Origin of the sequence: Kribbella pittospori (assembly GCF_004331465.1) — a bacterium.
GTDB lineage: Bacteria > Actinomycetota > Actinomycetes > Propionibacteriales > Kribbellaceae > Kribbella > Kribbella pittospori.
In genome coordinates this window covers 1-56,245 of the sequence record NZ_SJKB01000026.1, presented here as the reverse complement: position 1 = coordinate 56,245, position 56,245 = coordinate 1, and the positions used below count along the sequence as shown (strand labels likewise).

54 protein-coding genes and 2 pseudogenes (1 of these 56 cut by a window edge) are annotated in these 56,245 nt (G+C 67.0%); 27 read left to right on the top strand and 29 right to left on the bottom strand.

What is annotated here, in order from left to right; genetic code table 11:
* The 3 genes and pseudogenes from E0H73_RS42270 to E0H73_RS48560 form a co-directional block, all read left to right on the top strand.
* Window positions 1-1,069, top strand: partial view of a GAF domain-containing protein gene (locus E0H73_RS42270; RefSeq protein WP_131366378.1) — the 3' portion only. The gene continues 911 nt to the left of window position 1, outside the view; the window shows 1,069 of its 1,980 coding nt (coding positions 912-1,980); the start codon falls outside the window, past its left edge; the stop codon is at window positions 1,067-1,069.
* A 202-nt stretch (window positions 1,070-1,271) separates the two neighbouring features.
* Window positions 1,272-2,090, top strand: a complete 819-nt coding sequence (locus E0H73_RS42265) for a GAF domain-containing protein (protein WP_165556100.1) — start codon at window positions 1,272-1,274, stop codon at window positions 2,088-2,090.
* A 4-nt stretch (window positions 2,091-2,094) separates the two neighbouring features.
* Window positions 2,095-2,292 (top strand): annotated as a pseudogene (locus tag E0H73_RS48560) (OsmC family protein); the annotation flags it as partial.
* 8 nt (window positions 2,293-2,300) lie between these two features.
* Here E0H73_RS48560 and E0H73_RS47700 read toward each other — a convergent pair.
* Window positions 2,301-2,543, bottom strand: a complete 243-nt coding sequence (locus E0H73_RS47700) for a response regulator (RefSeq protein ID WP_238164626.1) — start codon at window positions 2,541-2,543, stop codon at window positions 2,301-2,303.
* Window positions 2,540-2,755, bottom strand: a complete 216-nt coding sequence (locus tag E0H73_RS46805) for a response regulator (RefSeq protein ID WP_202867863.1) — start codon at window positions 2,753-2,755, stop codon at window positions 2,540-2,542. The genes E0H73_RS47700 and E0H73_RS46805 overlap by 4 nt, the downstream gene beginning before the upstream one ends.
* A 361-nt stretch (window positions 2,756-3,116) precedes the next feature.
* Between E0H73_RS46805 and E0H73_RS42255 the strand changes: the two genes are divergently transcribed.
* Window positions 3,117-3,653: a COG4315 family predicted lipoprotein gene (locus E0H73_RS42255; protein WP_131366374.1), complete on the top strand. Its 537-nt coding sequence runs from the start codon at window positions 3,117-3,119 to the stop codon at window positions 3,651-3,653.
* A gap of 29 nt (window positions 3,654-3,682) precedes the next feature.
* Window positions 3,683-4,216 carry a sigma-70 family RNA polymerase sigma factor gene (locus E0H73_RS42250; protein WP_238164625.1) on the top strand — a complete coding sequence of 178 codons (534 nt, stop codon included), beginning with the start codon at window positions 3,683-3,685 and terminating at the stop codon, window positions 4,214-4,216.
* Window positions 4,217-4,325: 109 nt separating this feature from the next.
* On the opposite strand, the gene E0H73_RS42245 is transcribed toward E0H73_RS42250, so the two are convergent.
* Window positions 4,326-4,805 (bottom strand): cytochrome b/b6 domain-containing protein, encoded by a 480-nt coding sequence (locus tag E0H73_RS42245; RefSeq protein WP_131366372.1) that lies wholly within the window; start codon window positions 4,803-4,805, stop codon window positions 4,326-4,328.
* The gene (locus E0H73_RS42240) at window positions 4,802-5,149 is read right to left on the bottom strand and encodes a protease pro-enzyme activation domain-containing protein (protein WP_202867862.1); all 348 of its coding nucleotides are present in this window, start codon (window positions 5,147-5,149) and stop codon (window positions 4,802-4,804) included. The genes E0H73_RS42245 and E0H73_RS42240 overlap by 4 nt, the downstream gene beginning before the upstream one ends.
* Before the next feature lie 153 nt (window positions 5,150-5,302).
* On the opposite strand from E0H73_RS42240, the gene E0H73_RS42235 reads away from it, so the two are divergent.
* Window positions 5,303-6,097 (top strand): class I SAM-dependent methyltransferase, encoded by a 795-nt coding sequence (locus tag E0H73_RS42235; protein ID WP_238164624.1) that lies wholly within the window; start codon window positions 5,303-5,305, stop codon window positions 6,095-6,097.
* Here E0H73_RS42235 and E0H73_RS42230 read toward each other — a convergent pair.
* The 3 genes from E0H73_RS42230 to E0H73_RS42220 form a co-directional block, all read right to left on the bottom strand.
* The gene (locus E0H73_RS42230) at window positions 6,092-7,780 is read right to left on the bottom strand and encodes an amidohydrolase (protein ID WP_131366366.1); all 1,689 of its coding nucleotides are present in this window, start codon (window positions 7,778-7,780) and stop codon (window positions 6,092-6,094) included. The two genes, E0H73_RS42235 and E0H73_RS42230, sit on opposite strands and share 6 nt — an antisense overlap.
* 109 nt (window positions 7,781-7,889) lie before the next feature.
* Window positions 7,890-8,558, bottom strand: a complete 669-nt coding sequence (locus tag E0H73_RS42225) for a CatB-related O-acetyltransferase (protein ID WP_131366364.1) — start codon at window positions 8,556-8,558, stop codon at window positions 7,890-7,892.
* 28 nt (window positions 8,559-8,586) lie between these two features.
* Window positions 8,587-9,687, bottom strand: a complete 1,101-nt coding sequence (locus tag E0H73_RS42220) for a phenylacetate--CoA ligase family protein (RefSeq protein WP_131366362.1) — start codon at window positions 9,685-9,687, stop codon at window positions 8,587-8,589.
* Window positions 9,688-9,800: 113 nt separating this feature from the next.
* Here E0H73_RS42220 and E0H73_RS42215 point away from each other — a divergent pair, with 113 nt between their 5' ends.
* Window positions 9,801-11,207, top strand: a complete 1,407-nt coding sequence (locus E0H73_RS42215) for an aldehyde dehydrogenase family protein (RefSeq protein ID WP_131366360.1) — start codon at window positions 9,801-9,803, stop codon at window positions 11,205-11,207.
* On the opposite strand, the gene E0H73_RS42210 is transcribed toward E0H73_RS42215, so the two are convergent.
* Entirely contained in the window at window positions 11,200-12,111 is a 912-nt protein-coding gene (locus E0H73_RS42210) for an alpha/beta hydrolase (protein ID WP_131366358.1), read from the bottom strand. The two genes, E0H73_RS42215 and E0H73_RS42210, sit on opposite strands and share 8 nt — an antisense overlap.
* Window positions 12,112-12,252: 141 nt before the next feature.
* On the opposite strand from E0H73_RS42210, the gene E0H73_RS42205 reads away from it, so the two are divergent.
* The 4 genes from E0H73_RS42205 to E0H73_RS42190 all read left to right on the top strand — a co-directional run bounded on the left by E0H73_RS42205 (window position 12,253) and on the right by E0H73_RS42190 (window position 16,027).
* The gene (locus E0H73_RS42205) at window positions 12,253-13,110 is read left to right on the top strand and encodes a helix-turn-helix domain-containing protein (RefSeq protein ID WP_131366356.1); all 858 of its coding nucleotides are present in this window, start codon (window positions 12,253-12,255) and stop codon (window positions 13,108-13,110) included.
* A gap of 243 nt (window positions 13,111-13,353) precedes the next feature.
* Window positions 13,354-14,283 carry a metal ABC transporter solute-binding protein, Zn/Mn family gene (locus E0H73_RS42200; RefSeq protein WP_202867861.1) on the top strand — a complete coding sequence of 310 codons (930 nt, stop codon included), beginning with the start codon at window positions 13,354-13,356 and terminating at the stop codon, window positions 14,281-14,283.
* Between the two features lie 8 nt (window positions 14,284-14,291).
* Window positions 14,292-15,128, top strand: a complete 837-nt coding sequence (locus tag E0H73_RS42195; RefSeq protein ID WP_131366354.1) for a metal ABC transporter ATP-binding protein — start codon at window positions 14,292-14,294, stop codon at window positions 15,126-15,128.
* Between the two features lie 8 nt (window positions 15,129-15,136).
* Entirely contained in the window at window positions 15,137-16,027 is an 891-nt protein-coding gene (locus E0H73_RS42190) for a metal ABC transporter permease (protein WP_131366352.1), read from the top strand.
* Between the two features lie 96 nt (window positions 16,028-16,123).
* On the opposite strand, the gene E0H73_RS42185 is transcribed toward E0H73_RS42190, so the two are convergent.
* On the bottom strand, window positions 16,124-16,495 hold the full coding sequence (locus E0H73_RS42185) for a hypothetical protein (RefSeq protein ID WP_131366350.1): 372 nt from the start codon (window positions 16,493-16,495) through the stop codon (window positions 16,124-16,126).
* A gap of 299 nt (window positions 16,496-16,794) precedes the next feature.
* On the opposite strand from E0H73_RS42185, the gene E0H73_RS42180 reads away from it, so the two are divergent.
* Window positions 16,795-17,145, top strand: a complete 351-nt coding sequence (locus E0H73_RS42180; protein ID WP_131366348.1) for a hypothetical protein — start codon at window positions 16,795-16,797, stop codon at window positions 17,143-17,145.
* Here E0H73_RS42180 and E0H73_RS42175 read toward each other — a convergent pair.
* The 7 genes from E0H73_RS42175 to E0H73_RS42145 form a co-directional block, all read right to left on the bottom strand.
* Window positions 17,117-17,533, bottom strand: coding sequence for a nitroreductase family deazaflavin-dependent oxidoreductase (locus E0H73_RS42175; protein ID WP_131366346.1), 417 nt, complete (start codon window positions 17,531-17,533; stop codon window positions 17,117-17,119). The two genes, E0H73_RS42180 and E0H73_RS42175, sit on opposite strands and share 29 nt — an antisense overlap.
* Window positions 17,526-18,440 (bottom strand): alpha/beta hydrolase, encoded by a 915-nt coding sequence (locus tag E0H73_RS42170; RefSeq protein WP_131366344.1) that lies wholly within the window; start codon window positions 18,438-18,440, stop codon window positions 17,526-17,528. Before E0H73_RS42170 ends, E0H73_RS42175 begins: the two co-directional genes overlap by 8 nt.
* 64 nt (window positions 18,441-18,504) lie before the next feature.
* Window positions 18,505-20,820: a glycoside hydrolase family 95 protein gene (locus E0H73_RS42165; protein ID WP_131366342.1), complete on the bottom strand. Its 2,316-nt coding sequence runs from the start codon at window positions 20,818-20,820 to the stop codon at window positions 18,505-18,507.
* A 7-nt stretch (window positions 20,821-20,827) separates the two neighbouring features.
* Window positions 20,828-22,186 (bottom strand): ABC transporter substrate-binding protein, encoded by a 1,359-nt coding sequence (locus tag E0H73_RS42160; protein ID WP_202867860.1) that lies wholly within the window; start codon window positions 22,184-22,186, stop codon window positions 20,828-20,830.
* A 31-nt stretch (window positions 22,187-22,217) separates the two neighbouring features.
* Window positions 22,218-23,093 carry a carbohydrate ABC transporter permease gene (locus tag E0H73_RS42155; RefSeq protein WP_131366340.1) on the bottom strand — a complete coding sequence of 292 codons (876 nt, stop codon included), beginning with the start codon at window positions 23,091-23,093 and terminating at the stop codon, window positions 22,218-22,220.
* Between the two features lie 10 nt (window positions 23,094-23,103).
* Complete coding sequence (locus E0H73_RS42150; RefSeq protein ID WP_238164623.1) at window positions 23,104-24,027, bottom strand: carbohydrate ABC transporter permease; 924 nt, start codon at window positions 24,025-24,027, stop codon at window positions 23,104-23,106.
* 166 nt (window positions 24,028-24,193) lie between these two features.
* The gene (locus E0H73_RS42145) at window positions 24,194-25,123 is read right to left on the bottom strand and encodes a LysR family transcriptional regulator (protein WP_131366417.1); all 930 of its coding nucleotides are present in this window, start codon (window positions 25,121-25,123) and stop codon (window positions 24,194-24,196) included.
* 184 nt (window positions 25,124-25,307) lie between these two features.
* Between E0H73_RS42145 and E0H73_RS42140 the strand changes: the two genes are divergently transcribed.
* The 3 genes from E0H73_RS42140 to E0H73_RS42130 are packed head-to-tail and all read left to right on the top strand — an operon-like array spanning window position 25,308 to window position 28,313.
* A complete protein-coding gene (locus tag E0H73_RS42140) occupies window positions 25,308-26,510 on the top strand; it encodes a mandelate racemase/muconate lactonizing enzyme family protein (protein ID WP_202867858.1) in 1,203 nt (400 codons plus the stop codon).
* The gene (locus tag E0H73_RS42135; protein ID WP_131366336.1) at window positions 26,503-27,474 is read left to right on the top strand and encodes an aldo/keto reductase; all 972 of its coding nucleotides are present in this window, start codon (window positions 26,503-26,505) and stop codon (window positions 27,472-27,474) included. The genes E0H73_RS42140 and E0H73_RS42135 overlap by 8 nt, the downstream gene beginning before the upstream one ends.
* A gap of 11 nt (window positions 27,475-27,485) precedes the next feature.
* Window positions 27,486-28,313 (top strand): amidohydrolase family protein, encoded by an 828-nt coding sequence (locus tag E0H73_RS42130; RefSeq protein ID WP_131366334.1) that lies wholly within the window; start codon window positions 27,486-27,488, stop codon window positions 28,311-28,313.
* Here E0H73_RS42130 and E0H73_RS42125 read toward each other — a convergent pair.
* Entirely contained in the window at window positions 28,310-30,886 is a 2,577-nt protein-coding gene (locus E0H73_RS42125) for a winged helix-turn-helix domain-containing protein (RefSeq protein WP_131366332.1), read from the bottom strand. The genes E0H73_RS42130 and E0H73_RS42125 overlap by 4 nt on opposite strands.
* A 99-nt stretch (window positions 30,887-30,985) precedes the next feature.
* Between E0H73_RS42125 and E0H73_RS42120 the strand changes: the two genes are divergently transcribed.
* From E0H73_RS42120 to E0H73_RS42110, 3 genes are read left to right on the top strand one after another with little or no spacing between them, the layout of a single operon-like run.
* The gene (locus tag E0H73_RS42120) at window positions 30,986-31,951 is read left to right on the top strand and encodes an MBL fold metallo-hydrolase (protein WP_131366330.1); all 966 of its coding nucleotides are present in this window, start codon (window positions 30,986-30,988) and stop codon (window positions 31,949-31,951) included.
* On the top strand, window positions 31,948-32,628 hold the full coding sequence (locus E0H73_RS42115) for an SDR family NAD(P)-dependent oxidoreductase (protein WP_131366328.1): 681 nt from the start codon (window positions 31,948-31,950) through the stop codon (window positions 32,626-32,628). Before E0H73_RS42120 ends, E0H73_RS42115 begins: the two co-directional genes overlap by 4 nt.
* An 18-nt stretch (window positions 32,629-32,646) precedes the next feature.
* Window positions 32,647-33,669, top strand: a complete 1,023-nt coding sequence (locus E0H73_RS42110; RefSeq protein ID WP_131366326.1) for an MBL fold metallo-hydrolase — start codon at window positions 32,647-32,649, stop codon at window positions 33,667-33,669.
* A 6-nt stretch (window positions 33,670-33,675) separates the two neighbouring features.
* On the opposite strand, the gene E0H73_RS42105 is transcribed toward E0H73_RS42110, so the two are convergent.
* On the bottom strand, window positions 33,676-34,143 hold the full coding sequence (locus E0H73_RS42105; RefSeq protein ID WP_131366324.1) for a nuclear transport factor 2 family protein: 468 nt from the start codon (window positions 34,141-34,143) through the stop codon (window positions 33,676-33,678).
* Window positions 34,144-34,220: 77 nt separating this feature from the next.
* Here E0H73_RS42105 and E0H73_RS42100 point away from each other — a divergent pair, with 77 nt between their 5' ends.
* The 3 genes from E0H73_RS42100 (at window position 34,221) to E0H73_RS42090 (ending at window position 36,569) form a co-directional block, all read left to right on the top strand.
* On the top strand, window positions 34,221-34,787 hold the full coding sequence (locus E0H73_RS42100) for a TetR/AcrR family transcriptional regulator (protein WP_131366322.1): 567 nt from the start codon (window positions 34,221-34,223) through the stop codon (window positions 34,785-34,787).
* Between the two features lie 19 nt (window positions 34,788-34,806).
* A complete protein-coding gene (locus E0H73_RS42095) occupies window positions 34,807-36,048 on the top strand; it encodes a low temperature requirement protein A (protein WP_131366320.1) in 1,242 nt (413 codons plus the stop codon).
* A 152-nt stretch (window positions 36,049-36,200) separates the two neighbouring features.
* A complete protein-coding gene (locus tag E0H73_RS42090) occupies window positions 36,201-36,569 on the top strand; it encodes a hypothetical protein (RefSeq protein ID WP_131366318.1) in 369 nt (122 codons plus the stop codon).
* Window positions 36,570-36,904: 335 nt separating this feature from the next.
* Here the strand turns inward: E0H73_RS42090 and E0H73_RS42085 are convergent, their stop codons facing one another.
* Both E0H73_RS42085 and E0H73_RS42080 read right to left on the bottom strand, forming a co-directional pair.
* Window positions 36,905-37,585, bottom strand: coding sequence for a response regulator transcription factor (locus E0H73_RS42085; protein ID WP_131366316.1), 681 nt, complete (start codon window positions 37,583-37,585; stop codon window positions 36,905-36,907).
* Complete coding sequence (locus tag E0H73_RS42080; RefSeq protein ID WP_131366314.1) at window positions 37,582-38,802, bottom strand: sensor histidine kinase; 1,221 nt, start codon at window positions 38,800-38,802, stop codon at window positions 37,582-37,584. Before E0H73_RS42080 ends, E0H73_RS42085 begins: the two co-directional genes overlap by 4 nt.
* 186 nt (window positions 38,803-38,988) lie before the next feature.
* Between E0H73_RS42080 and E0H73_RS42075 the strand changes: the two genes are divergently transcribed.
* Together E0H73_RS42075 and E0H73_RS42070 are read left to right on the top strand one after the other, a co-directional pair.
* A complete protein-coding gene (locus tag E0H73_RS42075; RefSeq protein WP_238164622.1) occupies window positions 38,989-41,181 on the top strand; it encodes an MMPL family transporter in 2,193 nt (730 codons plus the stop codon).
* An 8-nt stretch (window positions 41,182-41,189) separates the two neighbouring features.
* Entirely contained in the window at window positions 41,190-42,245 is a 1,056-nt protein-coding gene (locus tag E0H73_RS42070; protein ID WP_131366312.1) for a lipocalin-like domain-containing protein, read from the top strand.
* A 204-nt stretch (window positions 42,246-42,449) separates the two neighbouring features.
* On the opposite strand, the gene E0H73_RS42065 is transcribed toward E0H73_RS42070, so the two are convergent.
* The 5 genes from E0H73_RS42065 to gvpJ form a co-directional block, all read right to left on the bottom strand.
* Window positions 42,450-42,944: a GyrI-like domain-containing protein gene (locus tag E0H73_RS42065; protein WP_131366310.1), complete on the bottom strand. Its 495-nt coding sequence runs from the start codon at window positions 42,942-42,944 to the stop codon at window positions 42,450-42,452.
* Window positions 42,945-43,016: 72 nt separating this feature from the next.
* On the bottom strand, window positions 43,017-43,697 hold the full coding sequence (locus E0H73_RS42060; RefSeq protein WP_131366308.1) for a fibronectin type III domain-containing protein: 681 nt from the start codon (window positions 43,695-43,697) through the stop codon (window positions 43,017-43,019).
* Between the two features lie 510 nt (window positions 43,698-44,207).
* Window positions 44,208-44,897 carry a phosphatase PAP2 family protein gene (locus tag E0H73_RS42055; RefSeq protein WP_131366306.1) on the bottom strand — a complete coding sequence of 230 codons (690 nt, stop codon included), beginning with the start codon at window positions 44,895-44,897 and terminating at the stop codon, window positions 44,208-44,210.
* 150 nt (window positions 44,898-45,047) lie between these two features.
* Window positions 45,048-45,764 (bottom strand): DUF4118 domain-containing protein, encoded by a 717-nt coding sequence (locus E0H73_RS42050; RefSeq protein WP_165556094.1) that lies wholly within the window; start codon window positions 45,762-45,764, stop codon window positions 45,048-45,050.
* 723 nt (window positions 45,765-46,487) lie between these two features.
* Window positions 46,488-46,784, bottom strand: a complete 297-nt coding sequence (gene gvpJ / locus E0H73_RS48685) for a gas vesicle protein GvpJ (RefSeq protein WP_238164621.1) — start codon at window positions 46,782-46,784, stop codon at window positions 46,488-46,490.
* Window positions 46,785-47,388: 604 nt separating this feature from the next.
* Between gvpJ and E0H73_RS42040 the strand changes: the two genes are divergently transcribed.
* A complete protein-coding gene (locus E0H73_RS42040) occupies window positions 47,389-47,850 on the top strand; it encodes an SRPBCC family protein (RefSeq protein WP_131366300.1) in 462 nt (153 codons plus the stop codon).
* A gap of 279 nt (window positions 47,851-48,129) precedes the next feature.
* Here the strand turns inward: E0H73_RS42040 and E0H73_RS42035 are convergent, their stop codons facing one another.
* From E0H73_RS42035 to E0H73_RS46320, 4 genes and pseudogenes are all read right to left on the bottom strand, one after another.
* The gene (locus E0H73_RS42035) at window positions 48,130-49,977 is read right to left on the bottom strand and encodes a sialidase family protein (protein ID WP_131366298.1); all 1,848 of its coding nucleotides are present in this window, start codon (window positions 49,975-49,977) and stop codon (window positions 48,130-48,132) included.
* 492 nt (window positions 49,978-50,469) lie between these two features.
* Window positions 50,470-51,520: pseudogene (locus E0H73_RS42030) on the bottom strand (IS630 family transposase).
* 134 nt (window positions 51,521-51,654) lie between these two features.
* Window positions 51,655-52,419 (bottom strand): hypothetical protein, encoded by a 765-nt coding sequence (locus E0H73_RS42025; protein ID WP_238164620.1) that lies wholly within the window; start codon window positions 52,417-52,419, stop codon window positions 51,655-51,657.
* A gap of 258 nt (window positions 52,420-52,677) precedes the next feature.
* Window positions 52,678-52,851 carry a hypothetical protein gene (locus E0H73_RS46320; protein ID WP_165556092.1) on the bottom strand — a complete coding sequence of 58 codons (174 nt, stop codon included), beginning with the start codon at window positions 52,849-52,851 and terminating at the stop codon, window positions 52,678-52,680.
* Between the two features lie 346 nt (window positions 52,852-53,197).
* Between E0H73_RS46320 and E0H73_RS42020 the strand changes: the two genes are divergently transcribed.
* The 3 genes from E0H73_RS42020 (at window position 53,198) to E0H73_RS46315 (ending at window position 55,769) form a co-directional block, all read left to right on the top strand.
* The gene (locus E0H73_RS42020) at window positions 53,198-54,028 is read left to right on the top strand and encodes an alpha/beta hydrolase (protein ID WP_131366294.1); all 831 of its coding nucleotides are present in this window, start codon (window positions 53,198-53,200) and stop codon (window positions 54,026-54,028) included.
* Between the two features lie 429 nt (window positions 54,029-54,457).
* Window positions 54,458-55,453 carry a ferric reductase-like transmembrane domain-containing protein gene (locus E0H73_RS42015; protein ID WP_131366292.1) on the top strand — a complete coding sequence of 332 codons (996 nt, stop codon included), beginning with the start codon at window positions 54,458-54,460 and terminating at the stop codon, window positions 55,451-55,453.
* Window positions 55,428-55,769 (top strand): ferredoxin reductase domain-containing protein, encoded by a 342-nt coding sequence (locus tag E0H73_RS46315; protein ID WP_165556091.1) that lies wholly within the window; start codon window positions 55,428-55,430, stop codon window positions 55,767-55,769. The genes E0H73_RS42015 and E0H73_RS46315 overlap by 26 nt, the downstream gene beginning before the upstream one ends.
* Window positions 55,770-56,245 lie beyond the last annotated feature (476 nt).

Sequence of the window (56,245 nt, the reverse complement as noted above, 5' to 3'; positions counted from 1 at the left end):
CGCGCGCGGGGCGGAACGCAAGCTGGTGTTCGCCTTGGTGGCCGAGGAGCTCGGCCAGCTGACCGGTGCCGACGTCACCAGGATCTTCCGGTTCGAGTCCGATGGAGCAGCGACGCTGATGGGAAGCCAAGGCTTGCGCGAGGGCGACACGCGCGTCGGCGACCCCCGGATGCTGGAGTTGCCCTCGGCGATCGGATCGGTGCAGGCGACGGGCAAGTCCGCTCGGTACGACCTCGACGACGCGATGCGCCGGCGCCTCCCCGGATTCGTCCGGGAATTGGACATCCAGTCGGCGGTGGCCAGTTTGATCGTCGTCGAGGGGCTCTGCTGGGGCGGCATCACCATCGCATCGCGAGGTCACCGCTTCCCCCCGGACGCGGAGCAGCGGATGGTCGAGTTCACCGAGATCGTCGCCACCGCCATCGCGAACGCAGAAAGCCGGGCACAGCTCACGGCGTCCCGCGCGCGAGTGGTCGCCGCCGGAGACGAGATGAGGCGGCAGTTGGAGCGGGACCTGCACGACGGAGCACAACAACGGCTGGTATCGCTCGCGCTCGAACTACGGGTCGCCCAGAGCGGCGTACCGGCGTACCTGCCGATGCTCCGGACCGATATCGGCCAGGCCGCCGACGACCTCACCGAGGTGGTGGACGAGCTGCGCGAGATCGCCCGGGGCATCCACCCGGCGATCCTGGTAGAGAGTGGCCTCGGCCCGGCACTGCGGACCCTGGCCCGCCGCTCGACTGTCCCGGTCGACCTGAAGGTCGGGACCCAGTCCCGCTACCCGCCGCCGCTGGAAGTAGCGACGTACTACGTCGTGTCCGAGGCACTTACCAACATGGCCAAGCACGCCGGCGCATCACGCGCGGAGATCTCTCTGGAGGAGCGCGCCGACACACTGAGGCTGAGCGTCCGGGACGACGGCGCCGGCGGTGCCGAAGCACGCGGCGGATCCGGTCTGGTCGGGCTGAAGGACAGAGTCGAGTCTCTGGGCGGATCAATCCTCATCATCAGCCCGGTCGGACACGGCACGGCGATCTATGTTTCGCTCCCTCTGGACGGTGCCTAGTCCAACGATGCGGTGGATCAGGCAGCGCCGCGAACGTTCGGGTCTGCCGGTTGTTCATGCATCGCCGGTTCGCCGTTGTGCCTGGCTACCGTCCTTCACGGCAAGGGGCTACCGTCGGCCTTGTGGACGCGCCGGGCTCTGGAGCCGACGCGGATCGTGCCGTCGAACGCGGACAGGTGGTGATCCGCAGGATCCGGCGCGGTTGCGTCAGCTTGCCGAGGAGCAGGCCGCGCTGCGGCGGGTGGCCACCCTGGTGGCCGCGGGCGCGCGGCCGGACGAGGTATTCACCGCGGTCGCGGACGAACTCGCCCACCTGGTCGGCGCCCAGGCGACATTCGTCGCCCGGGTTGATGATCGGCGCGTCGTAGGCGGTGAGCTCGAGGCGTACGTGACCATCGTGGGATCGTTCGGCCGGGTCAGCGATGCGGTACCGGTGGGGTTCCAGGCCAGGCTGGACTCCAGGACGGTCAGCGCGGTTGCCCTCCGCACCGGGCGGCCGGCGCGGATGAGCGGCGAGGGGCTTGCGGGCGGTCCGTTCGGTGAGATCGTCCGCGGGCTCGGCCTGCAATCCGCGGTAGCCTCGCCCATTGCGGTCGCGGGGCGCCAGTGGGGTGTGATCCTGGCGGCGACAACGCGGCGGGATCTGCCGGCCGGCACCGAGATACGCGTCGCACATTTCATGGAGCTCGCCGCGACGGCGATCGCCAATGCCCAGGCCGAGCAGAGCCTGCGCGCTCTGGCCGACACGCAGGCGGCACTGCGCCGCCTGGCCATGCTGGTCGCGCGCGGGGAATCGCCCGAGGTCGTGTTCGCAGCCGTGACCAGTGAGGTCCTGCGGCACTTCGGTCATGACACGGCCAGAATGATCAGGTTCGAGCTCGACGGAACCGCGACGGTCGTCGCCAACGAGGGCACCACGGGCTCTCATGTGCGGGTCGGTCGGCGATGGGAAGGCTATCCGCGGACCGGGCTGACCCCGCACCACCGACGGTCGCTTGGATGTCGAGTTGTCGGTGCCTGATGAGATGAGCGGCCACGGTGGCTCTGGCACCAACCCCGAGCAGTTGTTCGCGGTGGGCTACGCGGCCTGCTTCCAGTCAGCGCTGCTGGGCGTGGCGCAGGGCCGCAAACTTGATGCCGGCGACGCTCTGATCAAATCCCGGGTCGGGATCGGCCCGACCGGTCACAGCGGCTTCGGCCTGCAAGTCGCTCTTGACCTGCACGCTCCGCATCAGTCGCCTGCCGACGCCGCCGACCTGATGATCCGCGCGGACCAACGGTGCCGGCCGCGCCCGACAACGTCGTCTTGCAGGAAGCCGATCGCCGGACTCGCGGCGATAAGGTCAGCGTAGTCGTCCTCGGAATGGGCTGAGATCAGGATCAGCGGCGCGGGCGACCCATCGGCCTGCTCCGCCAACCGCTTGGCCAGTCTCAGTCCGCTCTCGTCGCCGAGATTGCTGTCGACGAGCGTCACACATCGGTCTGCAACCTCGCTACCAGAGCCAGAGCCTCTGCGCCGGTGGAAGCCGTCCCCACCACGTCGATGCCGTCCTGCTCCAGCACCGCCTGCGCGACCTGGTTCCTGCCCCATCCGCCGATCGCCAGCGCCGAGACGAGAAGTCCCGAACGCTCCAGCAAGCTCGCGAGCCCCTCCCGGAGCAGGACGTCGTCATCTGCGATCGCCACTCGGTCGGGCTCGTCTCTCCACCCCTGCCTCACTTCCACTCAGGTCAGCGCGAGGTCCAGCAGGGCGGTGCGGACCGCACCTGTGGTCAGTAGTTCTTCGTGCCCGCAACGGTTGCCAGGCCGACGGCCAGCAGGCGGATAGCTCGCGTGGTTGCCCGCGGCGATGAAGGTTGGTTGTTGACCCTTCCAGCGTGCGGTGTCTCCGCTGCTGAGTCGTCATGGTCTGCAGGTAGACCGTCTACCGGCTAGCAGCAACCCGGACTGGGTGTGAGCCGCAAACGTGCTCCTCTCTGTGAACCCAGCTGTTCCCTTCAGGCGTGTGGTGAGTGTCGAATGGTCAATAGATAAAGGAGAACCCGAGATGAAGCGCACTGCCCTTGTCCTCGGCACAGCCGTGCTCGGACTGTCCACCCTGACGGCCTGTGGAGGTGGTGCCAGCGCCACGTCGAGCACTCCCGCACCGTCGCCGTCGGCGAGCGCCGCCCCATCGACGCCGGCTGTGGCCGGCGCGGCGCTGTCCACGGCCACCGTCGGGAGCCTCGGCACGATTGTTGTCGATGGCACCGGTCGCACGCTGTACGTGTACGACGTGGACACCGCGAAACCCTCGAAGTCCAACTGCAACGGTTCGTGTGCGACGGCGTGGCCGCCGCTGACGGCCGGCACCGGTACGCCGAAGCTGAGCGGGGTGGACGCCTCGCTGGTGGGCACGGTGACGCGTTCGGACGGCAGCAAGCAGGTCACCCTGGCCGGGTGGCCGCTGTACTACTACGCCAACGACGCCAAGGCCGGCGACACGACTGGTCAGGCCGTTGGTGGGACGTGGTGGGTCGTCGGCCCGGATGGCAAGAAGATCACCACCCAGGCGTCCTCTTCGCCCAGCAACTCCGGCTACTGATTCGATATGCGCGATCGCGGGAGACCGTCGTGACACAGCCGGACCGCTGTTCCGAGCGGAACGAGGCAATGATCGGCTCCTGGTATGCCGAGTTCGGCGACAGCGTGCTGATGTTCGCCACCCGTCTCACCGGCGACCGTGCCGCGGCCGAGGACATCGTCCAGGAGACGCTGTTCCGAGCATGGAAACACGCCAACGAATTGGCCGAAGGCAACGGTTCGATCCGCGGCTGGTTGCTGACAGTTGCGCGGAACATCGTCACCGATCGGGCTCGGGCGCGAGCCGTACGTCCCGTGGAGGTGGGAGACATCGATGTGCGCCGCCCGGCAGCGGGAGATCACTCCGAGTCTGTGGTGAACACCATGGTGGTCCGAGAGGCGTTGAACCAGGTGTCCGCAGAGCACCGTGACGTCGTGGTGGAACTGTACTATCGCGGCTCGTCCGTGACCGAGGCCGCGCGGGAACTCGGCGTACCGCCCGGCACTGTGAAATCGCGGACCTACTACGCGCTGCGTGCGCTCCGCGCGCTGATCGGTGGGGTCGAGGTAGGTCGAGAACGCTGACCGCTGCTTCTGCTGCCGCTGGTACCAGTCGGCGCTTGCAATCGCTGTCTAAGTCCTTGGCCGCCAGAGCACACGTGTCCGACCGCGATGTGGCCTGACGCCTTCCGGCTTATTCATCGTCATGCTGTGAGCCGACGACCTCGTCGGCCCAGGCCTCGTGTTCCGCACGGGCCCACGAGTCCGAGACTCGCCCGGTCCTCATGCCACGGCGGGCTTCGCGATCCCTGATCGCGTAGGTGATGTGACCGATCACGAGCAGTCCGACCGCGAGCGCGAACCAGTCGTGGACGAAGGTGGCGCCGGTGCGCCGGTTGCGCGAGAACAGCCACTGCCGATCTCGTCGTGTGAAGCGGTTGAGGCGTCGCAGGTCCAGGCGGTACGCCGCCGATAACGTGCCGAGCAGAATGGGTACCGGCAGCGCGAGTCCGGAGTAGACATGGACGAGTTCGACGAGATGCCGGTGCCCGATCGCCACCCCGAACCCGTTGTACAGGATCGCGGCCGTGACGATGCAGCTGATCATCAGCGACGCGGTGGTCCAATGCACAGCGCGGGTGACCTTGCCGAACCGCGGAACCGTGCCGTTCATGAGCCCTTGCCCCGCGCCGGGTCGATGAAACCGTCCAGCGTGACGTTGTCGAGTTGTGTCCCGTACGCGGCCTGCATGGCCGCGGCGTCGCCCTTGACCTCGAGGTAGTGCTCCGTCGTGGCCGTCAACTGCAGCCCCGCCGAGGTGAGCCAGTCCGACACCGCCGAGACCTGGTCGGGGTCAGGCCCGAACCTGGCCCTTACCTCAGCGGGCGTCAAGTACTGCCCGTGGATGCCGAAGCCGGGTCTGACCGAGGTCGTATACGCCGCCAGGCCGACCGCGTCGCGACTGGCCAGGTAGACCCGGGCGTTCACGACCTGCGCCGTCGGCACGGCGCCCCTCACGGGGCGGAACTTACCCACGACGGCTCGGCACCCGCGATGACAGCACGCTGTGTCGCATCTGGATCCCCCAACTAGGGGATTCCTCTCCTGGTCAGGGCTGGGAATCCTCGGGGGTGAGCGTCAAGGTCGATCGAAGTCCGAAAGGGAAGTCACGTGTCCGGTGTTCTTGAAGGCGAGTACTTCTTCAACGGGGGCAATCTCAAGGAGATTCCACGCCGCCTGGTCGCTCTTGAGGAGGGATACGATCCCGGAACGGTGAGCAGACTGGAAGGCCTCGGTGTCAGCCAGGGGTGGGGATGCCTGGAGGTGGGCGCCGGCGCCGGCTCGATCACTCGCTGGCTCAGCCGCCGTGTCGGCACGAACGGAGAGGTCCTCGCGGTCGACCTCGATACGTCGTACCTGGATGTCTCCGGTGCGGACAATGTCGAGATCCGTCAGCTGGATCTTCGGACGGACAGCCTGCCGGACGGCCGGTTCGATCTCGTTCACACCCGTTTCGTCCTCGGCCACATTCCTGAGCGGGTGGACATTCTCGACTCATTGGTCGCAGCGTTGCGGCCAGGGGGCTGGCTGCTCCTGGAGGAGCTGGATTCCTTCGGCTGGGGAGTCTTCGACAGCGGACTGCATGCGGACGTCGTGCTCGCTTGTCTGGCGCCGTTGGAGCGGCAGGGGTTCGCGCCGCGGTTCGGCCGTGAAATGCCCGCATTGATGCGGGACCGGGGCCTGGTCGACGTGTCGGCGGTTGCCGAGGCGCCGATCGTCGCGGGCGGCTCGCCGGGTTTGGAATGGCTGCGGATCACTTTCGACCAGATGATGAACCATGGCCTCGCGTTCGACGTGCCCGGGAACGGCAGCTATGCAGAGTGGCGACGGCTTGCCGACGACCCGGAGCAGTTGCTCGTCGGTGTCCCGATCGTCGCGGCGCGCGGACAGCGTCCGATCTCATGATCCGCGGTGGACGCGACGGCCGGCGAACCAGGTTTGCCGGACCTGGGTCGCGTGAATGTGCTCGACCGGTGTGTCGAAGAGGTTGCGGTCCAAGACGATGAAGTCGGCCGACATACCCGGCGACAGCTGTCCGGTCTGCTGAGCCAAGCCCATCGCCTGGGCGCCGTTGACGCTGTGGGCTCTGATGGCGGTCTCGAGGTCGAGTGCCTGATCGGCTGCCAGTGAACCCGGGAACTCGGGGTCGGGGCTGCGACGGGTCACCATGGTCTCGATGCTCAGCCACGGATTCGGAGTCGGCATGGCGACCGGCCAGTCGGATCCGGCGGCCACGAGGGCGCCGGCGTCGTGCAGGTCTCGCAGCGGCCAGATGCGTTCCATGTAGTGGTCCTGGACCTGTTGGGCGATGGCGCCGTTCATCGGGGTCGGGAACCACAGCACCGGTGAGGCGTCGGCAACGACATCCAGGTCAGCGAAGCGGGTCACGTCGTCGGGGTGGACGAACTCCGGGTGTGCGATGTGGAACACCGGACCGTCACCGTGCCGTTCACGCATGACCGCGACAGCATCGAGAACCTGACGGACCGTGGCGTCCGCGGTGGCGTGCAGCTTGGCGTGCAGCCCACGTGAGACAGCGTCCTCCAAGAGCTGGAGCAGCTCCTCGTCGCTGAACAGGCCGTCACCGTAGAAGGGGCATACGTGCCCGTTCGGGGCTCCTCCGGGAGCCGATGGCTCGGGCTTGTAGGGATCGAGGAACTTCGATGTCCGCGTCATCGGCACGCCGTCGAGGACACCCTTGACGAAGTCCGGCCGCACATGGGCCGAGCGGCGTACGGTCGCAGTGTCGAACAAGTCGGTGCCGACCGGCCCCGACTCGACGAACTCCCTGGCCGGCATGGATCCCACGATCCAGGCATTCAGCTTCTCCGCGTGGTCGAGCTCGGTGAAGACGTCCAGCCAGGCGCCCATCGTCGCCGCGTCCTGTATCGCGGTGACACCCACCGAGTTGAAGATCGAGACGGCCATCCGAGCCGACCGAAGATCGCGATGGTGCGGCTGCTCCAAGCTCCGGCGGACGGCCAGTTCGGCATCGGTGGACGGTTGCCCCAGCAGGATCCCGACCGGACGGCCCGCGCCGTCGCACACCCACCCGCCGCGGGCCGGTTCCATCCTGGTGCCATCGACGCCGAGGATCTCCATCGCGTGCGAATTGACCCAGCGATTGTGCAGCGAGTCGTCGCGCAGCATCACCGGCCTGCCCAGGCTCGCCTCGTCCAAGGCGGCGAGTGCCTTCCGGTTGCCCAGGGCATGGAACACCGGACTGCTGACAGTTCCGCCGACGACCCAATCGTTGTTCCCGAGCGCGCGGGCGTGCTGGTGGACCGCGTCGAGGATCTGGTCCGGACCGAGCATCGGTGGCAACCGGAGCTCCCAGCCTGCCGCCTGGCCACCGAATCCCACATGCGCATGTACGTCGACCAGGCCCGGCATGACCATCCCGCCCTCGATGTGAACAAGCTTGGTCCGACGTCCTCTGACGGCGTCGACATCAGCCTGGTCACCCACCGCCACGACCTTCCCGTCACGGACGGCGAAGGCCTCAGCCCACGGCCGGGCGGGGTCCAAGGTGTAGATGGCCGACCCACGAACGACGAAGTCGGCCGGTTGACGATCCTGCGTGGACATCTGACTCACCTCTCCAGGCTGAGCAAGCCGACCGTGAGTCGCTTTCAGCCTGTGCATTCATGACGTTGCGACTTCGGCGGATGTCCCGCCAGGCCGGAGACGGTTCTCGTCAGTCCAGCAGGCCCGCCTCCTTGGCTGCTTGCTCGAGGTCGACGGGGGTGCCGGTCCAGATGGTTCGGACGTGTTCGGTGATGACGTCGACGGGCCAGTTCCACCAGGCGACACGCAGCAGCCGGTCGATGTCCTCGTCGGAGAACCGCTTCTTCAACTGCCTGGCGGGGTTGCCGCCCACCGTGGTGTACGGCGGAACATCCGAGACCACCAGCGCGTTCGCGCCGATGATGGCGCCGGCGCCGATGGTGACGCCGGGCATGATGACGGCTTCCCGTCCGATCCAGACGTCGTTCCCGATCACCGTGTTGCCGCGACTGTGGATCTCGGGGAGGAACTCCGCGGTCTTTTCGAGCCAGGTCCCACCGAAGATGAAGAACGGGAACGTCGTTGCGCCCAGCATCGGATGGTTCGCGGACGACAGGATGAACTTGGCGCCCGAGGCAATGGCGCAGAACTTGCCGATGATCAGCTTCTCCGGACCGGCGGTGTAGAGCACGTTCTGGGTCTCGAAGAGAGTTGGGTCCAGCGTGCTGTTGTAGTAGCTGAACTCGCCGACCTCGATCTTCGGAGAGGTGATCAGCGGTTTCAGGAAGACCGTATTCATTTCCTGGTTGTCGATCATGCCCGGTCGGCGGACAGCCGTCGGGTCAGGGACTGTGCTCATAGGTGTTCCTCCACCGGGATCGGGGCGGCTAGTAGACGCCGACAGTGATGGCGCCGGCGTCGACGAGCGACTTGAGTGGGGTGACGTCGGCAACGGAGTCGCCGACGCTTCCGGCCGGCGGCTTGATCCGGATTCCCTCGTCGCGCTCGGCGTTGTTCGGGAGCAGGGCGGATTTGCTGACGTGGTTGGTCACGATCTGGCCGCGTTCGCCGTACGGCACCGGCTCGTGGGTGTCTGGATCCACCACGGAGTAGCTGACGAACGGCGAGTTCGCGTCGAACACGCAGAGGTCGTCATCGCGGCCGAGGCGTTCCGGCGAGGCGCCGAGGGTCATCGTGTTGCCGTAGAGCCCGTAAAGCCCGATGCCGGGGAAGATCTCGGTGCGGAAGAGGTGGCGGCTGTCGGCATCGAGGTGGGCGCCGGCCCAGAGAATGACCTCGACCTTGCGGTTGATCAGCTCGACGAGTTCGTCGTGCCGGCTGAGTCGTTCGAGCATCGGCGGTGTCGTCGCGAGCACCGCGATGTCCTGCGACCGCAGCAGGGCAGCAGCCTGCGACACCAGGTGTTCGGTGTACGCCTCGGCCTCCTCGGGCTTGCCGTCGCGGAGCAGGCGCTTCACCCAGCGGGGGTCCATGTCGACGGTGTAGCTGATGCTCCCGAACCGCGCGGCGATCCGGCCGAGGTAGTCGCCGATCATGTGGGGTCCGGTGGGTGCGACGGCCAGCCAGTTCATTCTTGGACGGATTCCGTACGCCGTGTAGCGGGCGTACTGCCAGGCCATTTCCCGCTCCACCCAGTCGTCCAGGAAGACGACACGCTTCGGTGCGCCCGTCGTACCGCCGCTTTCGAAGACCCCGATCACCTGTGCGGCTCCGTCGTACCCGCGCGGAATCAGGTCCTCTGCCCGGACCTCGCGCAGGTCCTCGGCCACGTTCGGGAACTTGGCGAGGTCCGCGATGCCCCGGACGTCTCGTACCGGGTCGAAGCCCAGTGAGTCCTTTCGCGACAGCCAGAACGTCGAACCGGTCTCCTCGCCGAAGTGCCAGCGCATCGCCGCTCTGATGTATTCGTCCGGCTCTGGATGTGTTCCGGGTGGAACATCGAGAATCGCAAAGCCACCGCTGCTCATCGGTGTCTTCCTTTCATGAGGTGCCCAGATCCAGAATCCTGGTTCGGCACATGAGCCGAAATCCCCTGCCTGGGGGATCCTGCCGACGGGAAGCGGCGGTCAGAGTTGGGTGCATGCCAACTCCCGTCATGATCGATGCGTTAGGGCCGAACGGTCCGTACCGCGCTCGTCACCGCCGACTCGTGGAGGACGTCACCGGACACTCGATCGGGGAGCTCAGCCTGGTGCCGCCTGTCTTTGTCACCCGTGCCATCTCCGCGTTGCGCAGGTGTGCGCCGATGGCAGCCGGACAACGGCGTACGGCGCTGGCCCGAGCGGCCGACATCTTCGCGTCCGGAGAACCCGGTGGCATGCCGGTGGCGGAGTACGAGTCCCTGGTCAGTCGGCTCGGCACTCCGATCTCCCACGTCCGAGCGGCTGTCGAGGCCATCCGGTCCTCCGCCGAGAGTGCGCACCTGCAGATGCTGACTTCCCGACCGGCCGGCGCGGCGCGCGATTGGCGGGAGCCGGGGATCCACGAAGGTGGTGCGGTGTGGATCCGCCGTGGAGACGTATTCGCGGTGCACACGGCAGGCAACCATCCCGCCGTGAACGCCCTGTGGCTCGAGGCGCTCGCACTCGGCTACAAGGTCGCGCTGCGACCGTCCCAGCGCGAGCCGCTGACCCCCTTCCGACTCGTGCACGCCTTGCGCGAGGCCGGCTTCGGGGATGGTCAGGTGATGCTGCTGCCGACCGACCACGCAGGCGCGGATCTGGTCCTGGCACAAGCGGACCTCGGCATGGTGTACGGCGGCCAGGAGACGGTCGACAAGTACGCCGCCAACCCGAACATCCTGCCCAACGGGCCAGGCCGCTCAAAGATCCTGATCACCGCAGACTCCGACTGGCGCGACGCCCTCGACATGATCGTCGACTCGGTCGCCGCCCAGGGCGGTGTCACCTGCGTCAACGCGACCGCCGTCTATGTGGAGGGGGATCCGACCGACTTGGCTACCGCGCTGGCCGAGCGCTTGGCTGTGCTTCCCAGCCTGCCGCCCCAGGACAGCGATGCCGTGCTTCCGGTGCAATCGGCAGCATCCGCCCGCGCACTGGCGCAGTACCTCAGCACCCAGGCCGAAGGCACTCGCGCCGTATTGGGCGCCGATCGGGTGGTCGACGAACTCGGCGACGGCAGCGCCGTGCTGCGCCCCGCCGTGCACGTGGTGGACGACCCGTCCGCGCCGCAACTCGCGATCGAACTCCCGTTCCCGAGCGTGTGGGTCGCGCCCTGGAACCGGCAAGCAGGCACGAAGCCGTTCCGGGACTCTCTCGTAGTCACCGCGGTCACCCAGGACGTCGAACTATTCGAAGCGCTGCTCACCGATCCGTCGATCCGCAACCTCTACCAGGGCCACCACCCGACCCACTGGATGGCCGTCGGCGTTCCCCACGACGGCTTCCTCGGCGACTTCGCCATGCGCTCCAAGGGCGTGATCACCTCGCCCTCGCTCACACCTCAGGTCGCTCGGGCATTCAGCTGAGGTTGGCGGTGAAGAAGCCGGTCAGTTTCAGTGCCGCGGGCGTGACGTACTCGTCCTTGTCGTACAGGTCGGTGTGCACGGCGCCGTCGATCCACATCAACTCCTTCGGACCTTCTGCCTTCTGGAACGCCTCCACGCTCATCCAGGAGGTGATTGCCTCGCGGCCGACGATCATCAACAGCGGGCGTGGAGCGATCAGGTCGACCACGGCGAAGGCATCGAAGGTCGCAATGTGGTCGACGCTGCTCCAGGTCATCACTTTGGCTGACCGCGGATGCATAGCCCGCGGAGTGCAGTAGTACTGCCAGCCTTCGAACACGTGCGGACCACTGGCCCGTGCCGCCGCCTCGGTCGCGGGGAAGAGGTCGAACGTCCCGACGCCCTCACCCCGCGCCTCAGCAGTACGTGCCATGGCGGCCGCGTCCAACATGCCCTGGAAGACTGCTGCGTCCTGAACGCCGTCGGCACCCCGGCGGAATTGCCGGGCAAGATCTACGGCACTCACCGTGGCGACGGCCTTGATCCGATGGTCGGTGGCGGCGGCCACCAGGCTGTACCCGCCGGAGGCACAGATGCCCAAGGCACCGATCCGGTCGACGTCGACCTCCGCACGGGTGGTCAGGAGCGACACCGCAGCTTTCAGGTCCTCGACCCGTTGGGCTGGATCCTCCAGACCACGCGGCTCTCCCTCGCTCTCGCCTTGGTGGGCGGCGTCGTACGCGAGGGTGACGAAACCCTGCTCGGCCAGCCGGCGCGCGTGCAACCCTGCGGTCTGTTCCTTCACGCCGCTGCCGGGGTGGCCGACGACGATCGCCGGACGCGGTCTCGCGAAGTCCTCGTCCGGGGTGTAGAGGTGTCCGGCGAGCTTCAGGCCGGCGCTGACGAAGGTGACATCGGTTCTCATGACTGTTCTCCTGATCTTCGGGATCTGTGGCTGTCAGCCACATCCCCACCGTCGTCGGTGCCACTACCGCGCTCCAGGGAGCGTCCTGCGTAGGCAAGCCAGTACCAGGCAGCCACAGTCGACGCGGAGGACACTGGACTCATGACGGCTGCTTCCACCGGCAACGAACTCGGTGTGTTCCTGCGCGCCCGCCGCGCCGTACTCGACCCGCAGGAGGTGGGCATGCCGGACGACGGCAGGCTGCGTCGCGTCCCGGGTCTACGCCGGGAAGAGCTGGCCCTGCTCGCCCACGTGAGCGTCGACTACATCGTCCGGTTGGAGCAGGGCCGCACCCGCCGGGTCTCGCGCCCGGTGCTGAACGCACTCGCCGATGCGCTGCAGTTGGCCGTGGACGAGCGCGACTACCTGTTTGCCGTGGCCGACGTTGCGCCGACTGCGCGGGCTCGGCAGGGCGCGCGGCCGAGCGTCGCCCCGCACCTGCGTCAACTCCTCGACACGATGCACGACGTACCGGCGATGGTGCTGCATCGCGGGATGGACGTACTGGCGTGGAATCGCGGTGCCGCTGCCCTTCTGACCGATTTCGGCGGACTCCCGCCGTCCCAGCGCAACCTGATCCGGCTCACGTTCCTCGACGACGACTTCCGTGCCCTGTACGCCGATTGGCCGCGGACGGCCAGCGAATGTGTCGCGGTGTTGCGGATGGAGGCCGGCCGCCACCCCGACGACCCGGCCCTGAACGCCTTGGTCGGCGAGCTCAGCGTCCGGGATGCCGACTTCCGCACGTGGTGGGCCGCGCATCAGGTCCGCGGCCCTCGTCAGCTCACCAAGACCTATCTCCACCCGATGGTCGGGCCGCTGACCCTCGACGTACAGCAGTTCACCGTCGACACGCACCCTGACCAGCTCCTGGTCGCCTACACCACCACCCCGGGCTCGCCCTCCGACGAAGGTCTCCGCTTCCTCCTCCAGTGGTCGCCGGCCCCGGCCAACCAGTAGGTCCGCAGCACGGCCGGCCCCGCCCCTCTCAGGCTCGTCCTCGGGATGGCGTCGGCGACCTTGCCGACGTCGGAGCCGTGCCCGGAGTTCGCGGCACGGTACCGGCGTCCGGTGCGACGTTCAACGGCAAGTCGGCCGACGCCGCGCGGTACCGCGGTCACCCCGGCTGTCGGCTCCGGCCATACGGTGCTACGGTCTACGCGGAATGGTTTTCATTATCAGTTTCCGAGGGATGGATGCACTGTGAGGCTGCGCAGTTCTGTTGGGTGCCTGGCTGGTGTCGCGGCGGCGATGTTGCTGGTCACCGCGTGTGGTTCTTCCTCGGGAGACGAGGCTGCCGCTGGTACTGCCTCGACACCGAAGGCCGGGATTCAGGTCGTTGCATCGACCAACGTGTACGGCGACATCGTGAAGCAGATCGCGGGGGACAAGGTCGAGGTGACGTCGATCATCTCCGACCCCGACCAGGACCCGCATTCGTATGAGGCGAACACGCAGACGCAGCTGTCGCTGTCGAAGGCGAAGGTCGTGATCGAGAACGGTGGCGGCTACGACGACTTCATGGACAAGATGCTGAAGTCGGCGGGCAACACGTCGGCCAAGGTGCTCAACGTGGTCGACATCTCCGGCCGGAAGGCACCCGCCGGCGGTGCGCTCAATGAGCACGTCTGGTACGACTTTCCGAGCATGGAGAAGCTGGCCGCCCAGCTCGCCACGACCTTGTCCGAGGTCGATTCCGCGAACGGGTCGACGTACTCGGCGAACGCGGCTGCTTTCACCGAGAAGGTGAAGCAGCTGGAGTCCACGGAGGCCTCGGTCAAGGCGACCAGCAACGGTGCCGGTGCCGCGATCACCGAGCCGGTGCCGGTGTATGTCCTGAGTGCCTGCGGGTTGGTGAACAAGACGCCGGAGAAGTTCAGCGAGGCGATCGAGGAGGGGACCGACGTCCCTGCGGCGGTGTTGCAGGAGACGCTGGGCTTGTTCAGCTCGAAGCAGGTCAAGCTCCTCGCCTACAACGAGCAGACGTCCGGTCCGGAGACCCAGAAGGTGCTGGACGCGGCGAAGGCGAACAACATCGCCGTCGTACCCGTCACGGAGACGCTGCCGAGCGGCAAGGACTACCTGAGCTGGATGACCGGCAACCTCAACGCGATCCGTTCGGCCCTGTCTTGAGTCGACCGATGCTGAATCCAGCGAAGAGCCCGGAACCCGTCCTGCGGTTCGAGGACGCCGCGTTCGGTTACGGCCGGAGTCGGCTGTGGGGTGGGCTGTCGATGGAGCTGAGAACCGGGGAGTTCCTGGCGATCCTTGGCGCCAACGGATCGGGCAAGACCAGTCTGCTGAGGGCCGTTCTCGGGCTGCATCCGTTGATGTCGGGGACTGTTCGAGTCGTCGGTGCGCCGCCCCACCAGGGGAGCACGGAGATCGGCTATGTGCCGCAGCACCGGCGCATCGTCACACTGACTCCGCTGCGTGCTCGAGACGTGGTCGGGCAGGGCCTGGACGGCCATCGCTGGGGGATCGGGCGACCGGACCGGGCGCGGCGTCGGCGGATCGACGAGATGCTCGAGTCGGTCGGTGCACGAGACTTCGCGGACCGGCCGATCGGGCTCCTGTCGGGTGGCGAGCAGCAGCGGGTCCGGGTCGCGCAGGCCCTGGTGGCCGATCCGAAGCTGCTGTTGTGTGACGAGCCGCTGCTGTCGCTGGATCTCAACAGCCAGCGCACGATCTCCGGTTTGGTGGACCGACGCCGCCGTTCGCATGGCACCGCGGTCATCTTCGTCACGCACGACATCAATCCGGTGCTGCCGTACGTCGACCGGGTGCTCTACCTGGCCGGTGGACGCTTCCGGATGGGCACGGTCGAGGAAGTGATGACATCCCAGACGCTGAGCGACCTCTACGCGTCTCCGGTCGAGGTCGTGCGGTCCGGTGGCAGGGTCCTGGTGGCTGGGATCCCCGAGGGGTCGGATCCGCATCATGCGCCCGAGACCGCGGCGACGCTGCGGGCCGGGTGAGGTGACCGATGATTGCAGCAGACGTCTGGCATGAGGTCTTCAACTTCGCCAACTACGGTGAGCTGTTGGCGCTGGTGCGGAACTCGATCCTGGCCGGTGTGGTGCTCGGGATCGTGGGTGGTCTGATCGGTGTCTTCGTGATGATGCGGGACCTGCCTTTCGCGGTCCACGGCATCAGCGAACTGTCCTTCGCGGGGGCCTCCGGCGCTTTGCTGCTGGGCCTGAATGTGGTCGCGGGCTCGCTGGCCGGATCGATCGTCGCCGCCGTGCTGATCGGAGTCCTGGGGAGCCGGGCTCGCGATCGGAACTCGATCATCGGGGTGCTGATGCCGTTCGGGCTGGGCCTCGGCGTGCTGTTCCTCGCCTTGTACAAAGGGCGTGCGGCGAACAAGTTCGGGCTTCTGACCGGACAGATCGTCGCCGTGGACACTCCGCAGTTGTCCTGGCTGATCGTCATCGGTGCAGTCGTCCTCATCGGACTTCTGATTGTCTGGCGCCCGTTGATGTTCGCCAGCTCCGACCCCGAACAAGCTGCGGCTCGAGGGGTGCCGGTGCGCGTTCTGTCGTTGGTGTTCATGGTCCTGCTGGGGATGGCGGTCGCCATTTCCGTGCAGATCGTGGGGGCACTGTTGGTGCTCAGCATCGTTGTCTCCCCGGCGGCCGCCGCACTCCGGGTCGCGCGCTCACCCTGGCTCGTCCCGGTGCTGAGCGTCGTGTTCGCGACCGTGTCGCTCGTCGGAGGCATCCTGCTGGCACTCGGCGGCAGCCTGCCGATCAGTCCGTACGTGACCACCATCTCGTTCGCCATCTACGTCGTCTGCCGCATCGTCGACGCCCGACAGGGGAGCCGCGGGTGGACGTCTCTCCGTCACCTACGGCCGGCCCCACCTGTCGGCTAGGAGCTCGGTCAGCGAAGGAGCCCGCGATGCGGGAGACCAGAACGGATGATTTCGGTCTGGGCCATGTCAAAACCGGTGATGACGGCGACGGCTCGCTCATAGGTCGGGCGACCGACCCACAGGCCCAAGCGGTTCTCCACGATCGATAGGACCGACTGCCCAAGTGAAGGGGCGCAGATCGCGGCGTGCCAACAGCACGAATCGCAGCTCAGGCGGCGCCGTCCTGAGCAGCAACTCCAAGTCGCGGATGGCCTCGTCCGCCTGGAGCTCATGCAGGTCGTCGATCACCAGCCACTGTGGCTCCCGGAGCGAGCTCAGGTCCTCGAGCAACCGTCCGACGACGCTCGCGCCGTCGAGATGAGGGGCGGCCGTCAGCTCCCGCACCAGTTCGGATTCGGCGCCCGTCTGGCGCAGCGAGTCGAGAACGGAGAGCCAGAACACTTGCGGATCGTGCTCCTGGCGCCCCACCGGACACCCACGCCGTGCGCCGGCCGAGACCCTCCGCGCCGATCCAGGAGCGCAGCAGGAATGTCTTCCCGCTTCCCGCCGGCGCGGATACCTGGACCACCCGCTGCGCCGCGCCCAGCACCTCGAACAGGCTGGGCCGCGGGATCAACAATGCTCTTACAGCGGAGTCGGCGTGTTCGACGGCTCCTCCCGAGTCGGCCACGACCCACGTCGTTGCACGCCGGCGCGGTCCGACAAAGCATCGGATTCACCCGAACGATGCGACGCGCGCTCACCGGCCGGACGGCGACCCTGAGCATGTGTCGGCCAAGAAGAGTGCGACTGGCGGTCGCGAGCCGCAGCGCTACGATATCCGCGTCCGCGGGCCGATCGGCCCGACGATGATGCAAGCGTTCCCGACGCTGACCGCGTCGAGCCGCGGACAGGACACGATCCTCACCGGCTCGCTTCCGGATCAGTGCGTCCTGTACGGCATCATCAACCAGCTTGAGGCGCTCGGCCTGGAACTCCTGGAGATCCGCCCGCTGCCACCGTCCCACGGTCGACCGCTTGCGACACAGGCTCGTAGCCACAGCAATGCGGCACAAGCCGCGCCGACCGCCGCCAGCGCTACTGCTTCGGTTAGCGTTTCAGTTCGAGGACGGGGATGATGCGGATGCCTTTGGTCTTGCGTTCGTAGTCGGCGAAGCCGGGGTAGCGACGGGCCTGTTCGGCGTAGATGCGGTCGCGGTCCGGACCCTTGAGCTCGTGGACGGTGACGTCGTACGTCTCGGTGCCACGTTCGATCGTTGCGTTGCCGGCGGCAACGAGGTTGGCGTACCAGTCCGGGTCGGTCGGCGCTCCGCTCTTCGTGGCGAAGATGTAGATGCCGTCGAGGTCGTCCTCGTTCGCGAGGTACATCACCGGGGTGACGTACTCCCGCCCGCTGGTGCGGCCGCGGTGGTGCAGCAGGACCATCGGCGCGCCCTCGAAGGGGCCACCGACTCGGCCCTCGTTCGCGCGGAACTCGGTGATGGTCTGGTTGTTCCAGTCACTCATGTGGCACTCCTGCCGATCTCGAAAGGTACGCCGAGAGCAGGCGGCCGGCGTGATCCAGCGCGGTCGCGCCCTCGTCGAGGACAGCGTGGTAGGCCTGGAAGACATGGGGTACGCCGGGCGTGATGCCGAGGGTGACCTCGACGTCCGCGGCGGCCGCTTCGCGGGCGAGGCGTACGGCGTCGTCCAGGAGGACCTCGTGGGAGCCGGCCTGGATCACCAACGGCGGGAGCCCGGACAGGTCGGCGAAGATCGGACTGATCGAGCCGAGGGCGGCGTCGCGGTCCGCGACGTAGTCGGGGATCCTGGCGAGCAGCGCGTCGGGGTTCATGAGCGGGTCGGCCTCGCGCTTGGTCTTCATGCTCTCACCGGCGAGCGTGAGATCGGCGTACGGCGACATGGCATACGCCGCGGCGGGCAGTGGCAGCCCGTGGTCGCGGGCGTTGACCATCGTGGCGACGATGAGCCCTCCGCCAGCCGATTCACCCACGAAGACGATGTCCGCGGGCGACGTGCCGTTGTTCAGCAGTCCTTCGTACGCCGCGAGCGCGTCGTCGACCGCTGCCGGGTACGGGTGTTCCGGCGCGAGCCGGTAGTCGACGGAGATGGCCTTCGCGCCGGTACGTCGCGCGATCTGTGCGGCGAGGTCCGCCGAGAGCGCGGCGTCTCCCATTACGTAGACGCCGCCGTGGAAGTAGAGCACCGTGTGACGTGCCTCGACGCCGTCGACGGTGATGTCGGCCGTCGGTACGCCGCCGAGCTCGCCGGCCGTCACCGTGATGTCGGTCGGCAGCGGCTGCGCGGACAGCAAGGCGCGCAGTTGAGCACGTTGCTCGTCAAGGTCGATATCGGGCGGAAACGCCGACTGCCGCAGGATCGCATCGAGCGTCGTTCGCTGTTCACTGGTCACGAGAAACCTCCCACTGGGAGTCTTCGCGTTTGCCGGGTGGGCGGCATCACCAGATTCTGGTGATTCAGGAAGTGGTGATGGTGAGCGGCTCCTGGCTGGTCAGGACGATGTCGAGGGTGTCGTCGCCGTAGCGGATGCGGTGTGGGGCGGTCTGAGACGGGTGGATCGTGGCGTGGTCGAGTCGTCCGTTCGCCCAGGTGATGTCCACGGTCAGGCCGTTGCGTGCTCTTAGGCCGTGGACGGAGCCGTTTGGCCAGGTGGTGGGAAGTGCCGGGAGCAGGACGAGTTCGGTGAGGTCGGACTGGACGAGGAGCTCGGCCACCGCGGCGCTGCCGCCGGCGTTGCCGTCGAAGGAGTAGATGTTCTGGGCGGCTCCGGCGACGCCGCCGACCGAGTAGCTCAGCAGGTTCGCCTCGCTGGCGTCGGTCACCAGGTTGGTGAGGTGAACGAGCGCCTTGTCGCCTTGCAGGAGTCGGGCGTAGAACAGCGCGAAGTTGGCCTCGACCCACTCGGTCTGCTCCCAGCCGTCCGCGCTCTGCCGTCGCTCGATCGTGATTTCGGCGGCGCCGGCGAGGTCGGGAGTGCTGCGCGGGGTGATCTGGCGTTCGGGGTACAGCGCACACAGGTGGGAGGTGTGTCGATGAGCCGGGTCGGCCTCCTCGAAGTCGTGCAGCCATTCCTGCAGTTGGCCGTGCCGTCCGATCCGGTACGGCGACAGTCGGGCCAGCGCCGCCTCGATCTCTACGCGCAATTCTGTGTCCAGGCCCAGCACCTCGGCTGCGGCACCGCAGTCTGTCAGGATGGCTTCGGTGAAGACCCGGTCCACGGTGTTGCCCATGGCAACGGAACACCGGGACCCATCCGGGGCGACGAACCAGTTCTCGGGTGATTCGGACGGCCCCGACACGAGGAGACCGGTCGCAGGGTCCTCGCTCAGGTACGCGAGCAGGAACAGCGCCGCCTCGCGCAGTACGGGATACGCGACCTCCCGCAGGAAGGTGGTGTCACCGCCGTACTCGTAGTGTTCCCACAGATGGGTGGCGAGCCAGGTGCCACCGGTGACGTTGAGGCCCCAGCCCATCGCGGTGCCTGGGGCGGAGTAGCCCCAGGCGTTGGTGACGGTGTGCGCGACCCAGCCGGGAGCGTCGTACATTCCTGTCGCGGTCGAGCGGCCGCTGTCGGCGAGGCGCTCGAGGAAGCGGAACAGGGGAGTGTGGCACTCGGCCAGGTTGGTGGGTTCGGCGGCCCAGTAGTTCTGCTGGGTGTTCACGTCCAGGTGGAAGTCGTTGCTCCACGATGCGCCGCTTGCCAAGCCGTCGTTCCACAATCCTTGCAGCGCCAGCGGAAGCGGTGAGTCGGCGCGCGACCCAGCCACGGTGAGGTAGCGGCCGTACTGGAAGTACAGCGCCAGCAGCCCCTCATCCTGCTCTCCAGCAGCCAGCCGTTCCCGTCGGCGATCCGTCGGTACGTCGTCCTGCCCGTCGTGGAGGTCCAGCGACACCCTGCGCATCAGCCGTGAGTGATCGTCCACGTGCGCGGCGCGGATCTCGTCGTACCCGGCACCGACCGCCGCGGCCAGCAACTCCTCGACCTGGCGGACCGGATCCGCGCCGTCCCAGTCGGTGCCAACAGCAACGCATAGGACGACGGAGTCGGCGCCGGCGACCTCGCACCTGCCCTCGGCAACCGTCGTCGTACCGCCGTGTGCCTCCACATGTCCGCGGATCTCGACCAAGGACCCGGCCGTGCCGTCACTGTGCAGCGACTCGACCGCTCTGCCGCTGAAGGCAACTCCAGGCCCGACGCGTCCCGGGAAGACCGACCCGGCGAGCTCGGTGGTGAAGCTGAGCGCGCGCGGCCGGTCCGCGGTGAGGTGTACGGCGATGACGCCGTGCGGATGCGACGCGAAGACCTCCCGCGTGAAGCGAACCTCGTCGACCTCGTAGGTGACCGACGTGAGCCCTGTCTCGAGATCGAGCGCGCGCCGATAGTTGGTCACCGGTCCGTGGCCGAAGCTCAGAGACAGGTGCGGAAGCGGTAGATTCGTGCCGAAGGAGGCCCGCGTGCCCAGCAGATGGTCGGCTGCCAACTGCTGGGCTTTGGCGTACTCACCCGCGAAGAGCAACTTCCGGACTTTCGGCACCTGCTCCCGGGCGCCCGGGCTCAGGTCGGCGCTGGACGGCGACGGCCCGCCGGACCACACCGTCGACTCGGACAGGTCGATCCGCTCGGCCGGCGCCCCGCCGTACACCATGCCGCCGAGGCGGCCGTTGCCGATGGGCAGGGCCTCGAACCATCGCTCGGCGGGTCGGTCGTACCAGAGGGTGCCGACCGGAACGACAGCCCGATGTGGCTCGGTCGTGGGTGATGCGGTGAGCATGGGTTGTCTATTTGCCTTCCGCGAGCATGGTGCGGCTTTGATCCTGCATCTTCGGGAAGATGCTCTCATCAGCCTTGTTGGTGAAGTAGGCCTCGAACTGCGGCGTCATCGCGTTGGTCAGCGCGGCCCCGTTGTTGTAGACCGGGCACGGGACGAGTTCGCCGCTTGACAGATAGTTGTTGAAGACCGAGAAGTCCGTGCCCTTGGCGGTCTGCTGGTCGGTGAGTGCCTTCATCGAGGCCGCGATCGACGGGAAGAACGACGCGTTGTACTTCGCCGCCGTGGTCTGGCACTCCTCACTCTCCTGGTAGGAGACCCACTTCCAGGTCTGGTCCGGGTGCTTCGAGCCGGCCCAGAGGTTGTTGCCGTTGGCATTGGTCATCAGCGCCCGCTTGCCGTCGGCCCCGGCCGGGAGCGGCGCCGTACCGACCTTGGTGCCTTTCAGCCCGGCGTACGTCGCGGCCTCCCAAGTGCCGCCGACGACCATCGCGACCTTCCCGGACCCGACCTGCTGGCTGTTCGCGGTGGTGAACTGGTTGAGCTTCGGCGTGTACCCGTCGTTGGCGAGCTGGCGAACGAGCTGGACCGACTGCACGACCTTCGGGTCGTTGTAATTGAAGACCGTCGCCCACTGCGCCTTGTCCGGGATGTTGATGCCGTCGCTGGGCAGCAGCCAGCCCCAGGCGTTCTGGCCGAACGGGTCGCCGGTGGACTCGAGGTTGCCGAGGCCGTAGGTCTTGACGGTGGCCGGGTTGAAGCCGGGCTGGTCGCCGCGTTTGCCGGCGGCATCGACCGTCAGGTGCTTGATCATCTTCCAGAAGGAGCCGCCGTCGGTGTGGGCCCAGTCGAGGGCGGCAACGCCCTTGTCGGTGTAGCCGGCCTTCGCGAGCAGATCCTTGTTGTAATACAGGGCTCCGGTGGCCCAGTCCATCGGAAGGGCGTACTGCTTCCCGTCCTTGTACTTCCAGCCTTCGGACCCGATCGCGTACTTCCCGAGATCGACATTGTCCTTCCTGAGGTAGTCGTCGAGCGCGAGCAGTTGCCCCTGCCCGGCGTACGACTGGAGGAAGGTCACGCTGTTCATGAAGGCGTCGGGTGCGTCGCCGGACACGAAGCCCGAGGTCAGCTTGGTGAAGTAGTCGCTGACGTTGTAGTTGGTGATCTTCACCTTGATCTTCGGGTTGGCCTGCTCGAACGCCGGGATGCATTGCTGGTAGGCGATCGCCTGGTCGGGCGACCAGGTCCACCAGTTGACGGTGACGGAGCCGCTCGCGTCACTGGAGTCACCGCCGCTCGAGCAGCCGGTGACAGCAGTGAATGCGGCGGCGGTCAATGCGACAGCCCTGGTCAGGCGTGAGATTTTCACCGTTTCCCCTTTCGGAAGGTGATGAGGCCGGCTACCGGAGTCCGGTGAAGCCGATCGAGTCGACGATGCGCCGGCCGAAGAGCGTGAAGAGTGCGAGCATCGGGAATGCGGCGACGAGAGTCGCCGCCATCAGGCCGGCGAAGTCCGGCTGGGTCTGCGGTGATGCCTGCTGGAAGACGCCCAGGGCAACGGTCAGCGGCCGGACGTCGGAGTTGCCGGCGATCATCAGCGGCCAAAAGTAGTCGTTCCAGGCGTTGATGAAGGTCAGCAGGGCGAGCGTGGTGATGGGTCCCTGGCTCATCGGGACGGTGATCCGGAACAGCAACCGGAAACGGCCGAGGCCGTCGATCAGCGCGGCGTCCTCGATCTCGGTCGGCAGCCCGAGCATGAACTGGCGCAGGAAGAAGATGCTGAACGCCGAGAACAGCGCGCCGGGCAGGATCAGGCCGGCGAAGGTGTTGGTCAAGCCGAGGTCGTGGATCAGCACGAAGTTCGGCAGCAGGGTCATGATGCCGGGGATCATCAGCGCGCTGAGGAAGACACCGAAGAGCAGGTCCCGGCCCCGCCACTGCAGCCGCGAGAACGCGTACGCCGCGAGGAGCGAGCAGAACACCACCAGGATCGTGAGCGCGGTGGCGTAGATGACGGAGTTCCGCAGGTACAGGCCGAGCTGGATGGTGGCGCCCGACCCGCCCTGGGCGACGGCCTGCTCACGGGTGGCGAGTCCGAGGACCCGCTCGAAAGGGCCGAGCGTGAGGTCGACCGGAAGCAGCGACGACGGATGGTCGAGGAGCGCGTGGTTGTTGGACAGCGCCGTACGGATGATCCAGTAGAAGGGGAAGATCGTGACGGCCAGGAACAGGACCAGGTAGATCCAGGCAACGGTCCTGCCGAGGGATAGCTTCACAGTCGGCGCCTCAGTTCGTGTCGGACTCGTTGGCGCGCAGCAGCCGCAACTGCACGAAGGTGATCGCCAGCAGCAGCACGAACAGCGCCATCGACATGGTCAGCGCGTAGCCGAAGTCGAATTCGCTGAAGCCCTTGGCGTAGATGTAGAGCGGCAGCACCTTCGACGCGTCGGCCGGCCCGCCTTTGGTGGTGACGGCGACGAGGTCGAAGACCTGGAACGAGCTGATCACGGTCAGTACGGCGACCATCGCCATGATCGGCCGCAGCAGCGGCAGCGTCAGGTGCCGGAACATCCGCGGTTCGCCGGCGCCGTCGATCCGGCCGGCCTCGTAGATCTGCGGAGCGATCGTCTGCAGTCCGGCGAAGATCAGGATCGCGTTGTAGCCCATCGACTTCCAGACGCCGATGAACGCCAGCGTCGGGATCACCCAGCCCTGCGACCCGAGGAACAGGACTTCGTGCCCGGTGGTCGCTTTGACCACGACGTTGACGATGCCGAGCCCCGGATCGAGCATCCACTGCCAGACCAGGGCGGCGACGACGCCGGACACCAGGAACGGCAGCAGCACGAGCCCGCGGATCGCGGCCGAGCGGGTGAGTCGGTGCATGATCACCGCGGTCGCCAGCGAGACGGCGAGACCGAGGACGACGGACAGTACGACGTACTCCGCGGTGACGGCGAGCGACTTCCAGAACACGGCATCGGTGAGCAATCGCCGGTAGTTGCCCAGACCGGTCCACGTCGGCGGCGTCAGGATGCGGAATCTGGTGAAGCTCAAGTAAATGCCGCGCAATACCGGGACGGCCGCGAACGTGATGAATCCCGCGGCGGCCGGGAGAATGAGCACGAGCGCGAGTTTCCAGTCGGACCGGTGGGCCGGTCCGGCGGCTCTTTTGACGCGCAGGCGTGCGCCGGCGGCGACTGACACCACGATGGGCTCCTTCGCGGAACGAATGCGGCGAGTCGTGGTTCGGAATGATCAGCTGCGAATGCGGTGCGACTCGCGGAATTGACCTTGCCGACATTCAGTCATGGCCGCCCGCGGAGGTGCAACGACGCATCCCGGATCGGGATTATTCGTCCGGCGAATAGCGGGCTCAGTCCGGGATCGGCAAGGTGGCCGACGGGCGATCCGCCTGCAGCACGAGGTCGACGAAGGCCTGGGTGGCGCGGCTCAGGGGCCGTTCCGCGTGCCACCACAGGCCGACGTCGCGGTACAGGTGCTGGCTGCTCACCTCGCGGACCTCGAGCCCATCGGTGCGCACCATCGCGGCCGCTAGGCTGTTGACCAGCCCGATGCCGTGACCGGCCCGCACCATCGCCGCGAGGGTCGTCGGCTGGTGCGAGACGATGCCCGCGGACGGCACGATCCGGCTGGCCTGCATGGCGGACCAGGCCTCGTAGCCCAAGCTGGGGTCGCCGAGCGGATCCCCGATGGTGATCACCGGATGAGCTGCGACGTCGTCGAGGCCGATCGAGTCGTGCTTCAGGACCGGATGGCCCGGCGGTGCCAGGACGACGAACGGCTCGCGCCAGATACCGCGGTGGATCAGGGCGTGGTCGGCCGGCTCCGGGCGGAGCGGACGCAGTGCTACGGCGGCGCGCCGGTCCGACAACCAGTCGTCGATGACCTGCACGTCCCCGTCGAGTACGGCGACCTCCAGCAGCGGGTTCGCCGTACGCAACGTCATCAACAGGTCCGGGAGGAACTCGGAGCTGGCGCTGGCGAAACTGGCGACCGCGAGCTTGCCGGTGAACGAGCCCGCGGTCGCGCGCATGTCGGAGACGGTGTCGTCCATCGCGGTGACGATCAGCCGGGCGCGGGGCAGCAGCCGCTGTCCGTCGTCGGTCAAGGTCAGTGGCCGCATCCGGCGCTCGATCAGCACGCAGCCCAAGGCCCGCTCCAGACTGGCCACGCGGGCAGAGACGCGGGGTTGGGACAGATGCATCCGGGCCGCGGCTCGGGCGAATCCGCCAGAGTCGACGACCTCGATCCAGGTCCGGAGCCAGGACAGCTCGACGTCCATCACGGCTGCCTCCTCCGCAGCTCGACCGGTTTCTCCGGACGGTACCAGCCGGTCACCGGGGGCCAGCGGCGATCGGTATTCGTCGTACGAAAGGTCTGTATTCGTACATCGGCGTTGTTCCGCACCGGGTGGGCGTGCCTGAATGGCAGGGCCGAAATCAGCCTGGAAACGGAGGGGTCCGCGAGTGGAACTCAAGATGCCGCAGGAGGCGCTGGGGCTGTTGTCGCCGGCGCGGCACGACCTTGCGCCGGGCGACGAGGGCAATGTGATCGTCGCGGTCGAGACGTATGCGCTCGCCGTACCGCTCGCGCAGCCCCTGGCGGATTCCACCGCGGCGCTGAAGTCGTGGATCGTCCCGGTCGTCGAGGTCCGGACCGCCGACGGTCGCGTCGGCACCGGGATCTCCGGCGTCCACACCGGCGCCGAACTGCTCTGCCAGGTCGTCGATCGGTACTACGCGCCCGCGCTGGCCGGCGCGTCGTCGGAGGACATCCTCGGGACTTGGAAACGCCTGTACTGGTTGCCGACGCACTGGATCGGTCGCGGCGGCGTGGTGCACATGGCCCTGTCGATGGTCGACGTCGCGCTCTGGGATCTGGCCGCGCAGCGCGCCGGTGTGCCGTTGTGGCGTCTGCTCGGCGGCTCGGCCGATCCGATCGAGACGTACAACACCGACGGCGGTTGGCTGAACCTGAGCGTCGCCGAGGTGGTGCGCGACCTCGGTTCGCTGGTCGACCGCGGCTGGCGGCGGGTGAAGATCAAGGTCGGTACGCCGGACTGGCGCGAGGACGCGTCGCGGGTCCGCGCCGTACGGAAGGCGGTCGGCTCCGACATCACGGTAATGGCGGACGCCAACCAGCGTTGGGATCTCGCCACCGCGCACCGGATGCTCCCGGTGCTCGCCGAGGCGGAGATGGACTGGATCGAGGAGCCGGTGCATGCCGACGACCTCGGCGCTCATCGCCGCCTGCAGGCCGTTGGGACGGTCGACGTGGCAGCGGGGGAAAGCCTGTACTCGTACCACGCGTTCACCGGCCTGATCGAGTCGGACGCCATCCGCGTCGTCCAGCCCGACGTGACCCGGCTGGGCGGGGTGACCGAGTGGTTGCAGGTCGCTCAGCATGCGGGAGCACGTGGGCTGCGCCTCGTGCCACATGCCGGCGACATGATGCAGGTGCATCAGCACCTCGCCGGCGTCGTACTGACTGAGAGTCCGCCACTGCTGGAGTTCATTCCGTGGACGCAGGACGTCTTCGAGTCGCGCAGTGTGGTGAACGACGGGTTCGCCGAGCGGCCGCAGACGCCCGGTGCGTCGACCGCGGTGCGCAAGGAGGCGCGGGAGAAGTGGCAGTTGCGGGGCGTCGGCGGCAGGACGTCCGATGACTGAGGTACAAGTCGGTCGCACCGATCTCTTCGTGCCTCGGATCGGCCTCGGAACCGCTGCCCTCGGCAACTTCCAGCAGGCGATCAGCGACACCGATGCGATCACGGTGGTCGACCGCGCCCTCGACAGCAGGATCCGCTACCTGGACACGGCTCCGCTGTACGGGCACGGCCTCGCCGAACAGCGGGTCGGTCGCGCGGTGGCGAAGGTCGACCGGGACCGCCTGGTGATCTCGACCAAGGTCGGCCGGGTGTTGCGTGCGGACGCGCCGCGCGACGAGACGCAGTACCACGACGGCGTGCCGTTCTACCTCGACGTTCCGGCCGTCGGCCCGGTGTGGGACTTCAGCTACGACGGCATCCGGCGTTCGGTCGAGGAGAGTCTGGAGCGGACGGGGCTCGACCGGTTCGACGTACTGCTCATGCATGATCCCGACGATCACCTCAGCGAGGCCGCGACGACCGGGTACGCCGCTCTGCGCGATCTGCGGGCGGCCGGACTGGTGCGTGCGATCGGCGCCGGGATGAACCACTCCGCGCCGCTGGCCGAGTTGGTTCGCTCGTGCGATCTCGACATCGTCCTGCTAGCCGGCCGGTACACGCTGCTCGATCAGTCGTCGCTGGCCGATCTGATGCCGGCCTGTGAGGAGCGCGAGGTCTCGGTCGTGATCGGCGGCGTGTTCAACAGCGGCATCCTGGTCGATCCGTTGCCTGGGGCATCGTTCGACTACGTCCCTGCGCGGGACGAGGTCGTCGCGAAGGCGGTTGCGATCCGGGATGTCTGCCGCAAGTACGACGTACCGCTGGCCGCGGCGGCGCTGCAGTTCCCGCTGGCCCATCCACGGGTCAGCACGGTGCTCATCGGTGCCCGCACCGTCAACGAACTCGACGACGACCTGAAGTTGTTGGACGTGGAGATCCCGCGTGCGTTGTGGGCGGACCTACGGAACGCGGGACTGATCGACTGAAGGGAGCGGACATGCGAGTCGACGCACACCAGCACTTCTGGGATCCTGCGCGGTACAGCTACCCGTGGATGGCCGGGGCCGCGATGGATCCGGTCCGGCGGGCGTTCGGGCCGAACGATCTCCGCGACCTACTGATTGCCGCGGGCATCGACCGTACGGTTCTCGTGCAGACTCTGTCGGACCTGGACGAGACGCGGGGGTTTCTCCGGCTGGACGCGGACTTCGTGGCCGGCGTCGTCGGTTGGGTCGATCTGACCTCGCCGATTGTCGATGACGAGCTCGACGAGCTCCTCGCCGGCCCGGGGCAGCTGATCGGGATCCGGCACCAGGTCCACGACGAGCTGGATTCCAGCTGGCTGTTGCGGGACGACGTACGACGTGGTCTGGCCGCTGTGCAGCATCGCGGGCTGGCGTACGACGTACTCGTCCGTGCGCGGGAACTGCCCGCGGCGATCGCCACTGCTCGTGGGTTTCCGGACCTGCAGTTCGTGCTCGACCACATCGCCAAGCCGCGGATCGCCGACGGTTCCGATGCCGCGTGGACCGAGTTGATGCCTGGTCTGGCCGCGGCCCCGAACGTGGCCGTGAAGCTGTCCGGCATGGTGACCGAGGCCGACTGGAGCCGGTGGACGGCGGACGATCTGCGTCCCTTCGTCGAGCGGGTCGTCGACTGGTTCGGCACCGACCGTGTGCTGTTCGGATCGGACTGGCCGGTCTGTCTATTGGCCGGCTCGTACGGCGAAGTGCTCGCCGGCGTAGAGGCTGCACTCCCGAGCCTCAGCGCAGCCGAGCGGGAGCTGCTGTACGGCGGGAACGCCGAGCGCGTGTACTCGCTCTAGGTACGGCCGGCCGACAGCAGGCGCAGTTCGCGGGCGCGTTGGACTGCGGTTGAGCGGTCGGTCGCGCCGAGCTTTGTGTAGATGTGCCGGACGTGCGTGTTCACCGTGTTGAGCGAGACCGACAGCTTGGCGGCGATCTCCGGGCGGGTCAGGTTGGTCGGCAGGTAGCGGAGTACTCGCAGCTCGGTTCGGCTGAGCGCGTCGACCAGACCGACGGGATCGGCCGAGGTCGCGTCGATGATCTCGGTCATCAGGGCGGCATGCGTCGTACTGTGCGACGGGAGGCCGGCGAGCAGTGGTGCGGAGTCGGTCATCACGAACGGCAGGATGATGCGATCCGGCTCGGCAAGGTGGAGGGCGCGCTCGGTCGCGGTCCGGGCGGCGTCGCCGTCGCCGAGCGCCAGGCTCGCCTGCGCGTCGAGCAGGTAGGCCTCGATCAAGCTGAGGCGCGGGTTGCGAGGAGCAGTACCAGCCAGCACGGGACGGAGTTCGGCTCGCGCCGCATCCGGCCGCTGCTCGGCCAGGCGCAGTACGGCGACCGCGTTGCGGATCTCCGCGGTTGGAACGAGCCGTTCGTCGACGGCAGCGAGCGTTGCCCGCGCCTTGTCGAGTTGGCCGAGGCGGACGCGCATCTCGACCATCCAGCCGAGAATCCGCGACATCAGGGCGTGCCGGCCCGTCATCCGGACCTCGGTTGCGGCGACCAGCGCGGTCAGCGCATCCTCGTACCGGCCGCGTCCGGCCGACAACGTCGCGGACGCCAGGTGCAGGAGCAGTTGCGTACCTGGCTCACCACCTGCAGATACTGCGTCTCGCGCCCGGCCGAGCCATCCCTCGGCCTGGTCGAAATCGCCCGTCCAGCTGAGGGCCCCGGCGAGGGTGATGTAGGCGGGCGCGATCACCGGCTCCGACGCCCAGCCGTGGCGGGTCGCCTGCTCGATCGCGTCCTCGCAGTACCGGCGGACTCTGATCAGGGAGTCGCGGGTGGCGGCGAATCCGAGGTGTGCGCGGCAGGCGACCTCGAGGTAGGGACGCCCGATCTCGCGGGCGGTTCCGGCGCCCTCCAGCAGATACTTCTCGCTCTCGGCCAGCCGGAGCGACCAGGCCGCGGAGACGCCGAGGTTCAGCAGCGCGGTCGCGCGCGCATCGTTGCTCAGCACAACATCCGCCGTCGACATGCTGGTTGCAGACGGCAACGCTTCGACGCGCTCGATGACGCCGTCGAAGTTGCCGCGCAGCCGGGCCGCGAGCAGGTCGAGCGCGGCGATCGTCGTACGGACGCGATGCCGGCGATCGGCGGGAGCCGTCGTCAGGTCCGCCCGCGCGACCTCGAGGTGAGCGACGGCCTCGTCCGGGCGCCCGCGGTTGAGCTCGGCGACCGCGTGCGCGAGTGCCAGACCGCGGACGCCCCCGCCGCTGGGGAACGAACGCAGCAGGGCCGCAACGGTCGCGGCCTGTCCGTCGAGTGTGAGTCCGAGTGCGTGATCGTTGAGTAGTTCGGCAGCTTCGGTCCAGTCGCCGGCTGCCTGCAGCTGCCGGGTCGACTCCGCGACATCGCCATGCTCCTCGAACCAGCTCGCCGCGACGCGATGCAGTTGATGTACGTCATCGGTACGCCGCAGCTCGAGACGCAACAGGTCCCGGAACAGATGGTGGTACCGGAACCAGGTCCGCTCGTGATCGAGCGACACGACGAACGCGTTGGCGTCCTCGAGCGCGAGCAGGATCCGCTCGGAGCCCTGGGTCCCGGTCAGCAGATCGGCGAGCTCGCCGTTGACCCGATCCAGCACCGAGGTCCGGAGCAGCAGGCGCTGGACCTCGGCCGGCTGACGCTCGAGCATCTCCGTCAGCAGGTACTCCGCAACGGTCCGGTCGGTGCCGGAGAACTCGGCGACGAACCGCTCCGGATCCGGATGCCCGGCGAGCGACAGGATGGCCAGTCGCAGACCCGCGGCCCAGCCCTCGGTCCGCTCCCGCAGTACGGCGACGGATCGCTCGGTGAGCGTGATGCCCGCGGTCGCGAGAAGCTCGCGCGTCTCCGCATCGGTGAACGGCAGGTCGGCGCCACGGATCTCGGCGAGCTCGTCCAGCAGTCGCAACCGCTGCAGCCGCAACGTCGACTGACCGCGAGTGGCGACGACCGCGTGCACACCCGTGGGCAGCGTTCTCAGCAGTGCGGTCAGTTGGGCGATCGCCTCGGCGGAACTGAGCTCGTGGAGATCGTCGATGATCAGAACGAACTCTGCGTCGGCAGCGGCCAGCTCGGCCCTGACGGCGTCCGGTCCGTTGAAACCGGGCGCGGTCGGAGGTGGCTCCGAGTTCCCGGTCGCACGGCGGACCGCGTCGAGCAGAGCCAGCCAGAACAGCTGCGCGTCGTACTGGTCAGGACGGATCGACAGGTACGCCGTCGGCCTGCCGGCGTGCTCGGACCAGCTGCGGAGCAGCGAGGTCTTCCCGCTGCCGGCCGGCGCGGAAACGATCGTGACCTGCTTCTTCGCGGCGCGGTCGAGCGCAGCGATCAGGTCGTGGCGTTGGATCAGCCCCTGCGGGGATGCGCCAGTTCGTCCGGGCACCCGGTCAGCGTAACCCCCGGAAATCACCGGATCCTGGTGACGCCGCTCGCCGGTCCGGTCGCGACTCTGGAACGACCAAGCCCGGAGGGAGAACCAACGATGTCCATCCCCGACAGCACGGCGACGTTCCCGGAGTACGCGCCGTTGCCGGAGTCGGCGCTCGGTCCCGAACTCAACGCGGACGGTTACTACGCCGGACGCGTGCAGGACAACCTGTTCTGGGTCACCGACGGCACCTACCAGTCCGCGTTCCTGGCGACGCCCGACGGGGTGGTGCTTTTCGACGCGCCGCCCACGATCGGCAACAACCTGCGCCGGGCCGTCGACGAGCTCACCGCCGCCGAGAACCTGCCGAACACCGTGACCCACCTCGTCTACTCGCACCACCACGCCGACCACGCGGGGGCGTCGTACCTGTTCGGAGATGTTGTCCGGATCGGGCACGCGGAGACACGGCGGCTGTTGCAGCGGGACAACGACCGGGCCCGGCCGGCGCCCGAGGTGACGTTCGAAGACAGCTACACGCTGGAGGTCGGCGGCTCGCGGGTCGAGCTCGCGTACCACGGACCGAACCATTCGCCCGACAACGTCTACATCCACTTCCCGGACCACGACACGATGATGCTGATCGACGTCGTGAACGTCGGCTGGGTGCCGATCTACAACCTGAATCTCAGCGAGGATGTGCCCGGGTACCTGGACGCCCCGGATCGTGCGCTGGAGTACTCGTGGACGCACTACGTCGGCGGGCACCTCGGCCGGCTCGGCACCCGTGACGACGTCACACTGCATCAGCGCTACATCGCGGACATCGTCGACAGCTCGCACGCCGCCCTCGGGTCGGTCGATCCGACACCGTACTTCGCCAGGTACGGCGCGAACGCGTGGGCCGGCGTCGCCGGGTACCTCGACGCTGTCACAGATGCGGCCGCTGCGCCGGTCATCGAGAAGTACACCGGCGTTCTCGGGGCGGCCGACGTACCCGCTCTGACGACGACCACGACGTTCTCGATCCTGCAGTCGATCCGGCTCGATCTCGGCGGCGGATCGCAGGTGCACCCATGAGCGCCCGAGTTGCGATCGTCGTCGGCGCCGGCGGGGAGCTCGGCCGGGCAACTGCCGCGAAGCTGGTCGGGGCAGGCTTCACCGTCGTCGGTGTCGACCGGAACGCCGAGGCACTCAAGGAGTTGCCGGACGGCATCGAGTCGCGGGCGACCGATACGACCGATCCCACTGCGGCGAAGAACGTCGTCGACCAGATCGCATCAGAGTTCGGCGCACCCGAAGTACTGGTGAACACGCTCGGCACCTACCACCTCGGTGACGCGCTGGCCGCGACACCGGACGACCTTAAGCTGATGCTGGACGTCAACGCGGGCGCGGCGCTCTGGCTGACACAAGCAGTCGTCCCGTACCTGCGCGAGCGTGGAGCAGGGGCAATCGTGCACGTCGCGGCCCGTCCGGGTATCGAGCCGGCGCCGGGAATGACGACGTACGCCGTCAGCAAGGCCGCGCTGGTGCATCTGGTCCGCGTGCTCGATCTCGAGCTGCGGCCGCAGGGGATCCGGGTGAACGCGGTCGCGCCTGCGCTGCTCGACACGGACAAGACCCGGCCGTACCTACCGCCCGAAGTACTAGCTCATGCGGTGAAACCAGCGGCTGTCGCCGAGGTCATCGCGTTCCTGGTCAGTGATGCCGCCGCTGTCGTGAGCGGCGCGATCGTGCCGACGTACGGCGCTTGAGTTTTCGAAAGGACTGCAATGACGAATCGTCGTACCTTCCTCGCGGGTGGGGCCGCGCTGGCTGCGATCCCGATGCTCGGCGAGCTGCCCGCGAGCGCCGATACGCTGCCCGATTACGCGCCGATCCCGCCGTCCGCGCTCGGCCCCGCGGTCAATGCGCAGGGCTACTACGTCGGCCGGGTGCAGAAGAACCTGTACTGGGTCACGGACAGCACGTACCAGGCGGCGTTCCTGACCACGAAGGACGGGGTGGTGCTGTTCGACGCGCCACCGTCGATCGGTCACAACCTGCAGCGCGCGATCGACGAGATCGCGGCTGCGAACGGCGTACCGAACAAGGTGACGCACATCGTGTACTCGCACCACCACGCAGATCATCTCGGCGCCTCGTCGCTGTTCGGCAAGCACGTCACCCGGGTCGGGCACGCCGAGAACAAGCGGCTGCTTGCCCGGGACAACGATCCGATGCGGCCGGTGCCGGACGTGACCTTCGAGAGCCGGCGCACACTGCGGGTCGGCGGCGAGCGGATCGAGCTGGCGTACCACGGCACGAACCACACGCCTGACAACATCTACATCCACTTCCCGGACCACGACACGCTCATGCTGGTCGACGTAAACCTGCCCGGGTGGGTGCCGTTCGACTTCTTCAACATCAACGAGGATGTGCCCGGGTCGATGGCAGCGCCCGGCAAGGCGCTCTCCTATCCGTGGAAGCACTACATCGGCGGGCACATGGGCCGGCTCGGAACCCGGCAGGACATGGTCGTGCACCGGCAGTACATCGACGACATTGTCGCCAACGTGAAGCTGGCGCTGGCCAACGTCGACCCGACGCCGTACTTCGCGAAGTACGGGAACAACGCCTGGGCAGCGGTGAAGGAGTACCAGGCTGCCCAGGTGAAGTACGCCTCCGACCCGGTGATCAAGAAGTACCTCGGCGTCCTCGCCGCGGCCGATGTCTACACCGCGACCACAACCTTCCTGATCCTCGAATCTGTTCGTCTCGACATGGGGGTCGGCTCACAGATCTATCCCTGACCAGCCTCAGCCGGACATCGGACGGGTTTCGGTCCAGTCGACCAGGAGTTTGCGTTCGGCGAAGTACCAGGTGCCGTCGAGCTTGGTGAACCGATCGAGGTAGCGGATGGACGCGACCATCAAGGTACGGCGGCCGTCGTCGCCGATCGTCACGTGATGGGCGATCGTGTAGCTCTCGCCGGTAGCTTGGTTGCCGTCGACAACGACCGTGCTCTGGCCGTTGAAGTGGGTGGTGGCAGCGTACAGGTTGAGGTTGTCGAACACCGGAGCAAGCGCGTCGCGTCCGCGCAGCTCCTGCGTCGGTTCCGCGGACGTCGCGTCCATGTGGACGACGAAGTGGGTGTCCTCGGTGAAGAGTGCCATCTGTCCCTGCGCGTCCCGGCGGTCCGCGCAGTGGGCGTAGGCGTCGAACAGTTCACGGATCGCCAGGCGGTCGGCGGCATCTTCGGCTGAAAGGGTGGTGTGCGACCTCATGGCAGCTCCTCGCATCTGCTAATTTACATCTGTAAAGTAGCGGACGATGCCGGCAGCGCAAGACCTCGAGGAGACTGATGAGCGACCGACCGGATGCGCGGATGGCGCGAACCGATCGCGCCCTGGAAGACGCCGTACTACGGCTTGCCTCCGGCAGGCCGGTGTCGCGGATCAGCGTTGCGGAGCTGACCCAGACCGCCGGTGTCACCCGACCGACCTTCTACCACCGGTTCCGCAGTCCGCTCGAGCTTCTGCTGGCGGTGCTCGACGCGGACCTCGCGGAGCTCTACCGGCACGAGGATGAGTGGAGGACGCAGGAAGGGCTGAGCAGTGATGAGGCGCTCCGCCGGGCCACCGGCGCCATCGTCGATCACGTCGTACGCTTCGCCGGCATCTACCGGCAAACGCTCGAGAACCCGGCCGATCGTGGTGTTTACGACGCGCTCGTCCGACACTTCAGCGACTACAGCCTGGCCTTCATGGCCGCCTCGGCAAATGTTCCGGACGGTGACCGCGAACTCATGGCTCAGTTCGTCTCCCACGGCTTCGCCGGTGCGATCAAGGCCTGGCTAGCGGACGACCGACTCAGCCGTGACGAGCTTGTGGATGCCGTGGTCGCCTGCGCACCGGCGTGGTGGCACTGACGGTAGGAGGAGGTAGCTCATGACCGGTTCTACCGAAGGTCGGGATCATCGGCATCGGCCGTTGGCGGGGCGTGATCCGGAGGAGGTGCACCGGGCTGCGACGCCGTTGGAGCTGCTCTACGACCTGACCTTCGTCGTCGCCTTCGGCACGGCGGCCAACGAACTGGCGCACTATCTGGCCGAGCAGCACACCGGAGCGGCGGTCGGCGGGTTCTGTCTCGCGGTCGTGTCCGTCACGTGGTGCTGGATGAACTACTCGCGGTTCGCGTCGGCGTACGACAACGACGACTGGGTGTTCCGGGTTGCCACGATGGTGCAGATGGTGGGCGTGATCGTGCTCGCACTCGGGCTGCCGGACATGTTCGCGTCCGTCGACCGCGGCGAGGCGATCGACGTCCGCGTGATGGTGCTCGGGTACGTCGTGATGCGACTGTCGATGCTGTTCCTGTGGTGGCTGGCCGGGCGCAACGATCCCGAGCGGGCACCGGCGGCACGCAAGTACATCTGGACCATCGGTCTGGCTCAGCTGGGTTGGGTAGCGCTGGCGTTGCTGGACCTACCGGTCTGGCTCTACTTCGCGATCGGGCTCCCGTTGTTCGTTCTCGAACTGGCCGGTCCCGTGCTGGCGGAGCGACGTACTCCAACGCCGTGGCATGCACACCACATCGCCGAGCGGCACGGGTTGCTGTTGCTGATCACCCTTGGCGAAGGTGTTCTCGGTACCGTCATGGCAGTCAATGCCCTGGTGCACGGCGGGCACGGCTGGACCTTCGAGGCCGCGCTGCTGGCAGTGGCCGGAATCGGCCTGACCTTCGGCCTGTGGTGGATGTACTTCGCCGTGCCCTGGGGTGACGTACTCCGCCGGCACCGGAATCGGTCCAGGGCGTGGGGGCTCGGTCATTTCCTGCTCTTCGGCTCAGTCGCCGCGACCGGCGCAGGTCTGCACGTCGCGGCGTACTTCGTCGAAGGAGCCGCCAAGCTCGGCCGGACCGAAACCGTCCTGACCGTTGCGATCCCGGTTGCGATCTACATTCTCGCCCTCTACGCGATCTACTGGGCCTTCCTGCGCCAGCGCGACTCGTTCCACCTGCTGCTGCTCGCCGGAACGGCAGGCGTCATCCTCCTGGCCGTGATCTGCGCAGAACTCGGCGCAAGCACACCGTGGTGTCTCGTCGTCGTCATGGTCGCTCCGGCCGTCACCGTTGTCGGTTTCGAAACCAAAGGCCACCGCCACCTGACCGAAGCATTACTCAGCGCCTGATCCAGGATCCGGGTTGGTTGTGCGGCGAGGTCAGAAGGTCGCCTTGGCCAACGACCTCGACCGGGAAAGCTAGCTACATCACCCGACCGGGCGCTCCCGAGCGCCAGATCGAGCAACTACTGCTGCGCGTCGTGGCGGGCTAGCGGCAGGGGGTGTCGATCGAGCAGTTGGCGTCGGCGTTCGCTCGTCCGATGGTGCGAGCCCTGGCGGCCGGCGGGGACGAGTTGGCGATCATGCGAACCGTTGCCCGCGTGGCGACCGATCCGCCGGAGGGCTGGGGCCGCCTTTCCGCCAAGTTCGACCGGACGCGCAAGGATGCGGTGGCGGTGCTGACGGCGAAACTCCCGGGCGTCGGAAGGGCAGAACTGAACTTCCGTACCCGGTGTGCGGCCGGTCTCCTGAATTGGTTGGCTCTGGCACCGCTCGGCGCGGAGGTTGCCGGCAAGTCGGAGCGGCAGATCGAGCAACTGCTGCTCCCCGTCGTGGTGGGAGCGCTCCGCGGCGCCTCGAATGTCCGCTGACTCCAAGCGATGGCTTGATAGTCAAATCTCTGCTTGACAACCGCGTCCACTGCTCGCCATTCGGTTGATCAAGCGTCGGCAGCCTGATCGGAACTACCTCGGGTTCCCGATGGGGTTGTCGAGGCGCGGGCCACTACTCGAACATATCTCCATATGGGGATATGTCAACACTGCGGACCCGATCGCCGCTTAGTGGAGGACCGCTCATCGGCCTGTCCGGGCATTCACCGGCGTGCAGGATCTCGCCAGGCTTCTCGCCTGACGACGGGACCGTCGCCGCCGGTATCGACGTACTCCACCAGGCCGTCCGACAGTCCGACAGCGCGCAGGGCAGGCTACGGACTGACGAGGCCGGTCTGATAGGCGACAACAACGAGTTGCGCCCGGTCCCGGGCACCGAGCTTCCCCATCGCGCGGCTGACGTGGGTTCTCGCTGTCGCAGGGCTGAGGAACAACTTGGCGCCGATCTCATGGTTGCTCAGTCCCTGGCCGACCAAGGCGAGGACATCTCGTTCGCGATCGGTCAGCACTGCCAGGCGGTCAGTCGCGATCTCGGTCGCGGCTCGGCGCTCGGTGAACTGCGCAATCAGGCGCCGCGTGACACGCGGCGCCAGCAATGACTCGCCGGCGGCGACGACCCGGATGCCGTGGAGGAGTTCGGCGGGGCCGGCATCCTTGAGGAGAAACCCGCTGGCTCCGGCTCGCAAACCCTCGAAGACGTACGCGTCGGTGTCGTAGGTGGTCAGGATGAGCACGTGGACATCCTCGAGCCCTCGGGTCGATGCGATCTCCCGCGTTGCCTGAATACCGTCCATTCTCGGCATGCGGATGTCCATGAGTACCACGTCTGGGCGGGTGGCCCGCGCCTGCTCCACGGCCTCGGCGCCGTTGGTCGCCTCACCCACGACCTCGATGTCGTCGTCGACATCGAGCAGGACCCTGAACCCGGACCGGACCAGTCTTTCGTCGTCGACGAGCAGCACCCGGATCGGCTGGATGCGTGGTGGCGCGCTCATGCGGGCACCGAACCGGTCGGAGCCAGTGGAAGTCGCGCGATCACTTCGAAACCGCCGAGCACCGTAGGCCGGGCATCCAGCTCTCCGCCAAGCAGCTGGCACCGCTCCCGCATGCCGAGCAGCCCGCGCCCGGGCGCGCCCGGGGCGACGGCTTGCGCCGACGCCGTCGTACTCGCCCGGCGTCCCTCGTCGGTCACCCGTATCCCAACGGCGTTCGAGCCGTACTCCACGGCGACCGTGACGCGCGTCGGCCCGACGTGGCGGATCACGTTGGTCAGCGACTCCTGGACGATCCGGTACACCGCACTGCCGACTACGCTCGGGATCGGGGCCGTCGGAGACGCCGCCTCAAGCGTCACGTCCAATCCGGCATCGCGCGCCTGGGCGGCCAGGTCATCGACCCGCGAGAGTCCGATGTCGGGCTCGCGGCCGTCGTGATCGTCGCGGAGTACGCCGAGGATCGTCCGCATCTCCTGTAGCGCTTGCGAGCTGGTGTGCTCGATCGCCTCCAGCGTCTCGCGGGCACGCTCCGGCCGCTTGTCCAGGACGTGCGCGGTCACGCCGGCCTGGACGTTGATGATCGCGATCGCGTGCGCAACGGTGTCGTGGACCTCGCGCGCTATCCGTAACCTCTCCTCGTCGACCCGGGAACGTGCCTCCTCCTCGCGGGTCCGCTCCGCCAGTTCGGCGCGCGCGAGCGCATCGGCCGCGATGACCCGGCGCGACCTGACCGACTCGCCGAGGGCGGCGCTCATCACCGAAGCGCCGATCCGGAAGAACACCCAGCCGATCGCCGCGCGTGGCTCGATGTTCGCCGCCGCGACGTACCAGGCGACCGTCAGGACCGAGATTCCCGCCGTCGCGATGATCAGCGAGCGTCTGCCGTCACCGAGTGCGGTCAGGGTGTAGATGGCAACAAAGAGCCCCAGCCAGCCCGGGCCGTCGGGGAAGTCGAGCGTGTAGTACACCAGGCTGCACAGCCCTGTGACGGCGAATACCATCGCCGGCCAACGGTGCCGCAGAGCCACGACCGCGCCGCTGACGATCAGGAGCGCGTAGCCCAGATTGCCGAGATCGGCGAGCGGACGCACCACCGTCGACGGCTCCTCCGACGTTCGGTACACCGTTCCTTGAACCTGCATCACCGTGACGAAGACCGCAATCGGCACATCAAGCGCCCACGATGGCAGGCGAAGCAATCGGGCGCTGATGGGCATGTCGTGATCATAGGTCCCCGCGAGCGTTCCGACCTCCGACCAGGAGCGCGCCGGGATACGACGAAACGCGTAGGCCGCAGACCGGGAGGTACGTCGGGATGCGTAGCTGCTCGCATCCCCTGACGGACGACTCCGGGGTCCCCGGCAGGCCACGATCGACGGAGTCAATCCACCGATGGAGGCTTCGTGAACGACCTCTCCCGAGCCGACCACACCCGCATGCAGCGGTTCGCCGGTTTCTCCCAGCGGCACCACTGGACTGCTCTGGTCGCCTGGATCGCGCTCCTGGTGGGTGTCACCATCGCGGCCCGCGCCGTCGGCGCGGACTACGGGGATGGCAGCGATGTCTCACTGCCCGGCACCCAGTCACAGCAGATGGCCGACCTGCTTGAGCAACATGCTCCCGACCAAACGGGAGACAGCGTCACCGTGGTGCTCCACGACGAGCGGGGATGGGCCACCGACGCGAACCTCGTGGCACTGACCAATGAGCTGATGGCGATCGACCATGTGGAAGCAGTGAGTGCGCCGGATTCCCGGCAGGGTACGGTTTCCGCCGACGGCACGCTCGCGCTGGTCGAGGTCGCCCTGGACGGCGAGCGAGCGGCCGCACCTGCCGCGACCTATCAGCAGCTCATCAAGGTCGCGAAGTCGCACGCGTCGAACGACCTGCAGGTCGAGCTCTCCGGGGTGGGGATTCGCAAGGTCGAGCGCGGTGGAGGCGGCGGGGCGGAGGGCGCTGGGTTGCTGGCGGCGCTCGTGGTCCTCATCTTCCTCTTCGGATCGCTCCTCGCCGCGAGCCTGCCGCTGATCACCGCGCTCTTCGCCGTCGGCAGCACCCTCGGATTGGTCACGCTGATTTCGCACCTGATCACGATCCCCGACTACACCACGTCCTTGTTGGTGCTGGTCGGGCTCGGCGTCGGCATCGACTACGCGCTGCTGGTCTTCAGCCGGTACCGAAGCGAGCTGAGGGACGGCGCCGACCGAGCAACGGCCACCACGAGGGCGCTCGACACCGCCGGGCGTTCGGTCCTCTTCGCCGGAGCAAGCGTGATCATCGCACTTCTCGGCATGTTCACACTCGGCATCGCCGCCTTCGAGGGCACTGTCACCGCAGTCGCATTCACCGTGCTGGTCACGATGGTCGCCTCACTGACCCTGCTGCCGGCCCTGCTGACGCTCTTCGGCAAGAGGATCGAGATTCGGGTGCGCAAGCACGCGGCGAAGTCTTCCCGGCGCCCCGGCGAGCGGTGGCGGCGTTGGGCGTGGTTCGTGCAGCGGGCACCGTGGCAGGCGTTGGTCGTCTCGGTGATCGCCCTCGGCGCGCTGGCTGCGCCGGCGCTCGACATGCACCTCGGGTTCAACGACGCCGGCAACGACGCCGAAGGCACGACGACACGGGCGGCGTACGACCTGATCAGCGACAAGCTCGGACCCGGGGCCAATGGTCCCCTGTACGTCGTGGCCCAAGGCTCCAGGGCCGCGGCAGGGGCAGCCCATGAGCACCTCGTGGACCATCCCGGCGTTGTGCCGGACCGAGTCAGCCCGCCCATGTCCTTGGGCGACAACGCCTTTCTGATCCGCGCCCAGCCGACGACCGGACCGCAGGACGAGGCCACCGCGGACCTGGTCACCGCTCTGCGCAACGACCTCGGCGAGGCCGCCCTGGTCGGAGGATCAACGGCAGCCAACGTTGACTACTCGCAGGCAATCTCCGACCGCTTCCCGCTCTTCGTGGTTGTCGTCATCGGTTTGTCCGGGCTGCTGCTCATGAGCGTGTTCCGATCGATCGCCATCGCCCTCAAGGCCGCCGCCCTCAACGTGCTCTCGATCGGCGCCGCACTCGGCGCGATGAAGCTGGTTTACCAGGACGGTCGCTTCTGGGCGGATTCCGGCCCGATCGAGGCCTTCATGCCGGTGTTCATCTTCGCCATCGTCTTCGGTCTCTCGATGGACTACGAGGTCTTCCTGCTCTCCCGCATGCGTGAGGAGTGGCTCCGCACCGGCGACGCACAGCACGCGGTCCGCGAGGGCCTCGCCCATACCGGCGGTGTCATCACCGCGGCTGCCGCAATCATGTTCGTGGTCTTCGGCTCCTTCGCGCTCCTCCCCGACCGCATGCTGCAGCAGACCGGCTTCGCCATGGCGGCCGCCGTACTGCTCGATGCCCTGGTGATCCGCTGTCTGGTCGTACCCGCCGTGATGCGGCTGCTGGGCCCCACGGCGTGGCGGCTGCCTCGCTTGCTCGACCGATGGCTGCCCCGGCTGCACGTTGAAGGCCGGCCCGACGGGCAGACACTTGCCAGTCCTGACGCCACCCCCACCGTGACCGTGGCCACGTCTGACGCACGTTCCAGCGCCTACAACAAGAGGTGAGGACAGCCATGCAAAGACAGCACCGTCGGTTCGCCGTCGCAATCGCCATCTTGGCGTTCGGCGCGACGTTGGTCGGCGCCGCCACGTCGGGGGCCAGTGCGGGGACCGAGACCGGCTCTGGCACAGCGAGCGCCGGCAGGCCCACGGCACCGCCCGCCTTTCCGACGTTCGTGCAGCTGCCGGCCGATCAGGCGGCGCATCCGGACGCACTCCAGGAATGGTGGTACATCGTCGGCCACGTCAACGCCCATGGCCACCGGTTCGGCTACGAGGTCACGATCGGCGGCGGTAAGCAACCGCAGGCCATAGCCTCCATCACTGACAAGACAACTGGCGCGTACTACACCAAGAACCTGAGTTACTCACCTGACCAGACGAGATTCTCCGCCACTGAGCTCGACATACGGACGCCATCGGCGACACTGTCCGGGCCGATGGACGCCATGCGCCTGCAGGCCACATTGCCGGTCGGCGAAATCGACCTGACGCTCAGCGCCAGGGGACCCGCGCTGTACAACAACGGCACCGGACTGATGCCCTTTCTTGGCGGCACGAGCTACTACTATTCCCTGCCCAGCCTCGCGACAAAGGGAACGCTCAAGCTGAACAGCCGTGCCTATCCGGTGACCGGGGAGTCATGGCTGGATCGCCAATGGGGGAGTTGGGACTGGAGCACCATGGACAAATGGACCTGGATGCCCCTGCAACTGTCCAACGGCGACCGGGTCAACCTTTGGGACCTGTTCGCCGAGGGGCGCGAGTTCCCGTACGCGACAGTGCTCCACCCGGACGGAACCCATGAGGTTGTTGCGGTGGAACCGCTCGCCGACACCACGTCCGGCTCCTGGACCAGCCCGACCACCGGGAATCGGTACGGCACCCGATGGACCGTGAACATCCCCGCACTTGATGCCAGCCTCACCGTCATCGCCCAGCCGCAGGCGCAGGAACGACTGGGAGCCTTTGGCGGCACCTACGAAGGCGCCTCCAGCGTCACCGGACGGTACCGGGGCAAGCCTGTCACCGGCCAGGCGTACGTCGAACAGAACGGCAACTGGCGATAGCACTTCATGGTGGATCCGCGAGGTAGGGATATGTGCCCTCGGCAACTTTGTCGGTTGTCGGGCCGGTCCGGTGCGGGCCGACACGATCTCCGGCTCACCCTGAGGCGTCGACCGATCGTTCGTGAACGTGTTCGACAGGTAGTGCAATCCAGAGTCGGACTCGCCAGAGGCGGCATACCGACGGGCAGCTCGCGTGGTCGCGCTTCAGTCGGAGAGTTTGAACACCAGGTCGGTTTCCCACTTGTCCATGTCGGGTGTGTCCTCAGGTCCGAGGGTGTATTCCTCGAGGCGAGCGGCCCACCGCTCCTGGCCGGCGATGGTCGATACATCCCAATCCAGTCCCTGCTCGCGCGCCCAGCCGATCAAAGCGGTGGTGGCGTCAAAGAGGGTGTCGGGGCGCCCCACGTGGTGGAGGGTGGCATAGCGTCCGGCCGGTAGCAGGCCGCCGCGCACACGCGCGTCGCCGGTCACCTCGGTTCCTACTGGCACGCCGACTTCGACCTCCAGTTCGCGCTCCATGTCGAGCACGTTGTACTTGAAGAACGGCACGCCGGCCGGCGGAATGTTCCGCGCTGCGAGCCAGCCGAAGACCTCACCGATCAACGGCGGCAGGTCGCTACCTATTCGGCTCATCGGAGCGGTCGCGGTGATTGCGGCATACGGCCGTGGTTCGCGGTTGATCGTTGTCGGCTCGCTCATCTGCACTGCTCAGTCTCCTTACGGATCGATGTTCTGCATCATCGGTGTCGCTTCTCCGGAGCCCGGGAGCGTTCAGCCGTTGAAGAAGACGCTGAGGGTGTTACTGGACGGGGAGTTGAAGCCGATGTCGTCCTGGGCTCGGACCGAGAAGGTGTAGGTGAAACCGGGGCTGATGCCGCACACCGGGTCCGTGGCGAGGGATCCTACGAGCAGTGTCGTTGCGCTGCCGGCGTGGTGCGGTGAGCACGGCGCTCCGTCGACGAAGTAGATGACGTCGGACTGGTCGATGGACGGATCCCAGGCCAGCACGATTCCGTTCGAGTTGTTGCTCACGACCTGCAGATTGTCCGGTGCGGTCGGTGCCGTGTCGTCTCCCGGGGCGAACGAGGTGGTCAGCTTGTTGCTGAAGGAGGCGTTGCCCGAGGAGTCCTCCGCGCGCACCTGGAACGTGTGTGTGGTGCCGGGAATCATGCCGATCACCACATTCGTGTGTACGTCGAATTGTGTTCCGCTGACCCAGAACGGGGTGGGGTTGTCGTCGAAGAACAGGGCATAGCTCACGGACCCGCTGCTGTCCGCCGACTTGTCCCAGGCCAGCACGATGTCCGTGTCGGTGATGCTCACCGCGTGGAGGTTGTCCGGTGCCGTCGGTGGTGTGGTGTCCGTTGGCACCGCCATCGCATTTGGTGCTGCACCTGCCGTCAGCAGCAGAACCGCGCCAAAACCTCGCCAGACCCGCGCTGTCAAAGTCATCCAGGACTCCTTCGCTCATGACCGCCGCCGGGGTTGGGCGACCGTCGGGACCAGTAGCGTTTACGCACCACGCCGCCATGCGGTTCAACGGTTCTGATCGAAACGCCGTGGCAGACTCCGTCGGTGGACCCGACCGGGTGGCACCTGACACCAGCCAGGTGCCGGAGTTGAGCGCCAGGCGACATGGCGCTCGGTTGGGACTGGAGCACCAACCACGACAGCGTGCCGTTGGACGTGGCGCGGCGATCCGGGTCCTGCTGGCCGATGAGCCTGCATAACTGGCCGGTTCCGCGCGAGATGCCCGACGCTAAACTCAAACCCCTCCGAGGCAGGCGAAACACCGCCGGGCGATTCGAGATGACCTCCCAGCCAAGGGTGCAGCTGACCCCCTTCGGGCCATACTTCATCTGCCTCGCGATCAAGCCTCCGCGCCCACGCACTGACGGCCGATTCCCCCGGGCTCGATCCGTCCCGTACACCGAAGTTCATGCAGGTGGCGGGTCAGTCGGGTCATGGCCGGTCAGGGGGTGGCGCAGCGTCACCACTGGGAGCAGTCAAGTACGCGACGGACAGGACGATCGACAGCCAGGTCAGTGCCACCGTCCATCCTGCGAGCACATCCGTCGCCCAGTGGTAACCGAGATAGACACGACTGAAGCCGACTCCGATGCTGAGCGTCACCGCGAAGACCGCGATCAGAATCTTGTTTCGCAGAGACCGGAGCCGCCCCCAGACAAGGGCGGCCAACGTGATGAAGAAGACCGTCGTGTTCAGTGTGTGGCCGGATGGGAACGCGAAGGTGTCCTCGACCGGCCCGAGTACGACCGTCACATCGGGTCGCTTGCGCCCGACCAGTGTCTTCAGCACGTATGTCAGGGTGGAAGAGCCGATCATGGCCAGGATCAGCACGGCCGGTCCCCGGAGGCTCGAGGTCCAGCGCCACAGCAGCAGCGCTGCGGCCAGCGTGAGAATGACGAGCACAGGGGTGCTGCCGATGAAGGTGAGAGTGCGGGCGACGGCAGTCAACGCCGGGGTGCGGCGTGACACTGCGTTCGCAGTCAGAGCAGGGTCGAACGCCGCCAGACCATCGGACTCGGTTGCCGCGTCGGCCAAGCCGATCACGCCGAGCGTTCCAGCGACGAGGACGATCGCCCCTGCAATCGGTACGGCGATCCTCCTGAGACTCCTGTCCGGCGTCATCCAGCCGCCTCGAGTGCCTTCATGCTCCCATTCTGGCCACCAACCGCTGAGTTCCGCGCAACGCTCAGGAGCGGGCTACCCAACGTCGGGATCGAGTCGGCATCCCACGCCGCCTACGGAGGCAGTCTCCGGACGAATGGATCGTCGAGGTCACCAAGATCTGTTCTGCGTGGCCAGGGCTGCGCCGACTTGGTCGGCCAAGGCGACTGCGACCCGCCGTTGCGCAAGCGACGGAAGCGCTACCCGGGTCGACGCGACGATGAGGAAGCGGCCCCAGGTGATGCCGTTGTGGTGCACTCGAAGCTCGATCTCGCAGTCGGTAGGCAATCCGTATCGCTCGACAGCCAGATCTCGTCCCCGGCGAATGACCGTGCCGTCGCGGACGAGGGCGGCAGGGGCTTCGTTTCGTGTGTCGCTGTCGAAGTAGCAGTCGTCGATACCCAGGAGTTCGACGAGTTGATCTGCGACATGCTCAATCACACCCTCAGTGTGAGAGCTTCCGGCCGCGACGATGCCTGCGGTACGGAGAATCCCGTTCAGGTAGAGCTGTTGCCGATCGGCACACGTCTGGCGTTTACGTCGGCTCCAGAGTATCTGTGTGGCCGCGATGCCGACGAGCGTAAGTAGTGCTGCCGTCTCGACGTCCGCCCCGGAGGTGATGGTGATTTGCTGGTATGGCTGAGTGAGGAAGAAGGCCCAGCACGCCGTACCGGACACGGCGGCGACGACTCCTGCCCATCGGACGCCGGTGGCCGCAGCTGCCACAACGACGAGGATGAGCAGGAAGGCGGTGCTGGTGTTCTCGATGCGTGCGCGGAATGGCACCATCGCCGCGCAGATCAGCGCCGGAAGGGCGCCGGCTCCCACGACGACTGCCGTACGGGATCGCTCGGAGAGATGGAGTCGCATCCCACCATGATGCTTCGTCGTCGCGAAGCATCATGGCTCGGGCCCAACCCGTGCGACCCACGTGCCTGTCATGCTCGTACGTACACCGATGGTCGATAGCAATGGGCCGTCCGGTCGACAGGACGGCCGACTCCCCGTGGTCACGGGCACTGATCAGTCGAGGCGGGGTGATATCGCCCTCCTGGATGGGGAACGCGCCGCCTCGATTTCGCCTACCTCCAGAAGTTCTGCTGTGTTCGCAGTACGGCGGGCTTGTTCGTTCGAGCACACGGTCACGCGGATGCGGTCGATCCCGCCGACAAGATTCGGGTCGCCGAAGTGAAGCCCCGAATCAGGGGTTCGCAAGGTCCTGGTCCGAGTCTCGACCTTCGTGGTACCGGCGAAGGCGTCGAACAGCCGGGGGCACCCACCAAACGTGCAGGTCAGGGGATGATTGGGCGACGTGCAGAGCGGCGACGGTGGCGACTGAGCAGCATGTGGTCGCCGGCCCGGCCGGTTCCTCGCCAGCCCCTCGCGACGAGTTTGCCCGTTCCAGTGCCGAGCCGACGACAGCCCGTCCATGCTCTGGTTCCAGGACTCCTGAAAGGCTTGCTCAGATGGTGCCCAGCTACTCCATGACTGATGCACGGACGCCCGCATATCGGTGACAAGCTCGCCGTTCTCTCGGCCGCCGGGTCCGAGCTATCCGCGATCCTCGCGGGTCTCGTCTCGCCCAAGCAGACCGTCTATCGCCTTGTGGGCCAGACCGCGCGCCGCGGTCTCGAAGCCTCTCTCGGTCGTTTCGGCCAGGAGTTCCGGAAGGTCTGTGCCGCCCTTCTCGTAAAGGTCGAGGCGGTTCGTGGCTTCGGCGAAGCGCAGATAGGTGTCGACACTCGCGACCACGATGCGTGCGTCGATGGTGAGCAGCTCGATCCCGACCAGAGACACCCGGACGTAGGCGTCGATGACGAGTCCCTTGTCGAGGATGCTGTCGATCACGTCCGCGAGACTGCTCGGCGCGGGGCGCTCGAGATAGCCCCCGGAGCGGCGGGGACCTGGGGCTGAGAGGGTCATTGGCCTGCCTTCACGTCAACGTGCACTACTTGATCTGCGCGTCGATCTACATCGTCGCAACAGGGGATCGCTGCCTCGGTACCCGTGTAATCCCGGCACATGCAGGCGCATACGCCGGGGGCACCAGCGTCTACTGTCCTTCGGGGGTCGGCGATGATGACGAAGGCCCCGCGTGGGGTCTCGGTGCCGCATGGGCGACACGAGAAGCAGGGCCTCCGCGACGAACGGGCAGTCCCCGATCCACCCAAATCATGAAGAGACACGGCTGGTACCCAGCGGCCAAACCCTTCCGGGCAGGACGCTGACCAGGCGCAAGCTCTCGTCGCTCACCGAGTCCGGGACGACGTGCGTGGGTCTGATGCTTCTGCCCACTGCGTGTCTCCAAAATGCGGCGCCGGGGGCGCCAGTCCTCGCCGGGCCAACGAAAGGATTCGCGACAAGGCGGGGGGATTGCGCGGCCGGATCTGCGGGGTCGATGATGCGAACAGGGACCTGGCCGAGAGCCCAGGAGGACACGTGGGGTGGCCTCATGCCTGAACGGCACATCAGAGTACAACGTCGCATGGTGGCGTCCACTGATGCTGTGTGGGCGCTGTTCGCCGACTTCCCGAATCTCGCGAGCCATTGGAGTGGGCTCCGGGCAACGAAAGCCATCGGCGGCCAGACAAGCGGTGTGGGCGCTCGCCGGCGCGTTGAACTGAAGCCGATCGGCACCATGGATGAAACTGTCACCATCTGGGAAGAGGGTCGCAGGATCGACACACAGAACCTGCCGAGCGCCGCGGTGCCGTTCAAGCACGCCGAGTCCACCCTCACACTCGAGCCCGATGCTGACCGCACGCTGGCCACGTTCGACTATCGCTACCTACCTAGGGGTGGCGCACTCGGCCGAATCGCAGGTCCATTGCTGGACAGAATGCTGACGCGGACCTTCACCGACATGCTGGCTGCCGCCGACGGGGCCGCCCGCTCGGATGGAAGCGAGCGTTAACCGCCGAAGCGGCGCAGCGCGGCCAGCTCCTCGACGAACCCGTCGAGTCAGCCGATGAGCACGTGGCCGATGTCGTAGCAGTCGGGCAAGTACCGCCCATTAGCGTCGGGCACGAGAGTGCCAACGCCGGCGTTGAGCCTGGCACAGCTCAGTCAGATGGCCTGGTTTGAGGCGAGATCGTCGTTGCGCTGTCCTGCGCTGACATGCCCTCGATGCCCACGATGACGGACCGCGACCTTGAGGGGGCTGCCGGTGCAGCCCCCTAAGGTCGGTTGGGGGTTAGGGGGTCGGGTCGGCGTAGGTTCCGCCGAAGATGTCGGAGTTGCCGAAGGTCGCGGGACACACGGCCTGGACGGGCGGGGCTACGGCGTCCGGCTCCTGGGTCTTGAAGGCTTGATGTACTGCGTCCTCCTCGCCGCGTGGTTCCTCGGGATCGGCCACCGGGCCGCCGGCTGCCACGGCCTCGTTGTGCAGCGCGAGGCGGTAGGCGTCGATAGCTGGGCAGTCGGCCGCCCTGCGGGTGTCGTTCCAGACGGCAGCGCCGTACGTCCGGGTGGCGGCGGCGTAGACGTAGTCGCCCAGGAACTCGGCGGCCAGATTGTTCTGGCTGCTGCCCCTCGGGTCACCACCGGGGCTTCGGTGTATCTCGCTGAAGGCACCGACGGCACCACCTGCCACGTCGGCGTGCTTGACGACGCCGACGAGGTTCCGCGGCGACGACGTGTCGTTGCGGAACGGCGTGGTGAACGCGTTGTACACCACCCAGACGTCGGTCCCGTTCGGCGAGATCGCCGGCGCGGCGTAGTAGCCGCGGTCCCCGGCCGTCTCGATGATCCTGGGACCGGTCCAGGTGCTGCCGCCGTTGGTCGAGGTGGAGAACATCACGTGTTCGTGGTTGAGGCCGTCGCGGCCGTCGGCCCACGAGTCGACGATCCGGTTGGTCGCATCGGCACCGGTCGGAGCGCCGTTGGCGATGTCCACACTCGGGGACGGGCCGAGGTCGTCGCGGGCGCCGCCGATGCCGTCCTCGACGCACCGCCCGATCGACGGCTCGAAGCCTGTGCACAGGTCGGTGGCCGAGAAGATCGGCTGGGCCTTGGTCCAGTGCCGGCCACCGTCGACGGACTTGGACATGATCTGGAAGCCGTTGCCCGGGGATCCGACGGCGAACTGGTAGGCGAACACGTACGCCACCCCATGGCTGTCGGTTCTGATGGTGCAGCCGGACCTGCCGAATCCTTGCGGGCTGGTCGGGTTGTTCGCCGCCGGCGTGACCTGCCGCGTGGTCCAACTGTCACCGCCGTCGGTCGACGTCGCCACCACCAACGGCTGTGCGGCGCTCGGCACGCTCCGGAAGGCGGCCGAGCAGATGTAGGTGTGCCCGAAGAACGGACTCGACGAGGCGTTGTCGGCCCAGACCTGCTCCTTGTCGGAGAACAGGGCGGCATTCTGCTTGCTGACGATGACCGGCGCCTTCCAGTTGGCCTGGTTCGACACGATGGCCTGGGTCAGTCCGGTGGCGGCCGGTCCGTCGATCCGCGACACCGCGATCGCCTCGAATCCCTTGAAGGCCGAGCGGCCCGGGAAGTTCGATGTCAGGTTCGCGTAGTACAGCCGCGATCCGTTCGCCCACGAGAAGGTGCCGTTGCGGTAGACGGGACCGAACGCCACCGCCGGGTCGCCGTCGGAGACCAGGCCGGCCTCGTAGTACCCGGGCAAGGTGCCGATCGGACCGACCTGCGGGGCACAGGGCGGGTCGCTGTTGCCGGGTACGCCGACGCAGTTGCGCGCGCTCCAACCCGTGTACGCCGGCTGGATCCATGACGTACCGCTGTCGAACGAGAAGTAGACCCCCGAAACGCCGACTCCGTCGGTGAACGGGCAGTCGTTGTCGGGACCCGCGTTGCAGGCCTCCATGTCGATGTTGTCGTTCGCACCCGCGGCCAGAACGCCGGTGTGGTTGGCGTCGATCGCCACCGCCGGCTCGTTCTGTTTGTTCGCCGAGAATGGCGAGCTCGGACTCCCGACGGTGATCAGCGTGTCCGGGTTCAGCGCACTCGCACTCCCCGCCGGCACCACCAGCAGCGCCGCCGCACCGATGATCCCTACCCACACCCGCTTACGCATGGGCTCCTCCTCTCGCCCAGGGCGAGCAGCCGATCCGGCCACGCCCACGGGCAAACCTCTCCGACCTGAACGGTCAGTTCCCCCGAGCTACGGCTACAGACGGCACGCAACTCCGGTCCACGCCGGTTGACAAGCCCTCGCGACCGCAAATCTGCAGCGATCACCCGCATGCCACCCTGGACCGTCACCGAACGCAGACACCCGATGCGATTGCGTGATCATAGGGCGGAAACTCACCGCAAACCCCACCCCACCCCGCCCCGGCAACGCGGAGGCGTCCACCCCTCTGCATCGACTGGCCAATCGGCCTCGGTGATTGTTTCCGCCAGCGCGGCTGCCCGGTGCTCCCCGTTCTCGTGCTCGCGGAGGGGCCGGCTGTCATCCAGCCGATATCCGAGCATCGGGAACAGCGCCGACGTTGACGACCTGTTTCTCGAGCGACTCCACGGCTGACACCTGAGAGTATTTGGGACTCATTCACCGCTACGAGTCCTAGTGTCGTGAGTCGTTAATTCGCTGGCAGTGTGGGGCGAGGGTGTCGAGGATCTGGTCGGCGGTCTTGGTCCAGACGAAGGATTTGGGGTCGGCGTTCCATTCGTGATCGGCGCGGACGTCGGCTTCGAGTTCGGTGATGCTGCAGTGGGCGGAGCGGCGCAGTTTGCGGTTGGTGAGTTCGGCGAACCAGCGCTCGACCAGGTTCAGCCAGGAACTACTGGTGGGGGTGAGGTGCATGTGGAATCTCGGGTGGCGGATCAGCCACTCCTTCACCTTGGGGGTCTTGTGGGTGGCGTAGTTGTCCAGCACCAGATGCAGGTCGAGGTACTTCGTGACGGCGGCGTCGATGAGTTTCAAGAAGCGCAGGAACTCCTGATAACGGTGCCGGCGGCTGTGCTGGGCGATCACCGAACCGCTGCCGACATCGAAGGCCGCGAACAGGCTGGTCGTGCCGTGCGCACGTAGTCGTGGGTCATCCGCGCCGGCGTGGTTGGCATGATCGGCAGGATCGGCGCGGTCCGGTCGATGGCCTGCATCTGCGACTTCTCGTCTACCGCGAGCACCAACGCGTTCTCCGGTCGGCTCAAATACAACCCGACGACGTCGCGGACCTTGTCGACAAACAACGGATCGGTCGACAGCTTCCAGGTCTCGACCGCATGCGGCTTCAGCCCGAACGCCCGCCAGATCCGCGACACCGCGCTCTGCGACGTACCGGTGCTCGTAGCCATCGACCGGGTCGACCAATGCGTGTCCTCACCCGGCGTGGTTTCCAGCGTCTTGGTGATCACCTGCTCGATCTGATCGTCGGTGATTGTCCGCGGCCGGCCGGGACGCGGCCCGTCGGACAATCAGTCCAGCCGATCGGCCAGGAACCGCGACCGCCACTTCGACACCATGTTCCGCGACACCCCGACGTCGTGGGCGACCTCGCCGATCGTGCCGCCGTCCGCACTCCGCAGCACGATCCGGGCCCGCAACGCCAACGCCTGCGACGTTTCCGTCGCCGTGCCCACCCGGCCAGGACCGACCGCTCCTCGTCGGACACACCACCGGATCAACCTTCGGGCTCGGCATCACCACAGCCTTCCGACTGGCCTCGAATTATTGACTCAAGACATATGTGTCGTGAGCCGTTGATTCGGCTGCAGTAGAGGCGGCGAGGGTGTCGTCACGTGGGCGTCACGTGGCGGTTGATGCCAGCCAGCGTTTCCAGCTTGCGACTGTCGCGGGCATGCTCGGATCGGCGAGGACATCCAGAAGGAAGCCTGCTCGCAGGCCGACGATCGGGTCGGGCGAGTCAAGGCACTGGGCGACCGGATTGCGCAGGTCAGGCCCGTCCAGTCGGCGCGCCAACAGCACAAACCCGCGGTCCTCGCAGCGGTGCTCGCGGCGGACCGCAGCCACGACCAACTCGACCAGCGCCGCCCGCGAGTCTCGGGGTACCTCGATACTGGCAAGGCCCCGTAGGACGTCCTTCTTGAGACCCCATGGCGGCCACGGCGAACACCAATCCTGCGGGTAGGCGACCTCCCACTGTAAGAAGAGCACGGCGAACGGCACGAGACGGCGCAGAGCGGTGGGATCCCGGCGGCCGAAAGGCCGGCATTCGGTGATGAATTCCGACAGGATGCCAGCGAAGCCACGGCCCCGGGCTTCCCGCATGGCGGCCTCGGCCTGGTCCCTCGCCGCCCTCAGGGCCGGTGAATCCGAGAAGTCGAAACTGCCGCCGTTGGCCCAGTACGCCGCGTTGCAGCGATCCAGGGCATCCCGCCAGTCACTGACGTCCGCCTCGCGGCGGCGAAGGGCAGCAGCGCGGACCGCCGGGGCGGGATCGACCAGGCCGAACAGCCACCCGTACCCGTAATCGTCGCGGCTCCCCACGGCGAGCAGCATCGCACACGCCCAACCCTGCGCAGCCGCAAACACCACCATGTCCCGCGACACGCCCACGTCCTCAGCGACCCCGACCGATCGTGCCGCCATCCGCACACCGCAATGTGATCCGCGCCGCACCGCCAACACCTGAGACGTCTTCCGCCGACGACCCCACCAACACCCGACGTTTCTCGTCAGTCCGGACCACCGGTTCAACCTTGGGACTCGGCACCCACCAGAGTGTCAACTAACGGCGAATTAATGACTCATGACACTAGATCCGTAGCTCCAGTTCGAGCAGACGGGTCAGAACGGGCAGGACGACGGTCACCGACGCCGGCCCCATCGCCGGCCCGCCCCAACGTCGGCCGGGCGCAGCGCGATGCACAACAACCCAGCCATCAGCAATGTCTGAGGTGTGAACGCATCACTCATGTCGGCGTTGGACCAGTCCAGAATGAGCGCCGGCCCAAAGATCACAGCGGCGATGATCGCGAACATCGAATGCTCCTTCGACTGATCGGCGTAAGTAGCTCTCGAGTACCCGTTTGCTAGCGCGGACAGCTGCCTTCGGGACGAAGCATGGTCCAGTCGCGGGTTTGCGCGTCGTCTCACCCGCACCGGGTGATGCCTGTCCCGGCGGACCGGACCAATCTGGTTAGGGGACGGGCTGCGCCAGGCCGACGAGTGGTACCTACGCGTCCCGTACGTCGCCGAGCACCAGTGGGGCACAAGCGGCGAGGGCCACAGCGCGGACAGCGGACGCCGAAAGTACTGGGCCGAACTGGGTTCGCTTACGCCTTGAGCTGGCGTTGGTACTCGCACCCTCCCCCCGGATCGGAGCGCCATGACCACGAACACACCCGACGCCACTCCGGCGGCGCAGAAGCCGACCATCGTCCTCATTCACGGCCTTTGGCTCACCCCGCTCAGCTGGGAAGACTGGAAGCAGCGCTTCGAGGCGAACGGCCACACCGTGCTCGCACCGGCCTGGCCGGGACTCGAGGGAACGGTGGAGGAGGTTCGCCAGAACACCTCCAAGTACGAGCGACTCGGGATCAAGGAGATCACCGACCACTACGACCGAATCATCCGCGGTCTCGACGCCCCGCCGGTCATTATGGGCCACTCGTTCGGCGGCCTCATCACGCAGCTCCTGCTGGACCGCGGCCTCGGCGCCTCGGCCGTGGCGATCAGCCCTGCACAGATCCAAGGCGTGTACGTCCTGCCCGTCGCCCAGGCCAAGGTCGCGTCGGTGGCACTGAAGAACCCAGCCAACCGCCACCGGACCCAGATGCTCACGCCGGAGGAGTTCCACTACGGCTTCACCAACACACGCACACTCGAGGAGTCGAGACCGATCTACGACAGGCTCGCGGTGCCCGGGCCGGGGCGCACGCTCTTCCAGGCGGCGCTCGCGAACTTCACACCGCACGCGGTGACGAGAATCAACCGGCACAACTCGAGCCGCGCGCCGCTGCTGTTCCTCGCCAACGGCAAGGACCACACCGTGCCCGCGGTATCAACCCGCGCCGCCTACAAGATCCAGAAGAAGACCGGCGCGCTCACCGAGCTCAAGGAGTATCCCGACCGCTCCCACTCCACCTTCTCCGAGGACGGATGGGAAGAGGTTGCGGACTACTCACTCGACTGGGCCGTGCGCAACGCACGAACCTAGCCCGAGGGTTAGTCGCGCGCATGTTACCTGTCGTGGAGCACCTGTAGTCGAGCCGTAGCTCGTGATCTGGCGGTGAGGCGGTCCCGGACGCAGCCCGGGCCAACGTTGATGATCCGCAGGTGTGTGGACCACAGATGATTCTCGTGGCAGTCGAGTGCAGCTCGGTCAGCTCGTGACCGAGCGCGACTGACGCGACCTCGGAGGCGGGCAGGGAGTGGCCGCGAGCACCTAGCTTGTCGGCTTGGCGATTCGAGCCTGTCGTCCTGGCGCGCGGGGGTCAGGTTTCGTGGTGGTACGGCGGGGCGTTGGTAGACTGCTGGCGCTTTCGCATGATCAGGCATGACCGAGGTGGGGCTGTTGCCCGGGAGTGTTCATGTCCGTCGTCGTAGTCGTGTGCGCGGCGTGCGCCGTACCTGAAGTGGCGGCGTTATGACGCCGATCGTGCGCGGGATCGCGTGGCTCGGGGTATTCGTCGGTATCTGTGTGGCGCCGTTGGTGTTCGCGCTGATGAGTACGAGTCAACCGGGGCAGGGTTTCTGGACCGACTTCTCCGTTGCTCTTGGCTTCGTCGGGTTGTCTCTGATGGGGATCGAGTTCGCGCTGGTGGCTCGGGTCAAGACCGTCGCGGAGCCCTTCGGTACGGACGCGGTGATCGATTTCCACCGGCAGATCGGGTACACGGGCCTGCTCTTCGTCCTGATTCACGTGGCGCTTTCCGCCGACTGGAGCGAGGCCAACCCGTTCACGGATAGCAATACACCCGCGCGTGTCTGGTTCGGAGGGATCGCGGCGGCCGCGTTGGTGCTCCTGGTGGCCAGTTCGGTATGGCGACGTCGGCTACGACTGTCCTACGAGTTGTGGCAGATCCTGCACGCCGTACTGGCAGTGATCGCGGTCCTGGCGGCCTTGGTACACGTGCTGTTGGTGAACTACTACGTCGACAGCATTTGGAAGCAGGTGCTGTGGTCGATCATGACCGCGGCATTCCTCTGGCTGCTCGTGTGGGTGCGCTTGCTTCGGCCACTGCGAATCCGGCGGCGGCCGTGGACGGTGGAGCGCGTCACGCCGGACCGTGACAGTACGACAGTGCTCACGCTGAGCCCGAACGGTCATGACGGCATGCGATTCGAACCCGGCCAGTTCGCGTGGATCACGGTCGGCAGATCGCCGTTCTCGGTTACCTCCCACCCGTTCTCGTTCTGTTCGAGCGCCGAGATGGAACGGCAGCCTCGAGGTTGCCATCAAGGCCGCGGGGGACTTCTCTTCCGGCGTCGCATCCGTCAAGCCAGGGACCGCGGTTTATGTGGACGGACCCCACGGGGTGTTCTCGATCGACCAGTACGAAGGCGCCGGCTTCTGCCTGATCGCCGGTGGAGTCGGGATCGCGCCCGCGCTGAGCATGCTCGAGACGCTCGCCGACCGTGACGACGTCCGCCCCGTTGTCTTGTTCGCCGGCAACCGCAACTGGGACAGCATCATCCTGCGCGATCGCATCGACGAGGTCACCACTCGGCTGAACCTCACGGTCGTACACGTGCTCGAGCAGCCGCCGCTGGACTGGACCGGGGAGACCGGATACATCGACGGAGACATCCTCGTCCGCCACCTGCCCGCACGTTTCCGGCGGTTCCAGTACTTCGCCTGCGGCCCCGTCCCCATGCTCGCAGCAGTAGAGAACGCGTTGGTCGGAATCGGCGCGCCGGCTGACCACATCCATACCGAACGCTTCGACTGGGTCTGAAGCAGGCAAGGAGATCCCGTGCGCCACGTCTACCTGACCCGTATCGCGCTCATTACCAGCGTGCTGCTGCTCCTCGCCTGCCTCGCCTTCGCCGCCATCCAGAACTGAACCAAACAACCGCAGTCACTCTGGGGCTGGTGCCGTTCGACGTCACCCACCGAGCGCTCGAATCCGCAACCAGGGATTGTGCGAGCCCGCCACTCGCCACGCCGCTCAGCTCCAGACTCCGGAGGCTCGGGTTAGAAGACCTTGAGCTGTCTCAGTCCACTCTGTTTGACGCAATTTCATGTCACGAGCCATGTCACGCGCGGCGGTGCGGGCAAGGGGGACTCGCTGACCTCGGCGCGCGATCGTGCTCGAACGGGGCTCACATCGCCTGCCTAGTGCCACCTGATGTGCGACGGATCTGCGCCACCTGATGTGCGACATGGGGGCTAGGAAACTGAGGCTGCGGTCCGCGGCCGCTGGCCCTTGAT

What these genes read in the sequence shown, in the direction of transcription:
- E0H73_RS42190 (WP_131366352.1), top strand. Translation starts at nt 15,137, where the DNA reads ATGATTGCAGCAGACGTCTGGCATGAGGTCTTCAACTTCGCCAACTAC.
- E0H73_RS42100 (WP_131366322.1), top strand. Translation starts at nt 34,221, where the DNA reads ATGAGCGACCGACCGGATGCGCGGATGGCGCGAACCGATCGCGCCCTG.
- E0H73_RS42225 (WP_131366364.1), bottom strand. Translation starts at nt 8,558, where the DNA reads ATGAGCACAGTCCCTGACCCGACGGCTGTCCGCCGACCGGGCATGATC.
- E0H73_RS42230 (WP_131366366.1), bottom strand. Translation starts at nt 7,780, where the DNA reads ATGTCCACGCAGGATCGTCAACCGGCCGACTTCGTCGTTCGTGGGTCG.
- E0H73_RS42060 (WP_131366308.1), bottom strand. Translation starts at nt 43,697, where the DNA reads ATGACTTTGACAGCGCGGGTCTGGCGAGGTTTTGGCGCGGTTCTGCTG.
- E0H73_RS46320 (WP_165556092.1), bottom strand. Translation starts at nt 52,851, where the DNA reads ATGTTCGCGATCATCGCCGCTGTGATCTTTGGGCCGGCGCTCATTCTG.
- E0H73_RS42015 (WP_131366292.1), top strand. Translation starts at nt 54,458, where the DNA reads ATGACGCCGATCGTGCGCGGGATCGCGTGGCTCGGGGTATTCGTCGGT.
- E0H73_RS42165 (WP_131366342.1), bottom strand. Translation starts at nt 20,820, where the DNA reads ATGCTCACCGCATCACCCACGACCGAGCCACATCGGGCTGTCGTTCCG.
- E0H73_RS42245 (WP_131366372.1), bottom strand. Translation starts at nt 4,805, where the DNA reads ATGAACGGCACGGTTCCGCGGTTCGGCAAGGTCACCCGCGCTGTGCAT.
- E0H73_RS42145 (WP_131366417.1), bottom strand. Translation starts at nt 25,123, where the DNA reads ATGGACGTCGAGCTGTCCTGGCTCCGGACCTGGATCGAGGTCGTCGAC.
- E0H73_RS42040 (WP_131366300.1), top strand. Translation starts at nt 47,389, where the DNA reads ATGCCTGAACGGCACATCAGAGTACAACGTCGCATGGTGGCGTCCACT.
- E0H73_RS42110 (WP_131366326.1), top strand. Translation starts at nt 32,647, where the DNA reads ATGACGAATCGTCGTACCTTCCTCGCGGGTGGGGCCGCGCTGGCTGCG.
- E0H73_RS42210 (WP_131366358.1), bottom strand. Translation starts at nt 12,111, where the DNA reads ATGAGAACCGATGTCACCTTCGTCAGCGCCGGCCTGAAGCTCGCCGGA.
- E0H73_RS42175 (WP_131366346.1), bottom strand. Translation starts at nt 17,533, where the DNA reads ATGAGTGACTGGAACAACCAGACCATCACCGAGTTCCGCGCGAACGAG.
- E0H73_RS42205 (WP_131366356.1), top strand. Translation starts at nt 12,253, where the DNA reads ATGACGGCTGCTTCCACCGGCAACGAACTCGGTGTGTTCCTGCGCGCC.
- E0H73_RS46315 (WP_165556091.1), top strand. Translation starts at nt 55,428, where the DNA reads ATGCTCGAGACGCTCGCCGACCGTGACGACGTCCGCCCCGTTGTCTTG.
- E0H73_RS42095 (WP_131366320.1), top strand. Translation starts at nt 34,807, where the DNA reads ATGACCGGTTCTACCGAAGGTCGGGATCATCGGCATCGGCCGTTGGCG.
- E0H73_RS42255 (WP_131366374.1), top strand. Translation starts at nt 3,117, where the DNA reads ATGAAGCGCACTGCCCTTGTCCTCGGCACAGCCGTGCTCGGACTGTCC.
- E0H73_RS42120 (WP_131366330.1), top strand. Translation starts at nt 30,986, where the DNA reads ATGTCCATCCCCGACAGCACGGCGACGTTCCCGGAGTACGCGCCGTTG.
- E0H73_RS42085 (WP_131366316.1), bottom strand. Translation starts at nt 37,585, where the DNA reads ATGAGCGCGCCACCACGCATCCAGCCGATCCGGGTGCTGCTCGTCGAC.
- E0H73_RS42055 (WP_131366306.1), bottom strand. Translation starts at nt 44,897, where the DNA reads ATGACGCCGGACAGGAGTCTCAGGAGGATCGCCGTACCGATTGCAGGG.
- E0H73_RS42135 (WP_131366336.1), top strand. Translation starts at nt 26,503, where the DNA reads ATGACTGAGGTACAAGTCGGTCGCACCGATCTCTTCGTGCCTCGGATC.
- E0H73_RS42105 (WP_131366324.1), bottom strand. Translation starts at nt 34,143, where the DNA reads ATGAGGTCGCACACCACCCTTTCAGCCGAAGATGCCGCCGACCGCCTG.
- E0H73_RS42070 (WP_131366312.1), top strand. Translation starts at nt 41,190, where the DNA reads ATGCAAAGACAGCACCGTCGGTTCGCCGTCGCAATCGCCATCTTGGCG.
- E0H73_RS42215 (WP_131366360.1), top strand. Translation starts at nt 9,801, where the DNA reads ATGCCAACTCCCGTCATGATCGATGCGTTAGGGCCGAACGGTCCGTAC.
- E0H73_RS42130 (WP_131366334.1), top strand. Translation starts at nt 27,486, where the DNA reads ATGCGAGTCGACGCACACCAGCACTTCTGGGATCCTGCGCGGTACAGC.
- E0H73_RS42065 (WP_131366310.1), bottom strand. Translation starts at nt 42,944, where the DNA reads ATGAGCGAGCCGACAACGATCAACCGCGAACCACGGCCGTATGCCGCA.
- E0H73_RS42195 (WP_131366354.1), top strand. Translation starts at nt 14,292, where the DNA reads ATGCTGAATCCAGCGAAGAGCCCGGAACCCGTCCTGCGGTTCGAGGAC.
- E0H73_RS42220 (WP_131366362.1), bottom strand. Translation starts at nt 9,687, where the DNA reads ATGAGCAGCGGTGGCTTTGCGATTCTCGATGTTCCACCCGGAACACAT.
- E0H73_RS42035 (WP_131366298.1), bottom strand. Translation starts at nt 49,977, where the DNA reads ATGCGTAAGCGGGTGTGGGTAGGGATCATCGGTGCGGCGGCGCTGCTG.
- E0H73_RS42115 (WP_131366328.1), top strand. Translation starts at nt 31,948, where the DNA reads ATGAGCGCCCGAGTTGCGATCGTCGTCGGCGCCGGCGGGGAGCTCGGC.
- E0H73_RS42020 (WP_131366294.1), top strand. Translation starts at nt 53,198, where the DNA reads ATGACCACGAACACACCCGACGCCACTCCGGCGGCGCAGAAGCCGACC.
- E0H73_RS42080 (WP_131366314.1), bottom strand. Translation starts at nt 38,802, where the DNA reads ATGCCCATCAGCGCCCGATTGCTTCGCCTGCCATCGTGGGCGCTTGAT.